At 68.4% G+C, this 55956-nt stretch carries 58 protein-coding genes (2 of these 58 cut by a window edge); 19 read left to right on the forward strand and 39 right to left on the reverse strand.

Going from position 1 to position 55956, the window contains the following annotated elements; all coding sequences use genetic code 11:
* The 3 genes in view from ACJH7A_RS01850 to ACJH7A_RS01860 are tightly spaced (at most 33 nt apart) and all read left to right on the forward strand, a layout consistent with a single transcriptional unit that may run on beyond the window.
* On the forward strand, window positions 1-418 hold the 3' portion of the coding sequence (locus ACJH7A_RS01850; protein WP_212811874.1) for an IclR family transcriptional regulator. It extends 383 nt beyond the left edge of the window; the window shows 418 of its 801 coding nt (coding positions 384-801); its start codon lies beyond the left edge, outside the window; the stop codon is at window positions 416-418.
* Between the two features lie 31 nt (window positions 419-449).
* On the forward strand, window positions 450-1358 hold the full coding sequence (locus ACJH7A_RS01855; RefSeq protein WP_212811875.1) for an alpha/beta hydrolase: 909 nt from the start codon (window positions 450-452) through the stop codon (window positions 1356-1358).
* A gap of 33 nt (window positions 1359-1391) precedes the next feature.
* Entirely contained in the window at window positions 1392-2246 is an 855-nt protein-coding gene (locus ACJH7A_RS01860) for an SDR family oxidoreductase (RefSeq protein ID WP_212814851.1), read from the forward strand.
* A gap of 12 nt (window positions 2247-2258) precedes the next feature.
* Here the strand turns inward: ACJH7A_RS01860 and ACJH7A_RS01865 are convergent, their stop codons facing one another.
* Window positions 2259-3131: an AraC family transcriptional regulator gene (locus tag ACJH7A_RS01865; RefSeq protein ID WP_212814852.1), complete on the reverse strand. Its 873-nt coding sequence runs from the start codon at window positions 3129-3131 to the stop codon at window positions 2259-2261.
* Between the two features lie 3 nt (window positions 3132-3134).
* Here ACJH7A_RS01865 and ACJH7A_RS01870 point away from each other — a divergent pair, with 3 nt between their 5' ends.
* The gene (locus ACJH7A_RS01870) at window positions 3135-3647 is read left to right on the forward strand and encodes a DUF1772 domain-containing protein (RefSeq protein WP_212811876.1); all 513 of its coding nucleotides are present in this window, start codon (window positions 3135-3137) and stop codon (window positions 3645-3647) included.
* Window positions 3648-3716: 69 nt separating this feature from the next.
* Window positions 3717-5153 (forward strand): amino acid permease, encoded by a 1437-nt coding sequence (locus tag ACJH7A_RS01875; protein WP_406801386.1) that lies wholly within the window; start codon window positions 3717-3719, stop codon window positions 5151-5153.
* Window positions 5154-5159: 6 nt separating this feature from the next.
* Here ACJH7A_RS01875 and ACJH7A_RS01880 read toward each other — a convergent pair whose 3' ends face one another.
* Window positions 5160-5744: a TetR/AcrR family transcriptional regulator gene (locus tag ACJH7A_RS01880; protein WP_212811877.1), complete on the reverse strand. Its 585-nt coding sequence runs from the start codon at window positions 5742-5744 to the stop codon at window positions 5160-5162.
* Window positions 5745-5810: 66 nt separating this feature from the next.
* On the opposite strand from ACJH7A_RS01880, the gene ACJH7A_RS01885 reads away from it, so the two are divergent.
* Window positions 5811-6755, forward strand: coding sequence for a hypothetical protein (locus tag ACJH7A_RS01885; RefSeq protein ID WP_212811878.1), 945 nt, complete (start codon window positions 5811-5813; stop codon window positions 6753-6755).
* 84 nt (window positions 6756-6839) lie between these two features.
* Window positions 6840-7622: an SDR family NAD(P)-dependent oxidoreductase gene (locus tag ACJH7A_RS01890; RefSeq protein ID WP_212811879.1), complete on the forward strand. Its 783-nt coding sequence runs from the start codon at window positions 6840-6842 to the stop codon at window positions 7620-7622.
* A 24-nt stretch (window positions 7623-7646) separates the two neighbouring features.
* Here ACJH7A_RS01890 and ACJH7A_RS01895 read toward each other — a convergent pair whose 3' ends face one another.
* The 3 genes from ACJH7A_RS01895 to ACJH7A_RS01905 are packed head-to-tail and all read right to left on the reverse strand — an operon-like array spanning window position 7647 to window position 9860.
* Window positions 7647-8447 (reverse strand): SDR family NAD(P)-dependent oxidoreductase, encoded by an 801-nt coding sequence (locus ACJH7A_RS01895; protein ID WP_212811880.1) that lies wholly within the window; start codon window positions 8445-8447, stop codon window positions 7647-7649.
* Between the two features lie 4 nt (window positions 8448-8451).
* Window positions 8452-8730 (reverse strand): ferredoxin, encoded by a 279-nt coding sequence (locus ACJH7A_RS01900; protein ID WP_318985988.1) that lies wholly within the window; start codon window positions 8728-8730, stop codon window positions 8452-8454.
* On the reverse strand, window positions 8730-9860 hold the full coding sequence (locus ACJH7A_RS01905) for a Rieske 2Fe-2S domain-containing protein (RefSeq protein ID WP_318985987.1): 1131 nt from the start codon (window positions 9858-9860) through the stop codon (window positions 8730-8732). Before ACJH7A_RS01905 ends, ACJH7A_RS01900 begins: the two co-directional genes overlap by 1 nt.
* Window positions 9861-10003: 143 nt before the next feature.
* Here ACJH7A_RS01905 and ACJH7A_RS01910 point away from each other — a divergent pair, with 143 nt between their 5' ends.
* Window positions 10004-11710 (forward strand): 3-ketosteroid-delta-1-dehydrogenase, encoded by a 1707-nt coding sequence (locus tag ACJH7A_RS01910; protein ID WP_318985986.1) that lies wholly within the window; start codon window positions 10004-10006, stop codon window positions 11708-11710.
* Window positions 11711-11714: 4 nt separating this feature from the next.
* Here the strand turns inward: ACJH7A_RS01910 and ACJH7A_RS01915 are convergent, their stop codons facing one another.
* On the reverse strand, window positions 11715-12101 hold the full coding sequence (locus tag ACJH7A_RS01915; protein WP_029118411.1) for a DUF2237 family protein: 387 nt from the start codon (window positions 12099-12101) through the stop codon (window positions 11715-11717).
* A 3-nt stretch (window positions 12102-12104) separates the two neighbouring features.
* Window positions 12105-12587: a glucose PTS transporter subunit IIA gene (locus ACJH7A_RS01920; protein ID WP_318985985.1), complete on the reverse strand. Its 483-nt coding sequence runs from the start codon at window positions 12585-12587 to the stop codon at window positions 12105-12107.
* Between the two features lie 137 nt (window positions 12588-12724).
* Between ACJH7A_RS01920 and ACJH7A_RS01925 the strand changes: the two genes are divergently transcribed.
* A complete protein-coding gene (locus tag ACJH7A_RS01925) occupies window positions 12725-14236 on the forward strand; it encodes a PTS transporter subunit EIIC (RefSeq protein ID WP_406784354.1) in 1512 nt (503 codons plus the stop codon).
* Here the strand turns inward: ACJH7A_RS01925 and ACJH7A_RS01930 are convergent.
* On the reverse strand, window positions 14233-14901 hold the full coding sequence (locus ACJH7A_RS01930; protein ID WP_020103763.1) for a PadR family transcriptional regulator: 669 nt from the start codon (window positions 14899-14901) through the stop codon (window positions 14233-14235). The genes ACJH7A_RS01925 and ACJH7A_RS01930 overlap by 4 nt on opposite strands.
* Window positions 14902-14961: 60 nt before the next feature.
* On the reverse strand, window positions 14962-15495 hold the full coding sequence (locus ACJH7A_RS01935) for a TetR/AcrR family transcriptional regulator (protein WP_318985984.1): 534 nt from the start codon (window positions 15493-15495) through the stop codon (window positions 14962-14964).
* A gap of 112 nt (window positions 15496-15607) precedes the next feature.
* On the opposite strand from ACJH7A_RS01935, the gene ACJH7A_RS01940 reads away from it, so the two are divergent.
* Window positions 15608-16852: a cytochrome P450 gene (locus ACJH7A_RS01940; protein WP_406801349.1), complete on the forward strand. Its 1245-nt coding sequence runs from the start codon at window positions 15608-15610 to the stop codon at window positions 16850-16852.
* On the opposite strand, the gene ACJH7A_RS01945 is transcribed toward ACJH7A_RS01940, so the two are convergent.
* The 5 genes from ACJH7A_RS01945 to rplS form a co-directional block, all read right to left on the reverse strand.
* On the reverse strand, window positions 16843-17562 hold the full coding sequence (locus tag ACJH7A_RS01945) for a TRIC cation channel family protein (RefSeq protein ID WP_318985982.1): 720 nt from the start codon (window positions 17560-17562) through the stop codon (window positions 16843-16845). The two genes, ACJH7A_RS01940 and ACJH7A_RS01945, sit on opposite strands and share 10 nt — an antisense overlap.
* A 3-nt stretch (window positions 17563-17565) precedes the next feature.
* Window positions 17566-17871: a DUF2469 domain-containing protein gene (locus ACJH7A_RS01950; RefSeq protein WP_003893809.1), complete on the reverse strand. Its 306-nt coding sequence runs from the start codon at window positions 17869-17871 to the stop codon at window positions 17566-17568.
* Between the two features lie 92 nt (window positions 17872-17963).
* Complete coding sequence (locus tag ACJH7A_RS01955; RefSeq protein WP_212811888.1) at window positions 17964-18647, reverse strand: ribonuclease HII; 684 nt, start codon at window positions 18645-18647, stop codon at window positions 17964-17966.
* A 9-nt stretch (window positions 18648-18656) separates the two neighbouring features.
* Entirely contained in the window at window positions 18657-19523 is an 867-nt protein-coding gene (lepB, locus tag ACJH7A_RS01960) for a signal peptidase I (protein WP_406801350.1), read from the reverse strand.
* 43 nt (window positions 19524-19566) lie between these two features.
* Window positions 19567-19908 (reverse strand): 50S ribosomal protein L19, encoded by a 342-nt coding sequence (rplS, locus tag ACJH7A_RS01965; protein WP_020103768.1) that lies wholly within the window; start codon window positions 19906-19908, stop codon window positions 19567-19569.
* Window positions 19909-20224: 316 nt separating this feature from the next.
* On the opposite strand from rplS, the gene ACJH7A_RS01970 reads away from it, so the two are divergent.
* Window positions 20225-21145, forward strand: a complete 921-nt coding sequence (locus ACJH7A_RS01970; RefSeq protein ID WP_318985980.1) for a serine hydrolase — start codon at window positions 20225-20227, stop codon at window positions 21143-21145.
* Between the two features lie 6 nt (window positions 21146-21151).
* Here ACJH7A_RS01970 and trmD read toward each other — a convergent pair whose 3' ends face one another.
* The 5 genes from trmD to ACJH7A_RS01995 all read right to left on the reverse strand — a co-directional run bounded on the left by trmD (window position 21152) and on the right by ACJH7A_RS01995 (window position 23697).
* Window positions 21152-21841, reverse strand: coding sequence for a tRNA (guanosine(37)-N1)-methyltransferase TrmD (gene trmD / locus ACJH7A_RS01975; RefSeq protein ID WP_212811891.1), 690 nt, complete (start codon window positions 21839-21841; stop codon window positions 21152-21154).
* Between the two features lie 5 nt (window positions 21842-21846).
* Window positions 21847-22377, reverse strand: coding sequence for a ribosome maturation factor RimM (rimM, locus tag ACJH7A_RS01980; protein WP_318985979.1), 531 nt, complete (start codon window positions 22375-22377; stop codon window positions 21847-21849).
* 2 nt (window positions 22378-22379) lie between these two features.
* Entirely contained in the window at window positions 22380-22622 is a 243-nt protein-coding gene (locus tag ACJH7A_RS01985) for an RNA-binding protein (RefSeq protein WP_003881089.1), read from the reverse strand.
* Window positions 22619-23089: a 30S ribosomal protein S16 gene (gene rpsP / locus ACJH7A_RS01990; RefSeq protein ID WP_029105754.1), complete on the reverse strand. Its 471-nt coding sequence runs from the start codon at window positions 23087-23089 to the stop codon at window positions 22619-22621. The genes ACJH7A_RS01985 and rpsP overlap by 4 nt, the downstream gene beginning before the upstream one ends.
* A 176-nt stretch (window positions 23090-23265) precedes the next feature.
* Window positions 23266-23697 (reverse strand): nuclear transport factor 2 family protein, encoded by a 432-nt coding sequence (locus tag ACJH7A_RS01995; RefSeq protein WP_064979066.1) that lies wholly within the window; start codon window positions 23695-23697, stop codon window positions 23266-23268.
* 36 nt (window positions 23698-23733) lie between these two features.
* On the opposite strand from ACJH7A_RS01995, the gene ACJH7A_RS02000 reads away from it, so the two are divergent.
* Together ACJH7A_RS02000 and ACJH7A_RS02005 are read left to right on the forward strand one after the other, a co-directional pair.
* A complete protein-coding gene (locus ACJH7A_RS02000) occupies window positions 23734-24612 on the forward strand; it encodes a D-alanyl-D-alanine carboxypeptidase family protein (protein ID WP_406784353.1) in 879 nt (292 codons plus the stop codon).
* Between the two features lie 74 nt (window positions 24613-24686).
* Window positions 24687-25520 (forward strand): D-alanyl-D-alanine carboxypeptidase family protein, encoded by an 834-nt coding sequence (locus ACJH7A_RS02005; RefSeq protein ID WP_406784352.1) that lies wholly within the window; start codon window positions 24687-24689, stop codon window positions 25518-25520.
* Between the two features lies 1 nt (window position 25521).
* Here ACJH7A_RS02005 and ACJH7A_RS02010 read toward each other — a convergent pair whose 3' ends face one another.
* Both ACJH7A_RS02010 and ffh read right to left on the reverse strand, forming a co-directional pair.
* Complete coding sequence (locus ACJH7A_RS02010) at window positions 25522-26589, reverse strand: amidohydrolase family protein (protein WP_406801351.1); 1068 nt, start codon at window positions 26587-26589, stop codon at window positions 25522-25524.
* Between the two features lie 5 nt (window positions 26590-26594).
* The gene (ffh, locus tag ACJH7A_RS02015) at window positions 26595-28172 is read right to left on the reverse strand and encodes a signal recognition particle protein (RefSeq protein WP_318985977.1); all 1578 of its coding nucleotides are present in this window, start codon (window positions 28170-28172) and stop codon (window positions 26595-26597) included.
* Window positions 28173-28305: 133 nt separating this feature from the next.
* Between ffh and ACJH7A_RS02020 the strand changes: the two genes are divergently transcribed.
* Window positions 28306-29751 carry an FAD-dependent monooxygenase gene (locus ACJH7A_RS02020; protein WP_318985976.1) on the forward strand — a complete coding sequence of 482 codons (1446 nt, stop codon included), beginning with the start codon at window positions 28306-28308 and terminating at the stop codon, window positions 29749-29751.
* Here the strand turns inward: ACJH7A_RS02020 and ACJH7A_RS02025 are convergent.
* From ACJH7A_RS02025 to ACJH7A_RS02060, 8 genes are all read right to left on the reverse strand, one after another.
* On the reverse strand, window positions 29732-32224 hold the full coding sequence (locus tag ACJH7A_RS02025; protein WP_406784351.1) for a [protein-PII] uridylyltransferase: 2493 nt from the start codon (window positions 32222-32224) through the stop codon (window positions 29732-29734). The two genes, ACJH7A_RS02020 and ACJH7A_RS02025, sit on opposite strands and share 20 nt — an antisense overlap.
* 23 nt (window positions 32225-32247) lie before the next feature.
* Window positions 32248-32586, reverse strand: a complete 339-nt coding sequence (locus ACJH7A_RS02030; protein ID WP_020103781.1) for a P-II family nitrogen regulator — start codon at window positions 32584-32586, stop codon at window positions 32248-32250.
* 60 nt (window positions 32587-32646) lie between these two features.
* The gene (locus ACJH7A_RS02035; protein WP_318985974.1) at window positions 32647-33966 is read right to left on the reverse strand and encodes an ammonium transporter; all 1320 of its coding nucleotides are present in this window, start codon (window positions 33964-33966) and stop codon (window positions 32647-32649) included.
* 254 nt (window positions 33967-34220) lie between these two features.
* Complete coding sequence (gene ftsY, locus ACJH7A_RS02040) at window positions 34221-35630, reverse strand: signal recognition particle-docking protein FtsY (protein WP_318985973.1); 1410 nt, start codon at window positions 35628-35630, stop codon at window positions 34221-34223.
* Window positions 35631-35743: 113 nt separating this feature from the next.
* On the reverse strand, window positions 35744-37642 hold the full coding sequence (locus ACJH7A_RS02045; protein WP_406801352.1) for a DUF222 domain-containing protein: 1899 nt from the start codon (window positions 37640-37642) through the stop codon (window positions 35744-35746).
* Between the two features lie 61 nt (window positions 37643-37703).
* Window positions 37704-41291, reverse strand: coding sequence for a chromosome segregation protein SMC (gene smc, locus ACJH7A_RS02050; protein ID WP_406801353.1), 3588 nt, complete (start codon window positions 41289-41291; stop codon window positions 37704-37706).
* A gap of 51 nt (window positions 41292-41342) precedes the next feature.
* Window positions 41343-41621, reverse strand: a complete 279-nt coding sequence (locus ACJH7A_RS02055) for an acylphosphatase (protein ID WP_212811904.1) — start codon at window positions 41619-41621, stop codon at window positions 41343-41345.
* Entirely contained in the window at window positions 41618-42025 is a 408-nt protein-coding gene (locus ACJH7A_RS02060) for an OsmC family protein (RefSeq protein ID WP_212811905.1), read from the reverse strand. Before ACJH7A_RS02060 ends, ACJH7A_RS02055 begins: the two co-directional genes overlap by 4 nt.
* A gap of 99 nt (window positions 42026-42124) precedes the next feature.
* Here ACJH7A_RS02060 and ACJH7A_RS02065 point away from each other — a divergent pair, with 99 nt between their 5' ends.
* The 4 genes from ACJH7A_RS02065 (at window position 42125) to ACJH7A_RS02080 (ending at window position 45223) form a co-directional block, all read left to right on the forward strand.
* Window positions 42125-42820, forward strand: coding sequence for a hypothetical protein (locus tag ACJH7A_RS02065; RefSeq protein WP_212811906.1), 696 nt, complete (start codon window positions 42125-42127; stop codon window positions 42818-42820).
* 84 nt (window positions 42821-42904) lie between these two features.
* Complete coding sequence (locus ACJH7A_RS02070) at window positions 42905-43582, forward strand: DUF4878 domain-containing protein (protein ID WP_212811907.1); 678 nt, start codon at window positions 42905-42907, stop codon at window positions 43580-43582.
* An 88-nt stretch (window positions 43583-43670) separates the two neighbouring features.
* Complete coding sequence (locus ACJH7A_RS02075; protein ID WP_212811908.1) at window positions 43671-44363, forward strand: hypothetical protein; 693 nt, start codon at window positions 43671-43673, stop codon at window positions 44361-44363.
* 95 nt (window positions 44364-44458) lie between these two features.
* The gene (locus ACJH7A_RS02080; RefSeq protein WP_212811909.1) at window positions 44459-45223 is read left to right on the forward strand and encodes a hypothetical protein; all 765 of its coding nucleotides are present in this window, start codon (window positions 44459-44461) and stop codon (window positions 45221-45223) included.
* A 9-nt stretch (window positions 45224-45232) separates the two neighbouring features.
* Here the strand turns inward: ACJH7A_RS02080 and mutM are convergent, their stop codons facing one another.
* From mutM to ACJH7A_RS02130, 10 genes are all read right to left on the reverse strand, one after another.
* Window positions 45233-46093 (reverse strand): bifunctional DNA-formamidopyrimidine glycosylase/DNA-(apurinic or apyrimidinic site) lyase, encoded by an 861-nt coding sequence (mutM, locus tag ACJH7A_RS02085; protein WP_212811910.1) that lies wholly within the window; start codon window positions 46091-46093, stop codon window positions 45233-45235.
* On the reverse strand, window positions 46086-46817 hold the full coding sequence (gene rnc / locus ACJH7A_RS02090) for a ribonuclease III (RefSeq protein ID WP_212811911.1): 732 nt from the start codon (window positions 46815-46817) through the stop codon (window positions 46086-46088). The genes mutM and rnc overlap by 8 nt, the downstream gene beginning before the upstream one ends.
* Window positions 46814-47386, reverse strand: a complete 573-nt coding sequence (locus tag ACJH7A_RS02095; RefSeq protein WP_406801354.1) for a YceD family protein — start codon at window positions 47384-47386, stop codon at window positions 46814-46816. The genes rnc and ACJH7A_RS02095 overlap by 4 nt, the downstream gene beginning before the upstream one ends.
* 56 nt (window positions 47387-47442) lie before the next feature.
* Window positions 47443-48180 (reverse strand): cell division protein SepIVA, encoded by a 738-nt coding sequence (gene sepIVA / locus ACJH7A_RS02100; RefSeq protein ID WP_020103794.1) that lies wholly within the window; start codon window positions 48178-48180, stop codon window positions 47443-47445.
* 87 nt (window positions 48181-48267) lie between these two features.
* On the reverse strand, window positions 48268-48744 hold the full coding sequence (coaD, locus tag ACJH7A_RS02105) for a pantetheine-phosphate adenylyltransferase (RefSeq protein WP_212811913.1): 477 nt from the start codon (window positions 48742-48744) through the stop codon (window positions 48268-48270).
* Between the two features lie 43 nt (window positions 48745-48787).
* Complete coding sequence (gene rsmD, locus ACJH7A_RS02110; protein WP_212814854.1) at window positions 48788-49345, reverse strand: 16S rRNA (guanine(966)-N(2))-methyltransferase RsmD; 558 nt, start codon at window positions 49343-49345, stop codon at window positions 48788-48790.
* The gene (locus ACJH7A_RS02115; protein ID WP_212811914.1) at window positions 49342-52725 is read right to left on the reverse strand and encodes a pyruvate carboxylase; all 3384 of its coding nucleotides are present in this window, start codon (window positions 52723-52725) and stop codon (window positions 49342-49344) included. Before ACJH7A_RS02115 ends, rsmD begins: the two co-directional genes overlap by 4 nt.
* 34 nt (window positions 52726-52759) lie before the next feature.
* Window positions 52760-53368, reverse strand: a complete 609-nt coding sequence (locus ACJH7A_RS02120) for a vitamin K epoxide reductase family protein (protein WP_212811915.1) — start codon at window positions 53366-53368, stop codon at window positions 52760-52762.
* Window positions 53365-54198 carry a thioredoxin domain-containing protein gene (locus ACJH7A_RS02125; protein WP_212811916.1) on the reverse strand — a complete coding sequence of 278 codons (834 nt, stop codon included), beginning with the start codon at window positions 54196-54198 and terminating at the stop codon, window positions 53365-53367. Before ACJH7A_RS02125 ends, ACJH7A_RS02120 begins: the two co-directional genes overlap by 4 nt.
* A 48-nt stretch (window positions 54199-54246) precedes the next feature.
* Window positions 54247-55395, reverse strand: a complete 1149-nt coding sequence (locus ACJH7A_RS02130) for an alpha/beta hydrolase (RefSeq protein WP_212811917.1) — start codon at window positions 55393-55395, stop codon at window positions 54247-54249.
* Between ACJH7A_RS02130 and ACJH7A_RS02135 the strand changes: the two genes are divergently transcribed.
* Window positions 55394-55956 carry the 5' portion of an aldo/keto reductase gene (locus ACJH7A_RS02135; RefSeq protein WP_212811918.1) on the forward strand. The gene runs 286 nt beyond the window's last position, so 563 of the gene's 849 nt are visible here — the first part of the coding sequence; its start codon is at window positions 55394-55396; its stop codon lies off the right edge, out of view. The two genes, ACJH7A_RS02130 and ACJH7A_RS02135, sit on opposite strands and share 2 nt — an antisense overlap.

Below are 55956 nucleotides of genomic sequence, written 5' to 3' on the forward strand. Positions count from 1 at the left end.
GCCGTCGCGGGTGGGCGGCCGCCAGCCGGCGCACTGTACCGCCGTCGGCAAGGCCATCCTGGCCTACAACCAGGACGCCGAGGTCGACCTCATGAGCCGCAAGACCAAGTATTCGATCGCCAACCGCGCCCAGCTCGCCACCGAACTGGCCAAGGTCCGCGCCCACGGCGTCGCCTTCGAGCGCGAGGAGTCGGTGCCCGGATTCGGTTGTGTCGCAGCGCCGATCGGCCGCCAGGGTGAGGCCGTCGCCGCCGTCTCGGTGTGTGGTCCAATGAACCGCATGGCCTTCGAACAGCTGACCGCGCCGGTGCGCATGACCGCCATGGGCATCTGGCGCAACGCCGAGGATTCCCGGGTCGCGCCGACGCTGCAGCCGATGCGGCCGCTGCGCATGGGCCCGGCGTTGCAGTACGCATGAGCCGCCAGCGAGTAGCGCTAGCGGATCGCGCATGAGCCTGGACCCCCAGATCGCCGGCCTCCTCGAGGCACTCAACAGCGGCTTCCCCGACCTGCCGAACATGACCGGGGCGCAGGCGCGCGCCGCCATTCGCGCGCGATTCGTCGCACCTGCCGAACCCGAAGCGGTCGCCTCCGTCACCAACACGGAGGTCGACGGCATCGGGGTCCGGGTCTACCGCCCCGCGGCCGACGGCCCGCTTCCGATCTTCGTCTTCGCACACGGCGGCGGCTTCGTCTTCTGCGATCTGGATTCGCACGACGGCCTCTGCCGCAGCTTCGCGAATTCGATTCCCGCCGTGGTCGTTTCGGTCGACTACCGGCTGGCACCCGAACATCGGTGGCCGGCCGCCGCCGAAGACGTCTACGCCGTCACCCAGTGGGCCGCCGCCCATGCCCACGAACTCGGCGGCGACCCGGCGAAGCTCGTCGTCGGCGGCGACAGCGCCGGCGGCAACCTCGCCGCCGTCACCGCGCTCATGACCCGCGACCGCGGCGGTGCGCCGCTGGCCGCGCAGGTACTGCTGTACCCGGTGCTGACCGCCGATTTCACCTACGGCTCCTACCACGAGTTCCGCACCGGCTACTACAACACCACGGCCGCCATGCAGTGGTACTGGGACCAGTACGTGCCCAACACCACCGACCGCGAAAACCCTTATGCGGCACCGTTGTCCGCATCCGTCGAGGACGTAGCCCCGGCCGTGCTCGTCGTCACGGGCTACGACCCGATGCGGGATGAGGCCCTCGCCTACGCCGAAGCGCTGCGCGAGGCCGAGGTACCGGTGACCGAGCTGTACTACGGGGCCATCCACGGTTTCCTGACCATGCCGGTGCTCGACATCGCGCACCGGGCCCGTCGTGACGTGGCCGACGCACTGACCAAGTTGCTCGCCGACTAGTCGGCGCTTCCCCAACCAATCGAGGAGATCATCATCGGCACCTACGCTGTGACCGGTTCGGCATCGGGCATGGGATACCAGGCGGCGAAGCAGTTGCGCGATCAGGGCCATACGGTGATCGGCGTCGACCTCAAGGACGCCGATGTCATCGCGGACCTGTCGACCGCCGACGGCCGGCGTACCGCCGCCACGCGGGTGCTCGAACTGTCCGAAGGCACGCTCGACGGTGCCGTACTGGCCGCCGGGATCGGGCCCGGTGCCGGCGCCGACCGCGCACGCCTGATCGCCCAGATCAACTACCTCGGCACCGTCGACCTGCTGACGGCCTGGCGGCCCGCACTGGCGGCCGCCGGTAACGCGAAAGTCGTTGCACTGGGCAGCAACTCCAGCACGACGGTGCCCGCGGTACCCCGCCGCGCCATCCGCGCACTGGTGGCCGGCGACGCCGAGCGGGCAGCCCGCGCCGTGCGGTTCTTCGGCGGCGGCGCCTCCGCGCTCATGTACGCCGCGTCCAAGATCGCCGTGGCCCGCTGGGTCCGGCAGACCGCGGTGACGGCCGACTGGGCCGGCCGCGGCATCCGGCTGAATGTACTGGCGCCCGGGGCCATCATGACGCCGCTGCTGCAGGCGCAGCTCGATTCGCCGCGCGAGGGCAAGGCCGTCCGCGCCTTCCCGATCCCGACCGGCAACTTCGGCGATCCCGTGCACCTCGCCAACTGGATCGTCTTCATGCTGTCGGACTCCGCCGACTTCCTCTGCGGCAGTGTCATTTTCGTCGACGGCGGCACCGATGCCTACTTCCGGCCCGACGGCTGGCCCAAAGGTGTGCCGCTGCGCGGCATTCCGCGGTATGTGTGGCGGCATCGCCGCTTCGCCAAGACCCGCTGACCGCCCACCGGCCTACCCCTGGGCGCGGATTGCCTTGGGGCTCATGCCGTAACGGCGCTTGATCGCGGTGCTCAGCGCGAAGGCGGTGCCGTAGCCCACGCGGCCGGCGACGGCTTCGATGGTGGCATCGGAACCGCGCAGCAGGTCGACGGCCAGCGCCAGGCGAATCTCGGTGAGGAGCGCCATCGGCGGCTCGCCGACGAGTTGGGTGAACCGCCGCGCCAGGGCCGCCCGGGACAGCCCGACCTCGGCGGCCAGCGACCCCACGGTCCAGGGATGTGCCGGATTGTTCTCGATGAGCCGAAGTGCCGTGCCCACCTGAGGATCTCGATACGCGCGATACCAGGCCGGTGCCTCGGCACGGGAGAACCAGCTGCGCAGAGCGGCGATCGTGAGCAGATCGAGCATCCGGTCGAGCACCGCGCCCTGGGCCGGCTCATCGCGCGCCATCTCGTCGAGCAGCAGATCGACCAGCATGGTGTTGACCTCGCCCCGCCGGATCACCACCAGCGGTGGCAGCGCGGTCAGCAGCCTGCGGCAGACCGCACCCACTTCTTCGTAGGCGCCGGTGATCAACAGGGTCTGCGCGTCAGGTCGGGTGCCCCAGCTCCGGATCCCCAGACTCAGTGCCTCACACAGTGGTTCACCATCGATGGTCGTGGTGACCTGCCCCGGGTGCACGACGACTTCGGGCGCGGTCGCCGCGTCATCGGCGACGGTGTAGCAGTCGGGCCCGCGGCAGATCGCGATGTCGCCCGCTTCGAGTCGCCGGCCGACGGCACCATCCGGGATGACGGTCGCCGACCCGCGGGCGACCACCACGATGGTGAGCGGCGCGCGGTCCTGCACGCGCAGCGACCACGGCGGGTCGAGCAATACCGTCAGCTCATGACATTCACCAAGCTCCCCCAGCCGCTCGGCACGACGGCGCTCATCGTCGCGCTGTTGTCCTCCGGGCTGCTCGCGGGCCTCTACTACGCATACGCGGTGTCGGTGCTGCCCGCACTCGGCGCGTTCGACGACCGGACCTTCATCGACGTCATGAACAAGATCAACGTCGTCATCGTCAATCCGCCGTTCCTGCTGACCTTCCTCGGGTCGGTCGGCTTCACCGCGCTGGCCGGGGCGTTCTACGTCAAGCCCGGCGCCCGTCCGGTGCTGATCTGGATCGGTATCGGCCTGGCCCTCAACCTCGCCAGTCTCGCCGTCACATCGGTGGTCAACGTGCCGCTCAACGACAAGCTCACCACCGCGGCCGGCTCGACCAGTGCCGCCGATCTCGCGTCACTGCGCCAGCAGTTCGAGTCGTCGTGGGTGCGCTGGAACATTATCCGCGCAGTGGCCAACACCGCGGCCACCGCCGTCCTGGGTTGGGCGCTCGCCGTGCCGGTCCGCGGTTGACGCGGGATTAACGCACGGTGACCACAACCATGGGCCGGCGCGCCGAACTGCGGCATCGTCGCGTCAGTGGTGAGTTCAGAGATCAAGGCCAGTGATGCGCAGCTGGCGAAAGGCCTGCGGCGCAGGCATTTGAACCTGATCGCCCTCGGCGGAGTGATCGGCGCGGGGCTCTTCGTCGGCAGCGGCGTCGTGATCGGCAGCGCCGGACCCGCCGCCATCGTGTCGTTCCTGATCGCCGGCATCATCACCCTGCTGATCATGCGGATGCTCGCCGAGATGGCGGTGGCGCAACCGGTGGTCGGCTCGTTCTACGTCTACGCCCGGCAGGCGCTCGGGCGCCGTGGCGGTTTCGTCACCGGCTGGATGTACTGGTACTTCTTCGTCATCGTGGTCGCGGTCGAAGCCGTTGCGGGCGGCCGCATCCTGCATCTCTGGCTGCCCGCGGTGCCGTTGTGGGTGCTCAGCCTCGGCCTGATGCTGGCCCTCACCGCAAGCAACCTGGTCTCGGCGCGCTCGTTCGGCGAGTTCGAATACTGGTTCTCGTCGGTGAAAGTCATTGCCATCGTGGTGTTCCTGGGCATGGGCGCGCTGTGGATCACCGGACTGTGTCCGCACTCCACACCCGGCCTGGCCAACCTGATCGACCACGGCGGCTTCGCGCCGCTGGGCTGGGGCGCGGTCCTGGCAGCCGTCGTACCGTGCGTCGCGTTCTACACGGGCGCCGAGATCGTCACCATCGCCGCCGCCGAATCCGACGAACCCGAGCGGGCGGTGACGCGGGCGATGAAGTCGATCGTCTTCCGCATCATCGGGTTCTACGTCGGCTCGATCCTCGTGGTGGTGGCCATCCAGCCCTGGAACACCAAGAGCGTCAGCATCAGTCCCTACGCCTCGGTGCTCACCGTTCTGGGCATCCCGGGCGTCGCGACGATCATGAACTTCATCGTGCTCACTGCGGTACTGTCCTGCCTCAACTCCGCGCTGTACACGACGTCGCGAATGCTGTTCGCGCTCACCACCTCTGGTGACGCGCCTCGGTTCTTCACCAAGCTGTCCCCGAGCGGCGTCCCGCGCCGTGCGATCCTGCTGGGCACCGCCGTCGGCTACGCATCGGTCGCCGCGACCTACGTGTGGGGCGACGTGGTGTTCAACTTCCTGATCAACTCCTACGGCGCCGTCGCCCTGTTCGTCTACCTGATCATCGCGATATCGCAGGTCGTCCTGCGCCGCCGCATCGAGCGGACGCGGCCCGGCACGTTGAAGCTGACGATGTGGCTGTTCCCGTGGCTGAGCTACGCCACCATCGCGCTCATGGCGACCGTCATCCTGGCGATGGCGTTCCTCCCCGACACCCGCTCGCAGTTCCTGATGAGCGGTGTCACCCTGGCCGTCATCCTCGTTTCGTTCGAGGTGGTCCGCCGGCGCAACTCACCTGACGCCGAACCCGCGACCCCGGCGCCGACGAGCGTCGACAGTCGTGTTCCCGCCGACGCGGTCGAGAACTGACCCGGATCACTGCCCTGCCGCCAGGATGCTGATCGCGATGTCGGTGGCCGGGCCGATGACGGTCTCGATGTCCAGGTCGTCTTCGGCGGTCTGCGCGGCGAGCTCGCGCACGCCGGCCAGCAGCATCACGGCCTGGGGCCTGGTGATGGGCGGCAGCCCGGCCCGCTGAAATCCCGGGTTGGCGGCGAGTTCGCCGAGCAGCGCGGCGAGTTCGGCGAAGTTTCGCCGCTGAATCGGGCGGGCGGCCGCGCCCAACGCGGGCAGGTCGCGGATCCAGCTCAGCGAAATCGCCGGGCGCGCCGTGAGATGCGCGATGTAGGCCGTGAACATCTGCCGAATCTGATTGTGCCAGTGCGCGTCTGAATCGACGGCCGCCCGGATGTCGGCGACCAGATCGTCGGTCACCGAGGCCAGCAGGGCCAGGTAGCACTCCTGCTTGTTCGCGAAGTGCAGGTAGAAGGTGGTCTTGGAGGCCTGCGCCTTGCGCACGATGTCGACGACGGACGTCGCGGCGTAGCCGCGTTCGCCGATCAATGCCGCGAGCGCGTCGACGAATCGCTGTCGGGCGTCGTCGTCCTCCGTGTTGCGCATCCCAGTACGTTATCGTACTGTGCCCTGACGTGCGAGTACGACCTCGTACTCACAGACGGGGAAACCATGATTCGTGCGATTCGAAGCCGCAGACGCGGCACCGCCGCCCGGTTGGCATCGGCCGCGGCGCTGGCGCTGCTGGCCGTCGTCGGCGCACCGCCGGCACCGGCGTCCGCCGTGGCCATCACCCGGTGCCCGTGGCGCGCCACCACCGTCGCGAGTGGGTTGGGCTCCCTGGAAAACCTCGCGTTCGACAATGCGGGCACCATGCTCGTCTCACGCACCGTCGGCAGTTCCGGGCAGCTGTACCGCCTCACCCCCGACGGCAAGGGCAGCACCTTCGTACCGAATGTTGCTGCGCCGGGGAGCATCACCGTCGCCGACGGGGCGGCGTACTTCACCACCGGCAACAGCTTTCTCTCCGGAGTCTTCGGCGCGAAGGACGGCGGCATCGCCCGCGTGGATCTCGGCAGCGGCGTGCTGACGACGGTCGCGACCAAGCTCACCATGCCCAACGGCATGGTCCGGTTGCCCGACGGCTCGTTCGTCGTCTCCCGCAACATCGGCTGGACCACCGGGCTGACCAGGATCAGCGCCGACGGCACCCGCGAAAGCCGCCTCGCACCCTCGGTGACCATGGCCAATGGCCTGACATACGACACCGCCCACCACACCGTCATCGCCTCGATGGACCTGCAGCCCGTCAGCACCCTGGCCATCGTGGACGTCGCCGACCCCAGCCACATCCGCACCGTCAACCTGGGCCTGTTCGGGCTGTTCGGATTCCCCGATGACCTCACGGTCGGTCCGGACGGCCTCATCTACCTGGCGATGGACGGCGGCGACATCGTCCGCATCGATCCCGAACGCCACGCCGCGTGCATCCTGGCCTCTGGCATGTTCGGCAGTACCTCGGTGCGCTTCGGCGCGGGCCCGGGCTGGGACCCGCAGGCGCTGTACAGCACCGACCTCTTCGGCACCGTCCGCAAGCTGACGCCGACCGCGGGCTGAGAAGACATCCCGGTGACCGGACCACAGCCGTCCAGCCGGACACCGGTGCCGCAAGAATCCTTCGGCAACGAAAGGACTTGCAGCATGGATAGATTCAGCGACCGCCGGGTCATCGTGACCGGCGCCGGGTCCGGCATCGGACAGGCCACCGTGGCCCGCCTGCTCGACGAGGGCGGCACCATCGTCGCGTGCGACATCTCCGCCGAAGGCCTGGCCCGTACCAAGGAAGCCGCCGAAAAGGCCGGCACCGCAGCGCGTCTCACCACCACGGTGCTCGACATCTCGTCCGAAGCGGACGTCATCAAGGGCGTCGACGCCGCCATCGCCGACATGGGCGGCCTGGACGTGCTGGTCAACGTCGCCGCGATCGAGACGTGCTCACACACCCACGAGATCACGCTGGCCGACTGGAACCGCATCATCGCGGTCAACCTCACCGGCACCTTCCTCATGACCCGCCAGGCGCTGCCGGCGCTGCTGGCATCGGGGCGCGGTGTGGTCATCAACTTCACCTCGACCTCGGCGAGCTATGCCCACCCCTATATGGCGGCCTACTCCGCCAGCAAGGGTGGCATCCTGAGCTTCACCCACTCGCTGGCGCTCGAATACGCCAAGCAGGGACTGCGCGCGGTGAACATCCAGCCCGGCGGTGTCTCCACCCCGCTGGCCAACGGCACGTTCGCCAAGATGCCGGAAGGCACCGACTACGGGCTGTGGACCAAGCAGGTCCCGATGCTCAACACCGGCAACGACGCGAACCTGGGTGATCCCAGCGCGGTCGCCGCGGTGGTCGCCATGGCGGCTTCCGATGACGGCGCGTTCCTCACCGGCACCGAGATCCGGATCGACGGCGGCGCGCACTGCTGACGCGCCACGAACTTCCGCGGGTGCTCAGCGGACGACCACGTCGCTGGGCACCCGCGGATCACCAAGCATCGCCCGGTGCGACGGCGGCGTGCGCCCGTCGACATCGGTGATGCCGTAGCGCTGGGCTTCTTCCGCGGCGATCACGGTCTGCCCGCTGATGCCGTCCAGGTCCGGGTCCTGATACAGCGCGTTGATCACATGCCCGATGAACTCCGGGGTCTCGAAATTGCCGGCGGCCTTGGCCAGCGTCTCGGCGTCGAACGCCTGCTTGAACTTGTCGGTGAGCAGGATGCCCATCCAGATCGACAACGTCGACACCCCCGTGCCGTGGAAGTCGACGGCCATGTCGGCGGCCATCTTGTCCACGCCGGCCTTCTGCGCGCCGTAGGCCGGGCCGTGCATGTAACACACCCCGCCCGGCGACGACGTGAACGCGATCAGGCCACGGCCCTGTGCCACCAGCAGCGGGGCGGCGTGCCACGACGCCACATACGCCGACCGCAGACCGACGTCGAGCACGTCACCGAGGCCGATCGGCTTCTCCCAGAACGGCTTCGGGTCGACGAGGTTGTCGTGCACCACGGCGGCGTTGTTGACCAGCAGATCGAGCTGTCCGGCCTCGTCGGCCACCCGCGCGAACAACGCGGCCACGGCGTCGTCGTCGCGGTGATCCACCGGCACGGCGATACCGCCGTCGCCGGGATCGGTGACGGTACGGCCCGTCAGGTACACCGTCCACCCGTCGGCCACCAACGCCGCGGCTATACCCTTGCCGGCGCCCCGGCTGGCACCGGTGACGACCGCGACCCGCTTGTCTGAGCTCATGCGGCTATGGTGCCACGCCCAGTTCGTCCTGAACGACGTGCACGACACCGGCCGCCACCGCATCCGCGATGGACTCCTTCAGCTGGCCGCACGCCAGGAAGATCCGGCCCGGCAGACACTCGGCCCGCCGGCGCTCCTCGCACCGCGCAGCCGACTCGCGCGTCCACTGCACGCTGGTCTGCTGCCAGCTGCCCTTGCGCGCCAACACCTCTGCGCCACAGGCACGGCAGGCCACGGGCACCATCGGCATGTCGGCCAGCCGGATGTCGGGCCGCGCGGTCATCAGACCGACTCCGCGGCCCGTGCTGCGATGTTGGCTTCCATCTCCTTGGTCCACGCCTCACGCGGGACGGTGGTGTCCAATTCGTATTCGAAACGGTCGGTCATCTCCGGCACCACATCCGCGACGTCGACGTAGAACTGCTCGTACCACCGGCGCAGCTGGTAGACCGGGCCGTCTTCCTCGACCAGGAGCGGATTGTCGATGCGCGCCTTGTTCTTCCAGATCTGCACGTCCTGCTCGAAGCCCTGCTTCACCCAGTCACCGAGCGCGTGCGCCGTCGCCACAGCCGCCTCCTCGGGCAGGCCCGCCATCTTCTTCACGATGATTCCGTACTGCAGCACAAAGGAATTCGAGTCGATCGGGTAATGGCAGTTGATCAGGATGGTCTTGTGGTCGGCGTCCGGGTAGTGGTACGTCAGGTCATCGATCATGAAGGACGGTCCGTAGTACGACGCCACCGACGTCGAGCCGAGCATCTTCGCACCCTCGGTGCCCTGCATGTCCTCGCGACCACCGCCGTTCATGTACTGCGTCGCGACCTGGCCCTCGAAGATGTTCTTGAAGTGCGACGGCACCGCGCCGTGGATGTAGAAGAAGTGCGCCATGTCGACGACGTTGTCGATGATCTCGCGGCAGTTGACGTTGACAACCGTTGTGTACCAATGCCAATCGGTCCACTCATCGCTGCCCGCCTGCTCGATGCGCGGGATGTAGTTCTCCGCCGGCGGCGCGCTGCCCTCGGGGTCGTTCCAGATGAACAGCATCCCGTCCTGCTCGAGGGTCTCCCACTTCGCGGTACGTGCCAGCCGCGGGGTGCGCTTGGCGTACGGCACCAACTTGCATTTGCCGTCGCCACCCCAGCGCCAGTCGTGGAACGGGCAGGCGATCTCATTGCCCTTGACGGTGCCCTGGCTCAGGTCACCACCCATGTGGCGGCAGTAGCTGTCCAGCACGTTGAGCCGGCCGTCCGCGCCACGGAACACGACGAGTTTCTGCCCGAAGGCCTTGATCGAGTGCGGTTTGCCGTCACCGAGGTCCTTGGTCAGGCCAAGGCAGTGCCAGCCACGGGCGAACCGGGTCGGCGCTTCACCGGCTTCGATCTGGCGAACATCGACATCCTCCACCGACATCTGATGACCATCCTCACATTGAAAACTGGGCTGCAGTTTGATGTTTCAGGTCTAACAGCAACGGGGTGCGCAATGCACGTGTTCTCCCGCTGGCAGGGACGCGCGAGGCCGGAAATCGGTCTGTCGCAATACGCTTGGCGGCCGTGACGACATCTGCCGCGGCCACGATTCCGGCCGGCCTCGACATCACCGACACCACCGTCGATCTGCTGGTGATCGGTTCCGGTACCGGCCTGGCCGCCGCGCTGAGCGGTCATGAATCGGGGCTGAACGTCCTGGTTGCCGAGAAGGCCTCCGACATCGGCGGGTCCACCGCCCGCTCGGGTGGCGCCCTGTGGCTGCCGACGACTCCCCTGCTGACCGACAAGGGCACCGCCGACACCGCCGACCGCGCCGCGACGTACCTCGACGCCGTCGTCGACGGCACCGCACCGGCGGCCCGCTCGGCGGGCTTCCTGCAGCACGTCAACGCGACCGTCGACATGCTGGGCCGCACCACCCCGATGCGGCTGTTCTGGGCCCGCGAGTACTCCGATTACCACCCCGAGCGACCGGGCGGCCGCGCCACCGGGCGCACCTGCGAATGCCGCCCGCTCGACGCCGGCGTGCTGGGCGCCTACCGGGACCGGCTGCGCGGCGGTGTCATGGAGGTCAAGGTCCCGATGCCGACGACCGGCGCGGACTACAAATGGATGAACCTGATGGCGCGGGTGCCGCGAAAAGGCTTGCCGCTCATCGCCAAACGGCTCGCGCAGGGCGTCGGCGGCAAGCTGCTGGGACGCGAGTACATCGCCGGTGGTCAGGCGCTGGCGGCCGGGCTGTTCGCCGGTGTGCTGCGGGCCGGCATCCCCATCTGGACCGACACGTCGCTGGTCCGGCTGACCGGTGACGGTCAGCGCGTCACCGGCGCGGTGCTGTCGCACGGCGGCGGTGAGGTCACCGTCACCGCCACGCGCGGTGTGGTGCTGGCGGCCGGTGGCTTCGATCACGACATGGCGATGCGCCACAAGTACCAGTCCGATTCGCTCGGCGGCCACGAGAGCCTCGGCGCCGATTCCAACACCGGTGAGGCCATCCGCGCGGCCACCGACCTCGGTGCCGCCACGGCGTTGATGGACCAGGCCTGGTGGTTCCCGGCAGTCGCGTCCGCGAACGGCCGCCCGCCCGCCGTGCTGCTGGCCGAGCGCTCGCTGCCCGGCTCACTCATCGTCGATCAGGACGGCAAGCGCTTCGCCAACGAGTCGACCGACTACATGTCGTTCGGCCAGCGCGTGCTCGAACTCGAGCGGGCCGGCACGCCCGTCGAGTCGATGTGGATCGTGTTCGACCAGAAGTACCGCAACAGCTACGTCTTCGCCGCCGGCTCGTTCCCGCGGATGCCGCTGCCCAAGTCCTGGTACCGGGCCGGTATCGCCGCCAAGGCCACCAACTTCGCCGATCTGGCGGCCCAGATGGGAGTCCCGGCCGCCGATTTCGAGCGGACCATGGCGCGGTTCAACGAGAGCGCGGCCGCCGGCATCGATCCCGATTTCGACCGCGGTCTCAGTGCCTACGACCGCTACTACGGTGATCCGACGGTGACGCCCAACCCGAACCTGCGCCCGCTGGTCAAGGGCCCGTTCTACGCGGTGAAGATGACGCTGAGCGACCTCGGCACCTGCGGCGGCGTGGTGGCCGACGAGCGCGGCCGGGTCCGCAGGGAGGACGGCGGCGTCATCGAAGGCCTGTACGCGCTGGGGAACACCGCGGCCAACGCCTTCGGCGCCGTCTACCCGGGCGCGGGCGCGACCATCGCGCAGGGCCTGGTGTACGGCTACATCGCCGGACGGGATGCCGCCGGGAAGTTGTAAGAGCTCAGAGCCCGCCGAGGTCGTCGGGCACGTCGACGGCGTACGCCTGGAGCACCTCGAGCGGCACGACCTCGAGCGTCCGCTCGTGTGTGGAGGCGAGCACCACCGGTGCCGCGTATCCGTCGTTGTGCGCCCGCAGCCAGTTCACCGCGGTCACGCACCAGCGGTCGCCGGGCGACAGGCCCGGGAAGCGGTACTCCGGCATCGGCGTGGACAGGTCGTTGCCTATCGAACGCTGGTGCGCCAGGAACTCGCCGGTCACGACGGCGCAGATGGTGTGCCGGCCGGCGTCCTCGGGCCCGGTCGAGCAGCAGCCGTCACGGTAGAAGCCCGTCAGCGGTTCGGTGCCACACGGTTCCAGCGGAGCACCGAGCACATTGCGATCTGCCACCGGTCAATCCTTCCTTACCTTGCTCGCGGTGAAAAGGCTTGCCCCGCACTCGATGTCCGCACCGGAAGTGACCGCGGCCGACAAGGTCACGTTCTCCGGCACACGTTGGTCCATCACCACCACGGCGACAATGGGATTGAGCCCCCTGGCCTCGACCGCGGGCACGTCGTAGCCGATCACGACCTGCCCCGCGGTGACGTCGTCACCCTGACTGACATGAGCCGTGAAACCGTCACCGTCGAGCGTGACGGTGTCCAGGCCGAGGTGCACGAGAACGCCCACGTTGTCCGAGGTCAGGACGACGTAGGCGTGCGGCATGAGTTTCAGGAGTCTGCCGGTGACCGGGGCGACGGCCTCGATCACGCCGCGCGGCGGGTCGATCGCGGCGCCGTAGCCGACCATGCCCGCCGAGAACACGGGGTCCGGGACTTCCTCGAGCCGAACCGCGCGCCCCGCGACCGGGGCGAGAACTGACGTCTGACTCACTGGCGTATCTCCTCTGTTCGTGCGCTCCCACAATACGAGCGCCGCCGAACGAGCTCTCACGGACGCAGGTTCTCGTCTAAGCTGCCGCAAAGCTCTCGCGCCGAGTGGCGTTTCTGCGGCAGAGAAGGGTCTCGCACATGAACGGCACAGCGAAAATCTCAGGTGCACAGGAAAAGTCGGACCTGCGCATCCCCGGCTTCGCTCAACTGCAACGGCTCGGCAAGAGCCTCATGCTGCCGATCGCCGTGCTGCCCGCGGCGGGAATCCTGCTCCGGCTGGGCCAGGACGACCTGCTGGGCAAGATCAAGGCGCCCGTCATCGGGCCGTTCGTCCACGCGATGAGCGCTGCCGGCGACGCACTGTTCACCAACCTCCCGCTGCTGTTCGCCGTCGGCGTGGCCATCGGGTTCGCCAGGAAGGCCGACGGCTCGACAGCGCTGGCCGCCGTCGTCGGCTACCTCGTGGTGCAGTCGGTGTTCAAGACCATGTCGCCCGTCGTGCTGGCCGGCGAGGTCGACAAGGCAGGCGCCCAGGCCCAGATCAACTACAGCGTGTTCGCGGGAATCGTGGTCGGCCTGCTCACCGCGTGGCTCTTCGACCGCTACCACACCATCCAATTACCCGCGTACCTCGGGTTTTTCGGGGGCAGGCGGTTCGTCCCCATCGTGGTGTCGATCGCGTGCCTGTTCCTCGCGTTCGCGATGAGCTACTGCTATCCGCTGTTCGACGCGGGCCTGACCGGCCTGGGCAGGTTCATCGGCGGTTCTGGGGCCTTCGGCGCGTTCGTCTACGGATTCGCCAACCGCATGCTGATCCCCCTGGGCCTGCACCACATCCCGAATTCCTACGTGTGGTTCCTCTACGGCGACTATCAGACCCCCGACGGCCACGTCGTCACGGGTGAACTCACACGCTTCGCCTCGGGCGACCCGACCGCGGGCATCCTCACATCGGGGTTCTACCCGGTGCTCATGTTCGGATTGCCGGCCGCCGCCCTGGCGATGATCCACGTGGCCGACAAGAAACAGCGGAAGGTCGCCGTCGGCATCCTGTCGGCGGCTGCGCTGACCGCGCTGCTGACCGGGGTCACCGAGCCGCTCGAATTCTCGTTCATGTTCGTGGCGTTCCCGCTGTACGTCATCCACGCCGTGCTGACCGGGCTGTCGCTGGCGGTCGCGTACCTGCTCGACATCCACCTCGGCTTCTCCTTCTCCGCGGGACTGGCCGACCTCCTCCTCTACGGCACCGCCCCGGCCGCGAAGAACATCCCGCTGCTCATCGGCATGGGTGTCGTCTTCTTCGTCGTCTACTACGTGCTGTTCCGGTTCGCCATCACGAAGTGGAATCTGCGGACCCCGGGCCGGGAGCCGGATACCGAATTCGAAGCCGAGGAGCAGGCCAATCTCGGCGAAGGCGCGGATTCGAGGCCGGAGCAGGTGATCGCGGCCTTCGGTGGGCGGGGCAACCTCGTCGCCGTCGACGCATGCATCACGCGGCTGCGCATCGAGGTCGCCGACACGAGCAAGGTGGATCAGGACCGGCTGAAGAGTCTCGGCGCCGCGGGCGTCATCGAGGTCGGCAACAGTGTCCAAGCGGTTTTCGGCACCGACTCCGAAGCCCTCAAGAACGACATCGCCGCGATCCTCTAGACGTCGTGGCGGCCCTGAACCTCGCGCTCGACCTCACGCCACAGGCCCGGCATCGAACGCGGCATGCCCGCAACGCCTTTCGCCGCGGTCTGTAGCACCGCGTCGGCGTCGTCGATGTCCTTCATCAGTTCGAGCGCCAGTTCCCGCTCGGCGGCGTAGTACTTGGCCGCCCAGCGCAGCGCGATCACCGAATACGCCCACACCGGCTGGGCCTTGGCGCCGTCGGAGTCCTCGGCGGCCTGCCGCTCCATGGCCTCGCAGTAGGCGACGTGCTGCTCGAGCAGCTCCCGCAGCCGGGTCGGGTTGCTCAGGTGGCCGAACGTAACCCGCAGCAGCACACTGTGTTTGAGCACCGGCGGGTCGACGGGAGCGTTGTTGGTCCAGTCGGTCACGGCAGCCATGCCGGACTCGGTGATCTTGTACAGACGGCGCGTGCGCAGGCCTTCGTCCTGCTCGACGCGGGACTCGAGATAGCCAAGTCCCTCAAGCTTTTTCAGCTCGGTGTAGATCTGGCTGTACGACGGGCTCCAGTAGTAGAAACCGACGCTCCAGTCGATCCACTTCTTGATGTCGTAGCCGCTGAGTTCCTCTTCGTACGACAACATGCCCAGCAGCGTCCAACTCGTCGCCGCCAGCGACGGTTTGCTCTGCGGCTTGCTTGCCATCTGTTTAGCCTAACAATCTATTGCCGCAAAGGCCCCAGTCATGACCGCCTGTCGGGACAGTCATTTACCACCCGCCGGCGGGGCTACGGCGGCCACATACCGGCGTACCACCAGCTCTTCGGCCTTTTCGTCGGCCAACGGCCAGCACAGCAACGACAGTACAACCCGCACGATCCAGTCCGCGAGCAGCGGATCCGTGATGCCCGTCAGCTCGGCCGCCGCCTGCGAGAGCCGGGGTGAGTCGAAGTCGACGAGGGCTCCGGCACGCACCACACCCGAGGCCAGCGGGTCCGCCCGGACCACCCGCAGGGACGTCAGCACGGCCGCCGCGATCCGCTCGGGCCCGGTGTGCCCGGCCACCGCCTGCGCGATCTCCTGCCCGACCCGCATGACCGCGCGCGCCAGCACCCCGTCGCGCAGCGCCTGTTTGCCGCCGACGTGCCGGTACACCGTGGCGCGCGAACAGCCCACGCTGGCGGCGACCTCGTCGATGTTCAACCGGTCCAGGCCTCGGGTCGCGGCGCTGGCGGCCGCGGCGGCATAGATGCGTTCGATGCCCGCGTCGCGGCGGTCGGCGCCGATCAGCCAGTCCATCGGCCTGATACTAATCCATTGATTTGTCTCATAGCGAGACGAAAATTCTCAATCCGTCTGCATCACCGCAGCTCGCAGACCGTGCGTGAGACAGCCGAATTCCGGCCTTGACATGCCGTTATGGGAGCCCAAAACTCAAGGCGTGCAACTAGTTTCAGATCTGCTCAGCCCGTCCACGCTGGACGATCCGTATGACTGTTATGCGCAGCTCCGCCTGGCCGGTCCGGTGCACCGCGTGCCCGGCACCGACTTCTACCTGGCCACCACCTGGGATGCCGTACAGGAAGCCGTCGGCCGCCCGGAGGACTTCTCCTCCAACCTGACCGCCACGCTGGTGAATGCCGGAGCGCAGACCGGGACGGTTCGGCCGGGAACCTTCGACATGGGAGCCGTCGACACCGCCGGACATGTCCTCGCCACCGGCGATGAACCGCGTCATGCGCACGAACGCAAACTGGTGCTACCGGCGTTGGTGGCCAAGAGGATTCGGGCCCTCGAGCCGGCGATCGCCGACATCGCCCGGCAGCTGTGGGACGACGCGGCGGCGGACGGCCGCATCGAGTGGATGTCCGCCATCGGCGACCGCCTGCCGATGACGTTGGTGGCCAGGCTCATCGGGCTGCCCGACGACGACGTGCCGCAGCTGGTGCAGTGGGGCTACGGCAGCACCGAACTGCTCAGTGGCGTCTTCGACCTCGAGCACATCGGCACCGCGGTCGAGACGTCGGCACAACTCGCCGGCTACCTGTACGCCAAATTCGCTGAGGCACAGGCGAATCCGGGTGAAAACCTGCTCGGTGACCTCACCCGTGCGGTGGCCCAGAACACCGTCACGGCCGAGGTGGCGGTGCTGATGCTGCTGCAGCTGGTCGGCGCCGGCGGTGAGTCCACCGCCGGGCTGATGGGCAACGCCGCGCGGCTCCTCGCCACCCACCCCGACGTCCAGGAACAGGTGCGCCGTGACCCGCAACTGGTCCCCGCGCTCCTGGAGGAGACGCTGCGACTGGAGTCGCCGTTTCGCAACCATCACCGGCACATCCGGCGGGACACCACGCTGGCGGGTGTGCCGCTGCCCAAAGACGGCCACCTGCTCCTGCTCTGGGGGTCGGCAAACCGCGACCCGGCGGCCTTCGACGACCCCGACCGGCTGCAACTGGGCCGGCCGAACCTGCGCAATCACCTGGCGTTCGGGAAGGGCCTGCATTTCTGCGTCGGCGCGGCGCTGGCCCGCACCGAGGCCCGCCTCGGGATCACCACGCTGCTCGAGGCCACCAACTGGTTCGAGCTCGCCGGCGCCGAATGGGTGCCGAGCCTCATGGTCCGCCGGCACCTACGACTGGAGCTGCGCTACCGCTGACCGTCGCCGGTGGCGCCACCGGCGTCGTCCCGCACCATCCGCACCGACACATGTGGCAGCCGCTGCCCCGGCTTGCGGCTGAAGCTGTACTCCCACGACAGTCCACCCCACAGCTGCCAGCCACGGCGACGCGAGATCAGGCACAGTCCGGCCCCGACCGCGGTGCCCACGAGAACGCCGGTCTGCGCCAGCCCCAGATTCCAGAACCCGGCCACCACCGCGCTGGCCGCGAGCGCGCTCGTCGCGTACAGCGTGTTGCCACCGAAAATCTGCGGTACCCGGTGCGTCGTGAGATCCCGCAATGCGCCGCCGCCGACCGCCGTGATGGTGCCCAGCAGCAGGGCCGGCACCCAGCCGAGCCCCAGCGCCAGCGTCTTCTGCGCACCGGCGGTCGCCCAACAACCGAGGGCCAGCGCGTCCACGTAGGGAAACACCGCCTGCCAGCCGCGACCGCCGATCGGCATCAGGAACGCGATCGCCGCGCCGATCACCGCGCACAGCGCGTAGCGAAAGTCCGTGAGCGCCACCGGCGGTCCGTGCTGCAGCAGGGTGTCGCGGATGATGCCGCCGCCCAGCCCGGACAGCAGTGCCAGCGTCAGGAAACCGATCGGATCCATGCGCTCGTCGCGGGCGACGATGCCGCCCAGGATCGCGTTGGTCAGGACACCGGCCAGGTCGATGACGGCGAACAGCTCGCCGAGGGTCGGCACGGGCTATTCGGGCAGGCGCAGCTCGGGCTTCTCGACCTCTTCGATGTTGACATCTTTGAAGGTGATCACCCGGACCTGCTTGACGAACCGCGCCGGCCGGTACATGTCCCAGACCCAGGCATCGGCCAGACGCAGCTCGAAGTAGACCTCTCCGTCGGCGTTGCGCGGGATCAGCTCGACGCTGTTGGCCAGATAGAACCGCCGCTCCGTCTCGACGACGTAACTGAACTGCCCGACGATGTCCTTGTACTCGCGGTACAGCGAGAGCTCCATCTCGGTTTCATACTTCTCGAGATCCTCGGCACTCATCGGCACAGACTCATCAGTTCAGCGGTCCTTCGGTTTACTCGGTGTTGCAGGGCCATGTCTGGTTCGGATCGGCGGCCGGTTCCCATTTTCCCCTACCCGGATCGGCAGCGCTGCCCTATCGCCGGGTTGGCAGCGAGCTTGCGCACATTGGCGAACGAGAACCGGTGTTCGGGGCAGGGCCCCAGTTCGGCCAGCGCCGCGGTGTGGGCGGCGGTGCTGTACCCCTTGTGTACCGCAAACCCGTAGCCCGGGTGCACGGTGTCCATCTCGACCATCAGGCGGTCGCGGCTCACCTTGGCCAGCACGCTGGCGGCGGCGATACAGGCCGCCGCGGCGTCCCCGCTGACCACCGGCAGCGACGGCACCGACAGGCCCGGCACCCGGAACCCGTCGGACAGCACGTACCCCGGCCGCACGGACAGGCCCGCGACCGCGCGGCGCATGCCCTCGATGTTGGCGATGTGCACCCCGCGCCGGTCGACCTCGACCGACGGGATGAACACCACGTGGTACGCGAGCGCGTAACGCCGGATCAACGGGAACAGCCGTTCCCGTTCGGCTTCGTTCAGCTTCTTCGAATCATCAAGGGCGGCCAGGCTTTCCAGCCGATTCGGGCCCAGCACGCAGGCCGCCACGACGAGCGGGCCGGCGCAGGCCCCACGGCCGACCTCGTCGACCCCGGCCACCGGACCGAGGCCGCCGCGGTACAGCGCCGACTCCAGCGTGCGCAGGCCCGCGGACTTGCGGATCACCGTGCGAGGCGGCCAAACGGACACCGAAGAACCTTATTGACCGGTCTGCGGATTGGCCGTGACGACACCACCCCAGCGCGACGGCGGCCACGCGATGAACCGGGCCTTGCCGATCACGTTGGCGACGGGCACGGTACCCGCGGTCGGGTCACCGGTGCACATCAGCGCGTTGATGGCGTCCGCCGGTGTGTTCGTGCAGTGCGCGCGCGAGTCCGCCGAGTGGGTGCGGTTGTCGCCCATCACCCAGAGCCGACCGTCCGGCACCTTCACCGGGCCGAACTCGTTGCCCAGGCACGGATCTGTCGCCGGGTCGACCATCATGGTCGCCGGGTCCAGGTACGGCTCCTTGAGCTTCTTGCCGTCGACCGTCAGTCCCGTCGAGTTGCGGCACTGCACGGTCTGACCACCCACGGCGATGACGCGCTTCACCAGATCGTTCTCATCGGGCGGCACGAAGCCGACGACCGAGAGCGCGTTCTGAATCCAGCGCATCGTCGGGTTGTCCGAACGGATCGACTTGTAGCTGATGTTCCAGTTCGGCGGGCCCTTGAAGACCACCACGTCGCCCGGCTCCGGCGAGCTGAACCGGTAGGTCAGCTTGTCCACCATGATGCGGTCGCCGACGCAGCCGCTGCAGCCGTGCAGCGTGGGCTCCATGGATTCCGACGGAATCAGGTACGGCCGCGCGACGAACGTCAGCACGAGGTAGTACAGCAGCACCGCAGTGACGACGAGGACGACGCCCTCACGCAGCGCGGCCAGCTTCGACTTCGGCTTCTCGTCGGCATCTTCGGCCTTGCGGGCCTCGTCTGCCTTGACCGGGTCGGCGGTCGCTGTCGTGTCGGCGTCGTCCGTCGCCGGACTGTCCGGAGTGGTGCTGTCTTCGCTTGGGCCGGTCACGGCACCAGGCTAATCAGCTCGGCGGAAGAGTCGCCGAACAAGCTCAGCGCTTTTCCTTGATCTTGGCCTTCTTGCCACGGAGCTCGCGCAGGTAGTACAGCTTGGCGCGACGGACGTCACCGCGGGTGACGACGTCGATGTGGTCGATGTTCGGCGAGTGCACCGGGAAGGTCCGCTCGACGCCGACGCCGTAGCTCTCCTTGCGGACGGTGAAGGTCTCACCGATGCCGCCACCCTGACGACGGATCACGACGCCCTTGAACACCTGGATGCGGTGCTTGTTGCCCTCGATGACCTTGACGTGCACATTGAGGGTGTCGCCGGGGTTGAAGGCCGGGATGTCGTCGCGCAGCGACGCCTGGTCGACGAAGTCCAGCGTTTTCATCGGTGACACTTCCTTGCTAACTCGCGGGCTACAGCCGCCGGACACCATGCGGCGCGACGGAAAAGCCATTCTCTTTACGGACGTTGGTCGGATGCCGTAGCGGGCGGGGACACATCCGAAACAGACGCCGACCCCGCGCCCAGCGCAGACAACTGCTCAATTGTGCCAGACAGCCGCCGGGTGACGAAATCGTGACCCCCGCCGGGCCGGTGCAGCCGACATCACACGCGGCACCGTCACAGTCGTCACACCCAACACACGTTTACCGGTTACGCTGATCAATCAGATTTTTATCCACCGTGATCTGAGGAGACCCATGCGCCCGCAGCACGCGAAGCTGCTGACCATCACCGCTGCCGCGGCAACGGTGATGCTCACAGCTGGTTGCGAGGCCAAGGTCTACGGGGCGCCGCCGCCGAACCGGATCGCGCTGACCGTCGTCCCGGTCGTCACCGCCCTGGAGATGCCGGAGGCCCCGGCCACCGAGCCCGCCGCTGCCCTGGCGGGCCTCGATGCCCGCGAACGGACCGCCACCAGTGATGCGGCGGCGGCCGGCGCGTCGATGAGCGCCGCGGTTCTCGATCGCAACACCGGCCAGCTGATCGCCGCCGGCAACAAGTCCGCCATGCCCATCGCGTCGGTGGCCAAGTTGTTCATCGCCGACGATCTGCTGCTGCAGGAGGCGAAGGGCCAGATCGAGCTCACCGCGGCCGACCGTCAGTCGCTGGACACCATGCTGCGCTCGTCGGACGACTCCGCGGCGGAGGTGTTCTGGAATCGCAGCGGCGGCAACAGCGTCGTCAGCCGCGTCGCGGCCCGCTACGGGCTGACCGGGACCTCGGTGCCCTACGACGGCAAGTGGTGGAACACCATGAGCACCACCACCGACCTGGTGCACTACTACGACCAGTTGCTGAACGGCTCCGGCGGGCTCCCGCCCGAGCGGGCCAGCATCATCCTGGCCAACCTGGCCGCATCCACGCCCACCGGCGCCGACGGCTACCCGCAGCGCTTCGGCATCCCGGACGGTCTGTACGGCGAACCGGTCGCGGTGAAGCAGGGCTGGATGCCGGATTGGGGCGGCAACAACTGGATGCACATGTCCACCGGCGTGATCGGCGCCGACCGGCGCTACGTCATGGCGATCGGCTCACTGCAGCCCACCGACGACGCCACGGCACGCGCGACCATCACCAACGCCGTGAAGACGATGTTCCCGGGCGGGCGGATCAACTAGCCGGGGCTAGTCGGGCAACAGGTCCGGCCGGCGCTCGCGCGTCCGCTGCAGACCCTGCTCGCGGCGCCAGGCCGCGACCTTGGCGTGGTCGCCCGACAACAGCACCGGGGGCACCTCGAGGTCACGCCAGACCGGCGGCCGCGTGTAACTCGGCCCCTCCAGCACTCCCCCGACGTGCGCCGAATGCGAATCATCCTGGTGTGACGCCGGATTGCCCAGGACGTCGGGCAGCAATCGCACCACGGCCTCGATCATGACCAGCGCCGCGGACTCACCACCGGGCAGCACGTAGTCACCGATCGACACCTCTTCGACCCGCATACGCCGGGCAGCGTCGTCGGCGACCCGCTGGTCGATGCCCTCGTAGCGGCCGCACGCGAACACCAGGTGCTTCTCGCCGGTCCAGCGGTGCGCGTGTTCCTGCGTGAACAGCCGGCCCGCCGGCGTCGGGACCACCAAAACCGTTTCCGGCGTGCAGATTTCGTCGAGGGCGGCACCCCACACCGGCGCCTTCATCACCATGCCGGGCCCGCCGCCGTACGGCGAATCGTCGACCGACTTGTGGACGTCATGCGTCCAGTTCCGCAGGTCGTGCACACCGAGTTGGACAGTGCCGTTGGCGATCGCCTTGCCCGGCAGGGACTGCTGCAGCGCGTCGAGATACGCCGGGAAAATGGTGACGACGTCAATCCGCATGGGTATCAATCCAACTCGAGCAGGCCGTCGGGCGGATCGATCTCCACCAGACCGTCGGCCAGCGACACCGTCGGCACCATCGCGGTGACGAACGGCACCAGCACCTCGGCACCAGATTCCGTTCGGATGGACAGCAATTCGCCGCCCGGGGTGTGCAGCACCTCGGTCACCACACCCACGTCGACACCGTCGACGGTGCGGACCTTGAGGCCCTCGAGCTGGTGATCGTAGAACTCGTCGGGCTCATCGATGGGCGGCAGGCTGGCGGAGTCCACCAGGAACAGCGTGCCGCGCAACGCATCTGCCGCATTGCGATCGTTCACACCGGCCAGCCGCACCAGCAGCCGCCCGCCGTGCTCACGAACGGCGTCGATCACATAGGTACGTTCGGCGCGCTCGGTGCTGCGCGCACCGGGCTTGCCACGCAGTGATGATCCCGGCGAGAAACGCTCGCCGGGATCATCGGTACGTACTTCGACGACAACCTCGCCGCTGATGCCGTGCGCCTTGACGACGCGGCCGACCACGAGGTCCATATTTACTGGTCGGTGTCCACCACGTCGACGCGGATGCCCCGGCCGCCGATGCCGGCGACCAGTGTCCGCAGCGCAGTGGCCGTGCGGCCGCCGCGCCCGATGACCTTGCCCAGGTCATCGGGGTGCACGTGCACCTCGACGGTACGACCGCGGCGGCTGGTCACCATGTCGACCCGGACATCGTCGGGGTTGTCGACGATCCCGCGGACCAGGTGCTCTACGGCGTCGACGACGACGCTGCTCATTCGGCGGGCGCTTCGGCCTCGGCCTCAGTGGCCTCGGCAGCCTCGGTCTCGGCGGCAGCCTCAGCCGCTTCTTCCTTCTTGTCCTTGCGCTTCTTCAGCGTGACGGCCTCGCCACCGGGAGCGGCGTCGGCGTTCGCCAGCGCGGCGTTGAACAGGTCCAGCTTGGACGGCTTGGGCTCCTTGACCTTCAGGGTGCCCTCGGCGCCCGGCAGGCCCTTGAACTTCTGCCAGTCACCCGTGATCTTCAGCAGGGCGGCGACCGGCTCGGTCGGCTGTGCGCCGACGCCCAGCCAGTACTGCGCGCGCTCCGAATCGATCTCGATCAGGCTCGGCTCTTCCTTCGGGTGGTACCGGCCGATGACCTCGATGGCGCGGCCGTCGCGGCGGGTGCGCGCGTCGGCGACGATGATGCGGTACTGGGGGTTGCGGATCTTGCCAAGCCGGGTGAGCTTGATCTTGACAGCCATGTTCTGCACTTCTCCTGATGATTGCCACGCTGCAATTCAGCGACTCGGGCGGATTGCCCGGTCCGGTCTTGCCTCACGTGTGTGACCGCCGCGCGGCGCATTGAACGGGTCGCGGACAGACAGCCGACCATTCTGCCAGAGCAGCCGCGACCGGCCCAAATCCCGTGAACGGCGACTCAGACCACCCGGTCGAAACACTTCGTCTCGACGCGGCGCGTCATACGCCAGCCCTCGGCGGTACGGACGAACTCGTCCTCGTACCAGAGGCCGCAGAACAGCACCTGGGGCTGTGCGTCGGCGTCCGCCGCGGGCAGCACCATCGGGTTGAAACAGATGGTGCGTGACTTCGCGGTGTCGCCGGTGATGGTGACGTCGAAGTTGCCGAGCATGTGCGCATAGGCCGGGAAATTCGGCAGCACCTGCGCCAGCCATTCCTTGACCTCGGGGAAATGCCCGTCGATGCCGCCCATCGCGCGGTAGTCGATGTAGGCATCCGGCGTGAAAACCTTTGCCAGATCATCGAATTGGCGGGTATCGATGGCCGTCGAGTACGCGATCAACAGCTGTTGGATTTCCAGACGGTCCGAGATCTCTTCCAGACTCAGCATGAACCGATTGAACACCACCAGTAGGCTGCTGGCTCCATGGGAAGGTTCGCAACCGCCGTCATGGCGACCCTGACGCTCGTGTTCCTCGCCGCGCCGCCGGTTGCGGCCGCTGACCCCGACATCCAGCCGGTCGGCACCGTACAGATCCCGGCAGGGCCGGCCCCGGCGTGGATCGTCGCCGACATGGACTCGGGCCAGATCCTCGCCGGACAGGACATCGACCTGCGGCATCCGCCCGCCAGCACCATCAAGACGCTGCTGGCACTGACCGCGCTCGGTGAACTGCCGAACCTGGACGCGACCGTGGCCGGCACCGTCGCCGACACCCAGGTGGAGTGCAACTGCGCCGGCATCGTCCCCGGCCACGTGTACACCGCGCGCCAACTGCTGGACGCGGTGCTCCTCGCCTCGGGCAACGACGCCGCCAACGCCCTGGCCGACATGATCGGCGGCTACGACGTCGCCGTCGCGAAGATGAACGCCAAGGCCGCCGCCATCGGCGCCGTCGACACCCACGCCGCCACCCCGTCGGGCCTCGACGGCGCGGGCGGTTCGGGCTGGACCACTCCCCGCGACCTGGCCATCATCTTCCGGGCCGCGATGGCCAATCCGTACTTCGCGCAGATCACCGCGCAGCCCGCCGCGACGTTCCCCGGCAAGAACGGCAACGAGCAGATCGTCAACGAGAACCAGCTGCTGCAGCGGTATCCGGGCGCCATCGGCGGCAAGACCGGGTTCACCAACGCCGCCAAGAAGACCTACGTGGGCGCCGCCGACCGCGGCGGCCGCCGCCTGGTCATCGCGATGATGTACGGCATGGTGCGCGAAGGCGGGCCGACCTACTGGGATCAGGCCTCGCAGTTGCTCGATTGGGGTTTCGCGCAGGACCGCTCGGTCAGCGTCGGCTCGCTGTAGACCGAACCAACCGAGACCCGACCGGAATCTCCGCGCGAGCTGATCGCAGCCTGGGTTCCGTAGCGTCGGCGCTCGTGCGCAAACTGTTCACGGCGACCGCGCTGGCCCTCGGCGCACTACTGGTGACGCCGATCGCCACACCGTCCGCGACGGCCGAACCCGCCGGGCAACCCACGGGCGCACAGGCATTCGCCAACGGCCCGGCCAAAGCCTGGCTGGTCGCCGACCTCGATACCGGCCAGGTGCTGGCGTCGCAGGATCCGGGCGGCTCATACGCGCCGGCCAGCACCATCAAACCGCTGTTGGCCATGGTCGTCCTGGACAACCTGCGTCCGGACGCGCTGGGACGGGCCAACGAGTCGCACACCAAAGTCGAGTGCTCGTGCGTCGGGCTCAAACCCGGCCAGGTGTACTCGGTCCGCCAGCTCCTCGATGCCCTGCTCATGGTGTCGGGCAACGACGCCGCGAACATGCTGGCCGACATGCTCGGCGGCCAGCGCGTCACGGTGGCGGCCATGAATCGCAAGGCCGCGGCGCTCGGCGCCCGCAGCACCCGCGCCGGCTCACCGTCCGGACTCGACGGTCCCGGCTGGGAATCGCTGACCACGCCGCGCGACCTCGGGGTGATCTACCGGGCGGCGCTGACCTACCCGGTGATCGCCGAGATTTTCCGGCAGACGTCGGCGCAGTTTCCCGGCAAGACCCTGACCAGTCAGAACGAGCTGTTGACGGGGTACCCCGGCGATTTCGCCGGCAAGACGGGCTACACGGACCGGGCCCGCAAGACGTACGTCGGCGCCGCGCAGCGCGGGAACCACCGGCTGGTCGTGGTGCAGATGTACGGCACCGGCGATCTCTACCCGCAGGCGAGACAGTTGTTCGACTGGGGCTTCAGCCAGTACACGTGAGTCAGTAGACCCGGCCGCGCAGGATCACCAGGTCGGGATGGTCGAGGACGCCCGGGAGTCGCGGATTGTCGGCGTAGCAGACGAGATCGGCCGAGGCGCCGTGCTCCAAGCCCGGACGCCGCAACCACTTTCGTGCGTTCCAGCTTGCCGCGCCCAACGCGTCCGTCGGGCTCAGGCCCACCCGGCCGAGGGCGGCGACCTCGTCGGCGATGCGGCCATGGGCGATCATGCCGCCGGCGTCGGTGCCCGCGTAGATGGGCACGCCGGCCTCGTGCGCGGCGCCGACGCGCTGCGGGCACGTCGCGTAGAGATCGCGCATGTGCTTGGCGTATGCCGGGAACTTGGTCGCCTTCTCCGCGATCCCGGGGAAGTTCTCGATGTTGATCAGGGTCGGCACCAGCGCCGTGCCGTGGGCCAGCATCAGCTCGATGATGTCGTCGGTGATCCCGGTGCCGTGCTCGATGCAGTCGATCCCGGCGTTGATCAGCCCCGGCAACGCATCCTCGCCGAACACATGCGCCGTGACGCGCGCACCGTTGGCGTGGGCGGCGTCGATGGCTTCTTTGAGGACGTCGTCGGACCACAGCGGCGCCAGGTCACCCACTCCCCGGTCGATCCAGTCGCCGACCAGCTTCACCCAGCCGTCACCGCGCCGGGCCTGCTCGGCGACGTACTGCGGCAGCTGCGATTCGTCCTCGATGTCGATCGGCAACCCGGGCATGTAACGCTTGGGCCGGGCCAGGTGCCGTCCCGCGCGGATGATCCGCGGCAGGTCGTCACGGTCGTCGAAGTCACGGGTGTCGACGGGCGATCCGGCATCGCGCAGCAGCAGCGCACCGGCCTGCCGCTCGGTCTCGGCCTGGCGCTCGGCCTCGTCGAGTTCGACGGGGCCACCCGGACCGATGCCGACGTGGCAGTGCGCGTCGACCAGACCGGGGATGACCCAGCCACCGTCGAAGATCGTCTCGGCGTTCGCGATCGGCTCGGCCGAGAGCACACCCTGATGTATCCACCACTGCACCTCGTCGCCGTCGGGCAGTCCCCGACCGCGAATGTGCAGCGCCCGCACAGCGGCTACTTCTTCGGGAACTTCAGCTGTGACAGATCGAAGTCGGCGAGGCCCGGCGGCAACTCGTTGAGCCCCTGCGGCATGTTCGACAGGTCCGGGAAACCGCCCGGCAGCGCGCTCGGGTCCAGACCGAACGGGTTGGCGGCCGCCTTCGGCGCCGTCGGGCCCCGGCCGCCCTTGCGGCCCTTGCCGGCCTGCTTGTTCTTGCCCTTGGCGGCCTTGCGAGAGCTCTTGCGGCCGAACGGCATTCCCATCTGGCCGGCCATCTGCGACATCATCTTGCGGGCCTCGAAGAAGCGGTCGACCAGCTGGTTGACCTCGGCCACCGTGACACCGGATCCATTGGCGATGCGCAGGCGCCGGGAGGCGTTGATGATCTTCGGGTCGGACCGCTCGGCGGGGGTCATGCCGCGGATGATGGCCTGGATGCGGTCCAGGTGGCTGTCGTCGACGGCCGCCAGGGCGTCTTTCATCTGACCGGCACCGGGCAGCATGCCCAGCAGGTTCCCGATGGGACCCATCTTGCGGATCATCAGCATCTGCTCGAGGAAGTCCTCGAGCGTCAGTTCACCGGAGCCGATCTTGGCGGCGGCCTCTTCGGCCTTCTTCTGGTCGAAGACCTGCTCGGCCTGCTCGATCAGGGTGAGGACGTCGCCCATGCCCAGGATGCGGGACGCCATGCGGTCCGGGTGGAAGACGTCGAAGTCCTCGAGCTTCTCGCCGGCCGACGCGAACAGGATCGGCGCGCCGGTGACCTCGCGCACGGACAGCGCGGCACCACCACGGGCGTCGCCGTCGAGCTTGGTCAGCACGACACCGGTGAAGCCGACGCCCTCGCGGAAGGCGTTGGCGGTGGTGACGGCGTCCTGACCGATCATGGCGTCGAGGACGAACAGTGTCTCGTCAGGCTTGACGGCGTCGCGGATCGCGGCGGCCTGGGCCATCAGTTCCTCGTCGATACCGAGGCGGCCGGCGGTGTCGACGATCACGACGTCGAAGTGCTTGGCCCTGGCCTCGGCCAGACCCGCGGCGGCGACCGACACCGGGTCGCCGGTGGTCATCTGGTCGATGGTCACGCCGTCGGGCGAGACTCCCGGGTGCGGTGCGAAGACGCTGACGCCAGCCCGCTCACCGACGATCTGCAGCTGGTTGACGGCGCCGGGGCGCTGCAGGTCACACGCGACCAGCAGCGGCGTATGTCCTTGATCCTTGAGCCATTTCGACAGCTTGCCGGCGAGGGTCGTCTTACCGGAACCCTGCAGACCGGCCAGCATGATGACCGTCGGCGGGGTCTTGGCGAACGCCAGCTGGCGCGTCTCACCACCGAGGATGCCGATGAGCTCCTCGTTGACGATCTTGACGACCTGCTGCGCCGGGTTCAGCGCACCGGAGACCTCGGCGCCCTTGGCGCGTTCCTTGATCCGGCCGATGAACTCGCGCGTGACCGGCAACGACACGTCGGCCTCGAGCAGGGCCAGGCGGATTTCGCGGGCGGTGGCGTCGATATCGGCGTCGGTCAGCCGGCCCTTGCCGCGCAGACCCGACAGCGCACCGGTCAACCGGTCGGACAGGGATTCAAACACGGGGTTAAGCCTAACTGCAGCGCCCGTCGCCGGTACTTCGGCACCACCGTCCCCTTGACACGGCGATACCCGGGCGCGCAGTATTTCATCACATGATGAATTCATTGCTTGATGAATTAACGAGGAGCCTGAAATGACCACCATGAACAGCGCGGACGTCGTCGTTGTCGGTGCCGGCCCGACGGGTCTGGCGTTGGCGTGCGAACTGGCGATGCGCGGCGTCGCGGTTCAGTTGCTCGAACGACGCCGTGACATCCCGAACATCACCCGGGCCTTCGGCGTGCATGCGCGGACGCTGGAACTGCTGGACGCCCGCGGCCTGGCCGACGAACTCGTGCAGCGCGGGCTCCCCGTCCAGAGCGTGAGCCCCGTCCCGGGCGCCGCAATCAACCTGCGGGAATTGCCCACCCGCTACCCCATGGTGCTGATGGCACCGCAGAGCCTGACCGAACGGGTGCTGACCGCACGCGCCATCGAACTCGGCGTCGAAATCCGTTACGGCGCCGAAGTCGCCGGTCTGACGCAGGACAAGGACGGCGTCACCGTGCACCTCGCCGACCACAGCACGGTGCGTGCCGGCTACCTCGTGGGCTGCGACGGTGCCCACAGCGCGGTGCGCACGATGCTGGGCATCGGGTTCGCCGGCAAGCAGTACCAGACCCACATCCTGCTGGCAGACGTCCAGCTGACGAGCCCGCCGGCCGGCGGGCTGGCCGCCGCGAACAGCCCCGACGGCGTCGTGCTGCTGGTCCCGTTCGGCGACGGCTGGTTCCGCGCCATCGCCTGGGACCGCACCCGGGAAGACGTGCCGCTCGGCGAACCTGTACCGCTTTCCGAGATCACGGGCTCACTGCGCCGCATCGCGAAAACGGACTTCGGCGTCAGCGAGATGCGCTGGAGCACCCGGTTCCTGTCCGAGCGACGCCAGGCCGACCGCTACCGCGTCGGCCGCTGCTTCATCGCCGGCGATGCGGCGCACGTCCACTCGCCCCTCGGCGCACAGGGCATGAACACCGGCATCCAGGATGCGATGAACCTGGGCTGGAAGCTGGCGTCGGCCGTCAAGGGCACCGCACCGGCCTGGCTCCTGGACAGCTACCAGAGTGAACGCCATGCCGTCGGCGCCAACGTGCTCAAACTGACCGATGCGTTCAATCAGCTGGTCCTGGGCCGCAGCCTGCCGCGGCGACTCCTGCGGCGCATCGCCATCACCGCGCTCCTGAGCACCGGGCCCACCAGGCGTGCCATGGGCGGCCGCCTCAGCGGAATCGCCATCAGCTATCCCCGCAAGCGCGACGATCACCGTTTGGTCGGGCGCCGCATGCCCGACATCGCGTGCGCGGGCACCCGGGTCTACGAACTGCTACGTGACGGCCGATTCCTACTGCTGACCAAGCGCGGTCTGACGCTCGACCGCACCGACGTCACCTGTGCGGTCACCGGCGATGACCAATTGCCGCCCGCCGTGCTGATCCGGCCCGATGGCTACGTCGCGTGGGCCGGCGAGGCCACCGACGCCCCGGCCGCCGTCCGGAAGTGGTGCGGCAGCGCCGAACTCGCTAACTCACCTCGGCCGTGATCACGGCAGGCTTGACCGGCGCGGGCGCGGGCAACACCGCATACAGATCCTGTTCGAACGCCGCCCGGGCCTCGGTGGCCGTGAAGTCCTCCGGCACCACCAGACCGAACGCGTCGACGACGGTGGCGCCCAGCGTCGTCACCTTGGCCCAGGCCACATCTGCGCCCTTGCGCTCGACGACAGCGGCCAGGCGGGCGAGCAGGCCGGGCCGGTCGGCGCTGCGGATCTGCACGACCAACTCGTCGTCCGACGACCCCTCGAACCACCGCACGCGGGGCGGCGCGACCGTGTGGTAGCCGGGCACCGCCGCCGGGACCTCGCCCGCGCGCCGGGTCGGGGCCGGAGTTTCCTCGTCCCGCTGCTCGAGCGCGGCGATCACGTCGAGATCGCCGTCGAGCGCCAGGATGAACTGCTGACGCAGCAGTTCCGCGGCCGGCGGGGAGCCGAAGTGTGGCGACACCACGAAGGTGTTGATCGCCAGTCCCTCATGGCTGTTGACCGACGCTGAATGCACCCGCAGCGAGTGCAGGGCCAGCACCCCGGCGGCTTTCGACAGCAGACCGCGCCGATCGGGGGCGAGCATCGTGACGTTGAACAGGTGCGCGCTGTCCGCCGCGGTGAGTTCGACGTGGACACCGCTCTGACTGGCGCGCGAAAGCAGTTGCGGGTCAATGGGATCGGGGTGCGGCAGGTCCTCCCCCGCCATCATCAGCCGGCACCGCCGGACCAGATCGCCGATCAGGGAGGCCTTCCAGTCACCCCACACGCCGGGACCTGTGGCGAGCGAATCCGCCTCGGCCAGCGCGTGCAGCAGCTCCAGCAGCAGTCCATCGCCACCGAGCGCGTCGACCACCGATGCAATGGTGTTGGGGTCCTGCAGATCTCGACGCGTCGCGGTCTCCGGCAGCAGCAGGTGGTAGCGCACCATCTTGACCAGCACCTCGATATCGGCCGGCCACAAGCCCAGCCGGATGCCGATCTGATTGGCCAGTTCGGCTCCGATCACACTGTGGTCGCCGCCCCGGCCCTTGCCGATGTCATGCAGCAGCGCACCCAGCACCAGCAGATCGGGCCGGTCCACGCGGGTGGTGAAAGCGCTTGCCCGGGAGACGGTTTCGATCAGATGCCGGTCGACGGTCCAGATGTGCACGACATCACGTGGCGGCAGGTCGCGGATCGCGCCCCACTCCGGGAACAACCGGCCCCACAGCCCGGTCCGGTCCAGGGCCTCCACGGTGGCCACCGCACCCGGCCCGGCGGCCAGCATCACGAGCAGGTCGTTGAGCGCTTCTTTCGGCCACGGCGCCCGCAATTCGGGCGCCGATTCGGCCAGCCGCGCCAAGGTCGATCCCGCGATGGGCAGTCCGTTGGTGGCTGCCGCGGCGGCCACGCGCAGGATCAGGCCCGGGTCGCGCTGCGGTTTGGCGTCGCGGGCCAGGATGACCTCGCCGCCGAATTCCAGTACACCCTCGTCCAGCGGTCGCCGGACGGGTCGTTTGAGTGCCGCAAAGCCTCTGCGCGGCAAGGCATTCCCCGCGGTCCGCACGCCGGCGTCCACGTAGAAGCTGATGGTGCGGGCGGCATCGCTGATCATGCGGGCCAGATCGAAGCGGTCACCGATGCCCAGTGCGGCGCCGACCTCGTCGGCGTACTGGGCCAGCACCATCTCACGGCCCTTGTGCGAGACGCGATGGAGCTCGGTGCGCACGTTGAGCAGTGCGAGATGCGCGTCGCCCAGCGTGCCGATCGGCGACGCCACGGACCGACTCGGGTAGACGTCCGCCAATTGCGCCATGGCCAGTGCGTTGAGCAGCTGCACATCGCGCAGCCCACCGCGGCCGTTCTTCAGATCCGGTTCCGCGCGGTGCGCGATCTGACCGGAACGTTCCCACCGCGCCGCGGCGTGTTCGATCAATTCGGTGAAACGGGAGGTGATCCCGGTCCGCCACTGCCGCCGGGCGCCGCCGACCAACAGGGACGACAGATCCGAATCGCCCGCGATGTGCCGGGCGTCGAGCATGGCCAGCCCGGCGGAGACGTCGCCGGCCGCGGTCTTGAGTGCCTGCGGCACCGTCCGGACGCTGTGGTCGAGGTGAATGTTGGCGTCCCACAACGGGTACCAGAGCGCCTCGGCAACCTCGGTGACGGCGGCCTGCGGCAGGTCGTCGTGCAGCAGCATCAAATCCAGGTCCGAGTACGGCAGCATCTCCCGGCGTCCGAGACCACCGGTCGCCACGATGGAGAAGCCACTGGTCTCGGTGATACCGATCTCGGTTGCCTTTGCGGCAAGCCAGAATTCGTACAGATCAACCAGCGCCTCGCGCAACGCCACCGAATCGAGGCGGCGCGCGCCGCCGCCCAGCAACTGCTCGACAGCAGCACTCAGGTCGCTGGCCGGACGGGTTGATCCCGCTGCCGAAGCAGACGAAACCGAAGTATCGTCGGCTCCGGCAGCGGAATCTGGTGTCTGCATTGTCATCTGGTGGTCAGCCGACGTCAGATGGCGTCGCTGCCCCGCTCACCCGTACGGACGCGCACCACGGTCTCGACAGAGGTGACCCACACCTTGCCGTCACCGATCTTGCCCGTCCGCGCGGCCTGCACGATGACATCCACGACCTTGTCGACCGACGCGTCGTCGACGATGACCTCGACCCGCACCTTGGGCACGAAGTCCACCGAGTACTCAGCACCGCGGTAGACCTCGGTGTGGCCCTTCTGGCGGCCGTAGCCCTGCACCTCGCTGACGGTCATCCCGAGGATTCCCATTTGCTCCAGACCGGTCTTGACGTCTTCGAGCGTGAACGGCTTGACGATCGCCGTGATCAACTTCATTTGATCAATTCCTTCCAAATAACCGCGGTACTCGTGGATGTCACCGTAAATCCTTCCCGATCACGCGAATTCATAAGCGGTTTCCGCGTGTTCGGCCTCGTCGATACCGGTGGCCTCATCTTCCTTGTCGAGGCGAAGGCCGATGGTGTACTTGACGATCAAGGCCAAGATAGCGGTAACGATCGCGGAGTAGGCAAGCACCGCGAACGCGCCGACGGCCTGACGCCACAGCTGGTCGAACCCGCCACCGTAGAACAGACCCGCCACAGCGGCCGGAGCCTCCTTGGTGGCCACCAGGCCGACCATCAGGGTGCCGAACAGACCACCGACCAGGTGAACGCCCACGACGTCGAGCGCGTCGTCGAAGCCCAGCTTGAACTTCAGGCCCACCGCGAGAGCACAGACCACACCGGCGCCCGCGCCGATCGCCAGCGCGCCGATGACATTGACCGACGAGCAGGACGGGGTGATGGCCACCAGGCCGGCCACGATGCCCGACGCCGCGCCGAGGGAGGTGGCGTGGCCGTCACGAATCTTTTCCGTCAGCAGCCAGAACAGCATCGCGGCGGCGGTCGCCACGGTGGTGGTGATGAACGTCGAGGCGGCGACACCGTCAGAGGTCAGTGCCGAGCCGGCGTTGAAGCCGTACCAACCGAACCACAGCAGGCCCGCGCCCAGCATGACGAACGGCAGGTTGTGCGGACGCATCGGAGTGGTGGGCCAGCCCGAGCGCTTGCCCAGGATGATGGCCAGCACCAGGCCCGCGGTACCGGAGTTGATGTGCACCGCGGTTCCACCGGCGAAGTCGATTGCCTTGAGCTGGTTCGCGATCCAGCCACCGTGCGTGGCCGTGATGCCGTCGAAGGCGAAGACCCAGTGGGCGACCGGGAAGTAGACGAAGGTGGCCCACAGCCCGGCGAACAGCAGCCAGCCACCGAACTTGAGGCGGTCGGCGACCGCGCCCGAGATCAGGGCGACGGTGATGATGGCGAACATCAGCTGGAACGCCACGAACACCAATTGCGGGATGGTTCCGGCGAGCGGAATCTGCACCGCCGCAGTGGTTCCCGCGGGCAGGTGCGCAACGAGCGAGTTGCCGCCGATGAGTCCCTTGAGTCCCCAGTACTGGGTGGGATCCCCGACGAAGCTCCACTTGTCATTGCCGAACGCCATCGAGTAGCCGTACAGCACCCACAACACCGTGACGACACCCATGGCGCTGATGCTCATCATGATCATGTTGAGCACGCCCTTACGGCGCACCATGCCGCCGTAGAAGAACGCCAGACCCGGTGTCATCAACAGCACGAGCGCTGAACTCACCAGCATCCATGCGGTATCACCGGTGTCCGGCGTGCCCAAGATAGGGAATCCATCCACTGGCCGCTTCCTCCTTAACCCATGTCACAGGCAGACGCCGATGACCTAGGCCAGAACTTTGCGCATCGGTTGTTTCGCCGACGGCGCGCGGGCGTTTCACGTATGTGAACGGATCGACCAGTTACGTTTCAGCGCGGTTAATGCCCTCTTCGCAGGCCCTGGCCTGCTCTGTGAGTTCCTGGCCGGCGGACACAAAACTGCCCTATTCCGGGTGGAATAGGGCAGTTTCGGGTTCTGAAGGCGAATGGCAGCGACTACCCCAGGAGCGCGTCGACGAAGGCGGCGGGCTCGAACGGCGCCAGGTCGTCCGGACCCTCACCGAGGCCGACAAGCTTGACCGGTACACCGAGCTCCTGCTGTACCCGGAACACGATGCCGCCCTTGGCGGTGCCGTCGAGCTTGGTCAGCACCACGCCGGTGATGTCGACCACCTCGGCGAAGACCCGGGCCTGCGGCAGGCTGTTCTGGCCGATGGTCGCGTCCAGCACGAGCAGCACCTCGTCGACCTTGGCGCGCTTCTCGACGACGCGCTTGACCTTGCCCAGCTCGTCCATCAGACCGGTCTTGGTGTGCAGCCGGCCCGCCGTGTCCACCACGACGACGTCAGCGCCCGCTGCGATGCCCTTGTCGACGGCGTCGAAGGCAACCGAGGCCGGATCCGCGCCCTCGGGGCCACGCACGATGTCGGCGCCGACGCGGGCACCCCAGCTCTGCAGCTGGTCGGCCGCCGCGGCACGGAAGGTGTCCGCCGCGCCGAGCACGACGCGACGCCCGTCGGCGACCAGCACGCGGGCCAGCTTGCCGACCGTGGTGGTCTTGCCGGCGCCGTTGACACCGACGACGAGCAACACCGACGGCTTGTCGGCGTGCGGCAGCGCCTTGATGGACCGGTCCAGATCGGTCCGCAGTTCCTTGATCAGCACCTCGCGCAGCACTGCGCGGGCGTCGGCCTCGGTGCGCACGTTGGCCTCGGCCATGCGGCTGCGCAGCGCGGTGACGACCGATTCGGTGGCGACCGGGCCCAGATCGGCGATGAGGAGGGTGTCTTCGATGGTCTCCCACGAGTCCTCGTCGAGGTCGCCACCGCCCAGCAGGCCCAGCATGCTGCGCCCCAGCGTGGTCTGCGACTTGGCCAGGCGGCCACGCAGGCGCTCCAGCCGGCCGGCGGTCGGTGCGATCTCGTCGCGCGGCGCAACCTCGGGTTCGGGCTCGGGTTCGGGCTCAGGAGCTGCCTCGGGTTCCGGCGCTGCCTCGGGTGCCGGCGCTGCCTCGGGTGCCGGCGCTGCCTCGGGTTCGGGCGCGACGGTCGGCTCGGGCTCGGCCACCACTTCCGGCTCGGCGACGGCTTCCGGTACCTCGGCGACCGCTTCCGGCTCGGTCACGACCTCCGGCTCGGGCAGCTGGACGTCGGCGATGGTGCGCTTTCGCGAGTCTCGCGGAATCTCGGCGTCGTCGCCGACGGTCGGCAGCTTCTCCGCGGTGTCCGAACTACTGAACGTGATGCCTGATGACGCCGTGTAGCCGCCGGACCGGTCCAGCTTCGGCGTCTCCTCCGGCGCGGACAGCGAAATCCTGCTGCGCCGGTAGCGGACGAATCCGACCACCAGAGCGGTGACAACGAGAACAGCAACGATCGCTATCGCGATCCAGAGACCTTCCGACACCGTGCCATTCTGTCAGCCGCACCAATTTCTGCCGCGGGTGGCAGACGTCCTCCCGGCCGGTGCAGATCGCCACAACGATCGTCTCGGGCGGCGACGCCAATCGATCTGAGTGCTCACCGTGGTGGTGGGATGTCGTTTTCGGCGGGTTGGCGTTGCTCGGTGGGTACCGGTGCCGCCGCGGCTTGGGCGGCTTCTGCGGCTTCGCGTTCTTGGCGTTCTTTACGCCGGCGGGCGAAGGCTTCTTGGGCGGCTTCGCGCTCGTCGATATCGGCTTGGTTGAGCGCGCGTTCGTAAGCGATCTGCTGAGCCTGGTTCTGGGCGCGGGTGCGGCGCCGGATCGGCATCATGACACCCCGGCCGGTAGCCGCGGTGGTGTCCAGATCGGCGATGTCTGGTGGTGGGTTCGGCAGCGGGGTGTCGGTGACCGTGCGGGGAAACAGGATTCGGCTTTCCGGCACGCTGATGTAGGTGTGGCCGGTGGGTGCGGTCCACACAATCGTCCCGTCAGGCTGTTGACGGTCACTCCAGCCGTCCCGGCCGCCGTAGAACGTTTTCAGCAGATGGTGTTTGCGGCACTTCGGGCTCAGGTTGCCCGGATGCGTCGGCCCGACCGGCCACGCAATCGTATGGTCCACATCGCAGGCGGTGGCGGGCTGGTCACAGCCCGGGAACATGCATGTCATGGCCCGCACCCGCACGAACTCATCCATCGCCGCCGACGGCCGGTACCGCGGCACCTCATCCAGATCGGCAGCTGAGGCGACGGTGCGGACTTTCGCGCCACGGGCCACCAGATCAGCGAGCACCGCCGGCGGCACCACGCCGCCGCCGAGGACATAACCGACCGCGGTGCGCACCGGCGCAGGGGGCTTAGTGGCAGTCGGGACCGGCGGGTGCGCCGCATGAGCGCCGGGGGTGGGCGCCGCGTCGCCGGCCGGTTCGAAACCAGCAGGGATCGGGTTTTCGGCGGGCCGCGAATCGGCCGCCGGTGCAGGCGCGGGCATCGGCGCCATGTCATCCGCCGGCGCGGGCTCAGGCTCGGGCGCGGCCTCGTTCACGAGTGCGGGCTCAGGCTCGGGCGTGAAGACCGGCTCAGGTGCGGGATTCGGTTGTGGTGCGGGATGCGGTTCTGGCGCCGGAGTCGGAGTCAGGGGCGCGGCCGGGTCCCCGTGCAACAGCGGATCCGCCACCGGCACCGGCAGCCGATCGGTGAGCACATGAATCATCACCGCCGCCGCCCGCGCATCAGGCCCCGCGGCCGGGCAATCCGGATTGCCGCACTGGCACACCAGCCGATCCCCACGGGCCGCCAACACCCCCAACGCGTCAGCCCGCCGCTGCCCGAACGTCCGCGGATCGTCATCGCACACCTGCCGGGCCATCTCGTCCAGCACCCGATCCAACAACTCGGCATCGGTGGCCAACAGTGCACCCCAGATCGAGGCCACCCCGGTCTCGTCATCGGGCTTGCCGACCCCGACCCCACGCCGGCGCGCAGCCGAGCGCACCTTGATCACCGCAGCGGGGTCGAACTTCTGCACCCAACCATCGATCTTGCGCTCAATCTTCTTGCGCGACAACCCCGCCCACTCCGACAACGCCCCCGCCAACGCAACATCGATCACCGCCAGCGTATTGGGATCCTCCACCAAACGGGTACGCCAACAGATCGTCCCGACCGTCCGCGCCGACACCCCACCGTCGGCGAACACCGCCGCCACCCGAGGTAGCCGGAACCGCAACGCGACCGCAATCGACAACTGCCCCGAGGCTTCGCGCTTCCCGATCCCCAGCGCCGCACCGACTTCGGCGACCGCAGCATCCCAGCCATCACAGGCCCACCACTGCCGGCCATCTTCGTCATCGACACGCAACGCCACCAGATCGGCAATCGCCCGGAACTTCCCGCACTCAGCGACATTCGACACCCGCGCGAAATGCACCACCGCATCGACCACGGAGGCATCGTGAACCAGCACACCGCCGGCCCCAACACCCACATGTTCGAACATGTGTTCGATTATGCCACCGAGGACTGACACGTGCCACAAAAAGTGCCACGCCGAACCTCGCCTACGGCTGGCTGGAAACCAACTCCTGGCCGCGCATGCGCTGCGAGATCACCTGGGTGATGCCGTCGCCCTGCATGGTGACGCCGTAGAGCGCGTCGGCGACCTCCATGGTCGGCTTCTGGTGAGTGATGACGATCAGCTGCGACTTCTCCCGCAGCTGCTCGAACAGACTGATCAGACGGCGCAGGTTGACGTCGTCCAGCGCGGCCTCGACCTCGTCCATGACGTAGAAGGGTGACGGCCGCGCCCGGAAGATCGCCACCAGCATCGCCACCGCGGTCAGTGACTTCTCACCGCCCGACAGCAGCGACAACCGCTTGACCTTCTTGCCCGGTGGCCGGGCCTCGACCTCGATGCCGGTGGTGAGCATGTCGCTTGGGTTGGTCAGCAGCAGCCGGCCCTCACCGCCGGGGAACAGTGTCGAGAAGACCTGCGTGAATTCCTGCTCCACATCGGCGTAGGCCTCGGTGAACACCCGCAGGATGCGCTCATCGACGTCGGCGATGACGTCCATCAAGTCCTTGCGGGCGCCCTTGACGTCCTCCAGCTGGGTGGACAGGAAGTTGTAGCGCTCCTCGAGCGCGGCGAACTCCTCCAGCGCCAGCGGATTTACCCGACCGAGCTCGGCCAGTTCCTTCTCGGCCTTCTTGGCGCGGCGCTCCTGGGTGGGCCGGTCGAACGCCATCGGCGTGGGCGCGCTGACCTGTTCACCACGTTCCTTGGCCTGCTCGTACTCGGCCATCTCAAGTTCGGTCGGCGGCAGCGGCACGTCCGGTCCGTATTCGGCGACCAGGTCGGCGACGGCCATACCGAACTGCTCCAGCACCTGCTGTTCGAGTTGCTCGATACGAAGGGCCGCTTGCGCTTTGGCGACCTCGTCGCGGTGCAGCGCCTCGGTCAGCGCGCCGGCGCGCGCGCTGAGTTCGGACACCTCTGCCCTGACCCGCGTCAGACCTTCGGAACGCTGAGCCCGCTCGGCGGCCAGTGCATCACGCTTGCGTGCCGCCAGACTCACTGTGGCAGCGAGCTTTTCGGCCACCAGTCGGCCGGAATCGGCGACAGCGGCCGCGACTTCCGCCGCGTTCTCCCGGGCTTCGCGCGCCCGCGCCGCGCGCACTCGCGCCTCACGCTCGGCGGCCGCTGCCCGGCGCAGCGAATCCGCCCGTCCGCGAACGGCATTCGCGCGTTCCTCCGCGGTACGCACTGCCAGCCGGGCTTCCACCTCGACTGCGCGCGCCTCTTCGGCGGCCGCCGTCGTCTCGGACCGGTCGACGAACTCGACGTCGAACATCGGCTCCTGCTGCGCGTTGTGGAACCGGTCTTCCAGCTCCGCCAGCTCGGCCAGCGTGCGGCTGCGGCCGGCGTCCAGTTCGTCGCGCTGCCGGACCAGTTGTTGCCATTCGGCCTCGGCGGTCCGGGCCTCGTGCCCGAGCCGGGCCAGTTGCTCGTAGATCGCCGAGATCGCGGCGTCGGATTCGTGCAGTGCGGCCAGCGCATGTTCGACGGCGTCGCGCCGCGCCTTCTGTTCCGCGAGGGCACCGGACAGCGCGGCGCCGTATTCGCTGGTCTGGCGTTCGGCCTCGACCAACGCGGCGCGCGCCTTGTCGATCTCCGCGGTGATCTCGAGCGCGCTCGGCTTGCGGTCGGAGCCGCCATTGACCCACCCGGCACCGACCAGGTCGCCGTCGGCCGTGACGGCCTGCAGGTCAGGTCGCGCCGCGACCAGCTCCAGCGCCGCAGGTAGATCCGCGACGACCGCGACCCGCGCCAGCATGGCATGCATCGCACCCGAGAGCCGAGCCGGCACTTCGACCAGATCCAGCGCCCACTGGGCGCCGGACGGCAAATCCCCACGCGGCGAAGCGTTTTCGACGGGCCAGTCACCGAGCACGATGGCCGCACGGCCACCGTCACCCTTCTTGAGCGCGTCGACCGCGGCGCGTGCGGCATCGAAACTCTCGGCCGCGAGCGCGTCGGCGGCGGCACCCAGCACCGCGGCGATGGCTGCCTCGTGCCCGGACCGCACCCGCACCAATTCGGCCACCGAGCCGAAAAGTCCTGCGCCGTCATGGTTTTCCTGCAACCACGCCGATCCGTCTTTGAGGTCGAGGGTCACCGACAGGGCGTCGATACGCGCGCGCAGCGAGGCCACCTGCTTCTCGGCGGCGCGCTCGGCAGCCTGCAATTCGTCGACGCGTTCGTCGGCCTGCAGCATGGCGTTGATGGTGCGATCGTGATGCTCATCGAGCCCGTACTCGCCGGCATCGAGCTCACCGACCTTGCTCTGCACGAGTTCGAACTCGGCTTTCGCCTGCTCGACCCGGGCGGCCGCCTCCTCGATGCTGCCGGTCAGCCGCACCGCGGCCTCGTCGATCGATTCGATACGGGTGCGCATGGTGTCGACCTGCCCGGACAACCGGGCGAGCCCTTCGCGCCGGTCCGCCTCGGCCCGGGCCGCCGCCATCTGGGCACGTTCGGCATCGGCCGCGGCGCGTTCGCATTCGGCCAGCGCACCGCGCGCCGCCTCCAGCCGGGTCCGGGATTCGGCGAGTTCGGCGAGCAGTTGTTCCTCGTGCTCGGCGACGGCCTCGGCCTCGGCGTCCAGCGCGTCCGGGTCCGGCCCGGTCGACACCTCAGGATCGGAGTCCAGCAGGTTCGTGCGTTCGGTGGCGATACGCACTGTGGCACTGACCCGCTCGGCGAGAGCGGACAGCCGGAACCAGGTCTGCTGCGCCGCCTCGGCGCGGCCGGACAGGCCCGCTACCGCCGCTTCGTGTCCCGCCAGTTCGGCCGACGCGGCTTCGAGGCGCTCGGTCACCTCGCCGTGCTCACGCCGCAGCGCGGTCTCGGTCTGGTTGGTGTCGTCGAACTCGGCCTGGCGGGTCACCAGATCGTCGGCGGCCAGGCGCAGCCGCGCGTCACGCAGATCGGCCTGGATGGTCTGCGCGCGCCGCGCCATCTCGGCCTGCCGGCCCAGCGGTTTGAGCTGACGGCGCAGTTCGGTGGTCAGGTCGGTCAGGCGCGCCAGGTTGGCCTGCATGGCGTCGAGCTTGCGGACCGCCTTCTCCTTGCGCCGACGGTGCTTGAGCACACCGGCGGCCTCCTCGATGAAGGCACGACGGTCCTCGGGGCGCGATTCCAGGATTTCCGAGAGCTTTCCCTGACCGACGATGACGTGCATCTCGCGGCCGATACCGGAGTCGGAAAGCAGTTCCTGCACATCCATGAGTCGGCAACTGCTGCCGTTGATCTCGTACTCGCTCGCGCCGTCGCGGAATACACGCCGCGTGATCGAAACCTCGGAGTACTCGATCGGCAGGGCGTTGTCCGAGTTGTCGATGGTCAGGGTCACCTCGGCCCGGCCCAGCGGGGCCCGCGACGACGTGCCGGCAAAGATGACGTCTTCCATCTTGCCGCCGCGCAGGGTCTTGGCGCCCTGCTCACCCATCACCCAGGTCAGGGCGTCGACGACGTTCGATTTGCCCGAACCGTTCGGCCCCACCACGCAGGTGATGCCGGGTTCGAAGCGAAGAGTCGTCGGCGACGCGAAGGACTTGAAGCCCTTCAGCGTCAGACTCTTCAGATGCATGGGGTGAAACCCTACCGTCGCGCCGGTTAAATGCCGGGGACCCCTGGGCTTCTAACGCTCAGAAAATCCCTCGATCGGGTCGCCCGCAGCGGCCCAGTCGTCGACCACCGTCGTCACCGTGCCCGGGGTGGTACCGCTGCGCAGGAGTGTCAGCAGCCGCTCGCAATCGGCACGCGGTCCCTGCGCGACGACGTGCACCCGGCCGTCCGGCTTGTTGCTGGCGTAGCCCGTGAGGCCCAACTCCAGCGCGCGGGCCCGGGTCCACCACCGGAACCCGACGCCCTGCACCTGGCCGTGCACCCAGGCCGACAGCCGAACTGCCTCGCTCACTTGTCGGCGAACCCGAAGGTGACCTCGGTGCCCGCCTTGAGCGTGCGGCCCACCGTGCAGACCTTGTCGATGGCTCGTTCGACGACGATCTTGAGCCGCTTGATCTCGTCCTCGGACAGGCTCGAGAGGTCCAACTCCATGGACTCCTCCAGCAGCGGGTAGACCTCGTTCTCGCGGTCCGGCGGGCCCGACACCCGGATGGTGGTCTGGTAGTCGTCGCCGAGCCGGGCGCGCAACGGCGCGTCACTGCTCATACCGCTGCACGCCGCCAACGCGATCTTGAGCAATTCCCCCGGGGTGAAGACGCCCTCGACGTCCTCGGACCCGACGAGGACCTCGGCTCCTCGCGAGCTGTGCCCGGTATAGCGGCGCACCCCGGTCCGTTCGACCCACAGTTCCGTCATGGCTCATTTGTACCGTGCCGACGCCATTGTTCCTGCGGGGAACCTCGTTGAGGCCCAGGTAATGTCAGGGTCCACACAACTCTCGGGGGGAGAGATCACATGACGTACCCACCGCAGGGCCCATATCCAGGCCCGTCCGGGTACCCGCAGCAGGGTCCGTACGGTGTCGGCCAGCCGGTTGCTCCTGGCTATCCCGCCTATGGCCCGCCTGGATACGGTCCGATGCCCGGCCAGCCGATGCCCTACGGCCATCCCGGTGCCACACCGCCGAACTCCGGCGGTCCGGGCAAGTGGCTTCTGATCGTCGGCGCGGTGGTGCTGGTTCTGGTCCTCGGCGGCGTGGGCGTCTACGCGCTGACCAGTTCCTCCGACAACGACCAGTCCACGTCCGCGAGCAGTCAGTCCGGCAAGCGCAAGGGTGCGGCGGCCAGCACAGGTTCGACGGACGAGGCCACAGCGCCGGGGTCGTCCGCTGGTGGCAATTCCGACGAAGACGAGATTCGCCAGTTCCTGGCCTCGTTCGGTGGCGGCGACATGGCGTCGATCTCGTGCGCCGGCGACCGCAAGTTCTTCGGCCAGGCGGGCGGCGGCGCCTTCGGGAGCATGCCGATGCCGAAGGTCTCGGGCGACCCGGAGAGCATGAAGACCCTCGACATCACCGTCACCGGCGACCGGGCCACGGTCCAGGCGCCGGGCTCGTCTCAGGTAGCCATCTACCTGCGCAAAGAAGGCGGCGAGTGGAAGTTCTGCTCCACCGACAATCCCGTGTTCAAGAATCTGCCCGGCACCCGCTGATCGGGCGACGCGGCTTGTCGCCGCTCCCGTCCGATGTCGACGGGCCTCTCTGCCGTATTCGGCGTTCACAAGGAGCGACCAAACATGACCTATCCGCCGTTCGGGCCGCAGTCGGGCGGCCAGCCGTGGCAGCCACCGCAGCAGCCGGCACCCGGGTATCCGCCGGCCGGCTACGGGCAGGCGCCCGGGTATGGGCAGGCCCCCGGCTACGGACAACCGGCCGGGTACGGACCGGCACCCGGCTATCCGATGGGGCCCGGATACGGCCAGGCGCCGGGCTTTCCGCCGGGACCCGGCCATCCCGGCGCACCGCCCCCGAACAACAACAAGAAGCTGCTGTTCGGCGGGCTGGCCCTGCTCGCGGTCATCGGCATCGTGATCGGCGTGGTGCTGTGGACCTCGGGCTCCGGCGGTGGGCTCAGCGCGCTGGGCGGTAACTCCGACGAGGACCGGATTCGCAGCCTGATGAGCGATCCGACGGCGTTGAAGGACCACCGGTGCGACGCCGACAACAAATTCTTCAGCAAGTTCCCCGGCCTCTCCGACGGCAAGAAGGCGCCCGTCGGACCGAAGGTCAAGGTCACCGTCAACAGTGTCGACGTGACGGGCGAGCGTGCCACCGTGAACGTCACCACGCGTGCGGAAAGCGGACGTGAGGCAACCACCACGATCTATTTCCGCAAGGAAAGCGGCGAGTGGAGGTACTGCCTGACCGACTCCCCGGAGATGAAGAAACTTCAGCAGCTGCCCGGGATGAGGTAACGCCCGAGGCTGACCGGCGTTTCCGGTGGTAGACGGCCCAGCGGTGTTAACTTGGACGGCAAGCACAGTTCACAGGGAGCGACCAGACATGACCTATCCCCCGCTCGGGCCGCAGCCAGGCGGTCAGCCGTGGCAGCAGCCGCAGCAGCCGGCACCCGGGTTCCCGCCGAGCGGCTACGGCCAGCCGGGATACGGCCCGTCCCAGCCCGCCTATGGACAACCCGCATATGGTCAGCCCGCGTACGGCCAACCGGGCTACGGCCAGCCTGGATACGGACAGCCGCCGGGATATCCGATGGGCCCGGGTTTCCCTGGGGCGCCGCAACCCAAATCGAACGGTCCCAAGTGGGCGCTGATCGGTGGCCTCGCGGCCATCATCGTCGTCGGCATCGTGCTCGCTGTGGTTCTGGTCTCGAATTCCGGAGGTGGGCTGAGCGCGCTGGGCGGCAACTCCGACGAGGACCAGATCCGCAGCCTCATGAGCTCGGGTCCGTCGTCGATCAAGGAACGCTCGTGCGAGAACGACCAGAAGTTCTTCAGCAAGTTCCCCGGCATCGCCGACAGCACGGGCACCAATCCGACGGGCGCCAAGGGCAAGGCGACCGTCGACAGCGTCAACGTGACCGGGGATACCGCCACCGCGGAGGTCACCGCGACGTCGAGCACCGGCCTGGAGCGTTCCGGCACGCTCTACTTCCGCAAGGAAAGCGGCGAGTGGAAAATCTGCTTCACCGATTCACCGCAGTTGAAGCAGCTCCAGAACCTGCCCGGCATGAAGTAACCGACCTGTGACTTACCCGGCCGCTGTTGGCATTTCGGGTAGTGGCGCTGGTGTTACGTTGGACACCAAGCACAGTCCACAGGGAGCGCGTAGACATGACCTATCCCCCGTCCGGCTCTGATCCGGGCGCCCAGCCCTGGCAGCCGCCACAGCAGCCGACCGAGGGATACGGCCAGCCCGCGTATGGTCCCCCGGCCTACGGGCAGTCGGCCTACGGCCAACCCGCGTACGGCCAACCCGCGTACGGACAGCCGGCGTATGGACAGCCGCAGTACGGGCAGCCCGCCTACGGTCAACCGGTCTACGGACCGCCGCCCGGATACCCGATGGGGCCGGGGTTCCCGGGGCAACCGGGGTTCCCGCCGCCCACCCCGCCCAACAACACCCGCAAGTGGGCGCTCATCGGCGCCGGGATCTTCGCCGTCGTCCTCGTGATCGGGGTCGTCTTCGCGGCGGTGGCCACGCGCTCCGACTCCGGTTCGGATTCGGCGTCCGGCAGTAGCGAGGTGACGATCGGCGGCGGGTCGTCGTCGGACGAGGAGAAGATCCGCGACCTGATGACGTCGCAGATCGAGACCTTCGACGACTTCAAGGCGCACTCCTGCGCGAACGACGTGAAGCTGTACGACAAGGTGCCTTCGATCGCGGGCAAGTTCGGCAAGGGCAGCGACGGCGACGCCGGCCCCGGTTCGACCAAACGCGCCGAGATCACCGACATCGACGTCAACGGAGATCGGGCGACGGTGAACGTCAGCTCGTCCACCGGGGTCACGAACGTTCCGCTGCGCAAAGAAGGCGGCGAGTGGAAGTTCTGCATGACCGATTCGCCGAAGTTCAAGGGCATTCCCGGGCTGAAGTAGCCCGGGCCGTCAGATCGGGCGCGGGATGCGGGGCCGCGGTTGGCATTTCGGGCAGTAGTACGACGAGCGGTTCATGAATTTCTCCCGCCGGATCGCCGTGCCACAGCGGCGGCACGGCTCCCCCTCCTGGCCGTAGGCGTCCAGTGAGCGGTCGAAGTAGCCGGACTCGCCATTGACGTTGACGTACAGCGAGTCGAACGACGTACCGCCCTGCGCCAGAGCCGAATTCATCACATCCGCCGCGTGGACGAGGAGCTCCCCGAGCCGGCGGCGTGCCAACGCCGAGGCCGGGCGGAACCCGTTGACCTGCGCCCGCCACAGCGATTCGTCGGCATAGATGTTGCCGACACCGGACACCACGGTTTGGTCCAGCAGCTGGCGCTTGATCTCGGAGTCCTTGCGCCGCAGGACATTCACCACGGCGTCCGGATCGAATGCGGGATCCAGCGGATCCCGGGCGATGTGCGCCACCGGCACGGGCACGACGCTGCCGTCGACCTCGACCAGATCACACACCTGCCAGCCACCGAACGTCCGTTGGTCGACGAAACTCAGCTCGGTACCGTCGTCGAGCACTGCCGCGATGCGCAGGTGCGACGGCCGCGCCGGCGGCCCGATCAGCATCTGGCCGCTCATGCCCAGGTGCACCACCAGCGCCTCGTCGCCGTCGAGGGTCAGCCACAGGTACTTTCCGCGGCGGCCCGTCCCGGTGATGCGGCGCCCGGCCAGCCGACCGGCCAGATCCGCCGGACCGTTGTCGTGCCGTCGCACCGCGCGCGGGTGCAGCACCCGTACCGTGGTGAAACCCTTTGCCACGACGTGTCTTTCGAGGCCGCGGCGGACGACCTCGACCTCGGGCAGCTCAGGCATTGCTGACGGCGTCAGCGTCGGGATCGACCGCGGGACTGGCCTCCAGCGCCTGGTATGCGGCCGCGGCGGCGTGCTGTTCGGCTTCCTTCTTGGTGCGCCCCGTGCCTTCGCCGTAGTCGACGCCGCCGACCACCGCGCGCGCGGTGAACTCCTTGTCGTGCTCCGGACCGGTGGACGTCACGACGTAGGACGGGACGCCGATCCGGCGGGCCGCGGACAACTCCTGCAGGCTGGTCTTCCAGTCCAGACCCGCACCGAGGCTCGCCGCGGTGTCGAGTGCGGCGCTGAACAGCCCCATCACCACGGTCTGGGCCACCTCATGGCCGTGCTCGACATACGTGGCACCGAGCAGGGATTCGAGTCCGTCGGCCAGTAGGTTCGCCTTCTGGGCGCCGCCGCTGGCCATCTCGCCGCGGCCCAGCAGCAGGTAGCTGCCCAGCCCGTCGGGAGTGAGGCTGCGCGCGATCTCGGCCAGCGCCTGGGTGTTGACCACCGCGGACTTGAGCTTGGCCAGCTCGCCTTCGCTGCGGTCCGGGTAGCGGCGGAAAATCTCGGCGGTGATCACCAACCCGAGCACGGCGTCGCCCAGGAACTCCAGCCGCTCGTTGGTCGGCAGACCGCCGTTCTCATACGCATAGCTGCGGTGGGTGAGCGCCACGGTCAGCAGATCGTCGGGCAACTGCACGCCCAGCGCTGCCAGCAGCGGCGCACGATCTACCGTCACGAACCGTCCTCCGACGAGGCCCCGTCGGCGTCGGAGGTTTCCGGCAGCAGCGCCGACAACTTCGCCCACCGCGGGTCGATCTTGTCGTGGTGATGGCCCGGTTCGGCGTCGAGCAGGCGCACGCCGCAATCCGGGCACAGTCCCGGGCAGTCCGGTGTGCACAACGGCGAGAACGGCAGCGTCAGCCCGACCTCGTCGATGATCGACTGTTCGAGATCGACGGCGTCGTCGACGACGTGGCCGACCTCGTCTTCCTCGGTGGTGGCCTCGGTCGTGCTGTCGGGATATGCGAACAGCTCGGTGAGGTCGACGGTGACGTGGCCGGACAGCGGGTTGAGGCACCGCGAGCACTCGCCGGTGGTCGGCGCGGACACCGATCCCGTCACCAGCACACCCTCGGACACCGACTGCAGTTGCAGGTCGAGTTCGATGGGCGCCCCGGGCGCGATCGCCATCAGATCCAAGCCGATCCGCTCGGGACTGGGCACGGTTTCGACGTGCGTGATCATCGACCCGGGCCGGCGGCCCAATCGGGCAATGTCAATGGTCAGCGGACTCGGGCCAGGCATTGCTCAATCCTACGTCGGCGCCGATCGTCGACCGGACGCCATTCCCGCAAAGCGGTTCAGCGCTGGGCGTAGTCGTGCGTGCCGGCGGCGGTGCGCAGCTGGTGCCGGCCCCGGCTGACCGAGCGCAGGGTGCCCTGGAGGTGCTCCTCGAACTCGGCGAGCTTGGTGTCGACGTAGATGTCGCACTCGCCCCGCAGGCGGTCGGCCTCGGCGTGCGCGGAATCGATCATGCGGGTGGCCTCGGCGTGGGCGGTCTGAACCACCTCGGTCTCGGACACCAGGCGCTGCTGCTCCTTGATGCCCTCCTGCACGGCCTTCTCGTAGGACAGGTTGCCGCTCTCGAGCAGCCGGTCGACCTCGGCCTTGGCCCGGTTGGTGCTGGCCTCGTACTCGCGCTTGGCGGTGCTGGCGATCCGGTTGGCCTCTTCGCGGGCCTCGACGACCATGCGCTCGCTGTGCGCACGTGCCTCGGAGACCATCCGGTCGGCCTGCGCCTTCGCGTCGGCCAGCAGCCGGTCCGCTTCGGCACGGGCGTGGTTGACCAGCGAATCCGCCTCGGCCGTGGCCGACGACACCATCGAGTCGGCATGCTGCTTGGCCTCGCGCAGCATGCCGTCGCGCGCGTCGAGGACGTCCTGGGCGTCGTCCAGTTCGCCCGGGATCGCGTCCTTGATGTCGTCGAGCAGTTCCAGAACATCGCCCCGCGGCACCATGCAGCCCGCGGTCATCGGCACTCCGCGTGCCTCTTCCACGATCGCGCCGAGCTCGTCCAGCGCCTCAAATACTCGGTACACGGCAACATCCTCCAGGCGTAGTTGGTTGTTACCAGTGTGCCTGTTGTTACTCGTGTGACTCGGCTTTGCCGACCGGTGTGTCGCGACCTATCCGGCCAGCTTGGCCTGCAGCCGCTTGTTCACCACCGCAGGCAGCAGGTCCGTGACATCGCCGCCGAGGGCCGCCACCTCCTTGGCCAACGACGACGACACGAACGAGAACTGCGGCTTGGTCGCGACGAAGAAGGTGTCGACGCCGGCGACGTGCCGGTTCATCTGCGCCATCTGCAGCTCGTACTCGAAGTCGGTCCCGGTGCGCAGGCCCTTGACGATGGCCGTCAGCCCGCGCGCCCGGGCGAAGTCGACGACGAGCCCCGACCCGGCCTCGGCGCGCAGGTTCGGCAGGTGCGACGTCGCCTCGGTGATCATCGCGATGCGTTCCTCGGCGGTGAACATGCCCTTCTTGTTGGGGTTCACCAGCACCGCCACCACCACCTCGTCGAACTGGGCCGCCGCCCGCTCGAAGACATCGAGGTGACCAAGGGTTATCGGATCGAAGGATCCCGGGCAGACCGCACCACTCATAGCCCATGACGGTACAAGGCGCGGGCGCCTCAGGCCCGACTGGTCAGCCGGCCCACTCCGCCATTTCCAATCGGGTGTCGCCGTAGCGCCGCTCCTTCAGCACGGTCCAGCCGGCCGGCCAGACGAGCGCTGGGCCGGACGCCGGGCGCTCGATCACCGCGACGGCACCCTCGGCCAGCCAGCCACCCGAAACGAGCTGCCCGACAACGGCTTCCACGTCGGCGGCCGGCACGTCGTAGGGCGGGTCCGCGAACACCAGGTCCACCGGCCGCGGCGCCGTCGTCGCCGTCACGCTGGACGCCGTCCCGCACCGGACGACGGCGCCGTCGACCCCGAGTTCGGCGATGTTGCGCGAGATCACCGCCGCGGCGCGCCGGTCGGCCTCCACGAACAGGGCCGACGCCGCACCGCGCGACAGTGCCTCCAGCCCGAGCGCCCCCGATCCGGCGTACAGGTCGAGCACCCGGGCCCCGTCGAAGTCCACCCGGGCCGCCAGCACGTTGAACAGCGACTCGCGGACCCGGTCCGTCGTCGGTCGAGTCCCTTTGGCGGGCACCGAGATCCGGCGGCCGCCGTGGCGGCCGCCGATGATCCGGGTCAGCTGATCACCACGAGCAGATCGCCACCTTCCACGCCCGCGGTGGGGGTGACGGCGATCCGCGCGACGGTACCGGCCTTGGGTGCGGTGATGGCCGCCTCCATCTTCATGGCCTCGATGGTGGCGATGGTCTGGCCCGCATCGACCTGGTCACCGACCGCGACGCCGACCGTGACGACACCCGCGAACGGGGCGGCGACATGGTCCGGGTTGGTGCGATCGGCCTTCTCGGCAGCCGGCACGTCCGCGGCGATGGCGCGGTCACGCACCAGCACGGGCCGCAGCTGCCCGTTGATCAGGCACAACACGGTACGCATGCCGCGCTCGTCGGGCTCGGAAACCGCTTCCAGGCCGATGAGCAGCTCGACGCCCTTCTCCAGCTGCACGCGGTGCTCTTCGCCGCGGCGCAGGCCGTAGAAGAACTGGTTGGCACTCAGCCTCGAGGTGTCGCCGTACTCCTCGCGGTGCGCCAGGAACTCCTTCGTCGGGCCGGGGAACAGCAGCCGGTTCAGGGCACCCTGGCGCACAGGGCCGGGGGTCGCCAGCTGGGCCTCGTCCTCCGCGGTCAGCTGCTGCTCGGGCCGGGCCGGGCCGCGGCCCTCCAATGCCTTGCTGCGCAACGGCTCCGGCCAGCCGCCGGGCGGGTCACCCAGCTCGCCGCGCAGGAATCCGATGACGCTGTCCGGGATGTCGTAGCGCGACGGGTCGGCCGCGAAGTCATCGGCGGTGACGTGCGCACCGACCAGCGACAGGGCCAGGTCACCGACCACCTTGCTCGACGGCGTCACCTTCACCAGGCGGCCGAGGATGCGGTCGGCACCGGCGTAGGCGTTCTCGATCTCCTCGAACTGGTCCCCCAGGCCCAGCGCGATGGCCTGCTGGCGCAGGTTGCTCAGCTGGCCACCGGGGATTTCGTGGGTGTAGACGCGGCCGGTCGGCGCCGGCAGGCCGGACTCGAACGGCGCGTAGACCCGGCGCAGCGCCTCCCAGTACGGCTCGAGGTCGCAGACCGCCTCCAGCGACAGCCCGGTGTCGTACTGCGTGTGCGCGGCCGCCGCGACGATGGACGACAGCGCGGGCTGGCTGGTGGTCCCGGCCAGCGGCGCCGAGGCACCGTCGACGGCGTCGGCGCCGGCCTGCCAGGCGGCCATGTACGTCGCCAGCTGCCCGCCCGGGGTGTCGTGCGTGTGCACGTGCACCGGCAGGTCGAAGCGAGACTTCAACGCCGACACCAGTTTTGCCGCGGCCGGCGGTCGCAGCAGGCCGGCCATGTCCTTGATGGCCAGCACGTGCGCACCGGCTTCGACGATCTCGTCGGCGAGCTTGAGCCAGTAGTCCAGCGTGTAGATCGTCTCGCCGGGATTCATCAGGTCGCCGGTGTAGGACATCGCGACTTCGGCCACCGCGGAACCGGTTTCGCGCACCGCCTCGATGGCGGGACGCATCGACGAGACGTTGTTGAGCGCGTCGAAGATCCGGAAGATGTCGATGCCGGTCGCCGTGGCCTCTTCGACGAACGCCGATGTCACCAGCTCCGGGTACGGCGTGTAGCCGACGGTGTTGCGGCCGCGCAGCAGCATCTGCAGACAGATGTTGGGCAACGCCTCACGCAGTGCGGCCAGGCGCTCCCACGGATCTTCCTTCAGAAAGCGAAGGGCCACATCGTAAGTGGCGCCACCCCAGCACTCGACCGACAGCAGCTGCGGCGTCGACCGGGCGATGTACGGGGCGATCTCCAGCAGACCCGTGGACCGCACGCGGGTGGCGAGCAGCGACTGGTGCGCGTCGCGGAAGGTGGTGTCGGTGACACCCACGGCGGGGGTGTCACGCAGCCAGCGCGCGAAGCCCTCGGGCCCCAGCTCGTCCAGCCGCTGCTTCGACCCCGCGGGCGGCGCCGCCTTCAGATCGACGGCGGGCAGCTTGTCGCGCGGGTACACCGCCGCTGGGCGCGGCCCGTGCGGCTGGTTGACCGTCACATCGGCGAGGTAGTTGAGGATCTTGGTGCCACGGTCGGCGCTGCTGCGCGCGGTCAGCAACTGCGGACGCTCGTCGATGAACGACGTCGTCACCTTGCCGGCGACGAAGTCGGGGTCGTCGAGCACTGCCTGTAGGAACGGGATGTTCGTCGAGACGCCGCGGATGCGGAACTCGGCCAGGGCCCGCTTGGCGCGCGCCACGGCCGTCGTCAAATCCCTTCCGCGGCAGGTCAATTTGACCAGCATGGAGTCGAAGTGGGCCGAGACCTCGGCACCGAGGTTGGTGCCGCCGTCGAGCCGGATGCCGGCGCCACCCGGGGTGCGGTAGGCGGTGATGCGGCCGGTGTCGGGCCGGAAGCCGTTGGCGGGATCCTCGGTGGTGATGCGGCACTGCAGCGCGGCGCCGCGGGCCTGCATGGTCTCCTGGCTCAGACCCAGCTCTTCGAGCGACGAGCCGGACGCGATACACAACTGCGACGCGACGAGGTCGACCGCGGTGATCTCCTCGGTGACGGTGTGCTCGACCTGGATGCGCGGGTTCATCTCGATGAACACGTGCTGGCCGCGCTGATCGACGAGGAACTCGACGGTGCCGGCGCACGTGTAGCCGATCTGCCGCGCGAAGGCCACGGCGTCGTTGCACATGCGCTCCCGCAGTTCGGGATCCAGGTTCGGCGCGGGCGCCAGCTCGATGACCTTCTGGTGCCGGCGCTGGACGCTGCAGTCGCGCTCGAACAGGTGCATGACGTTGCCGTGGGTGTCGGCGAGGATCTGCACCTCGATGTGCCGCGGGTTGACGACGGCCTGCTCCAGGAACACCGTCGGGTCACCGAACGCCGAATCGGCTTCGCGGGACGCCGCTTCGATGGCTTCGCGCAGGTCGGCCGGGTCGGCCACGCGGCGCATACCGCGGCCGCCACCACCGGCGACGGCCTTGACGAACAACGGGAACTGCATCTGCTCGGCGGCGGCGAGGAGGTCGTCGACCGACGACGACGGCTCCGACGAAGCCAGCACGGGCAGCCCCGCGGCGCGGGCCGATTCGATGGCGCGCGCCTTGTTGCCGGTCAGTTCGAGAATGTCGGAGCTGGGTCCGACGAATGTGATGCCCGCGGCGGCGCACGCGGCCGCCAGTTCGGGGTTCTCCGACAGGAAGCCGTAGCCCGGGTAGATCGCGTCGGCGCCGCATGCCAACGCGGTGGCGACGATGTCGTCGACGTTCAGGTACGCCCGGACCGGATGGCCTTTCTCCCCGATCTGATACGACTCGTCAGCCTTGAGCCGATGCAGCGAGTTGCGGTCTTCGAACGGGTACACCGCGACGGTCGCGATACCCAGTTCGTTGGCTGCGCGAAAGGCCCGGATCGCGATCTCACCGCGGTTGGCCACCAGGAGTTTGGAAATCACCCAGTGACCCTAGCGGTTACGGCCAGCTGAAGCACTAGATCAGCGTGGACCAATAACTCCAGAATCGATCAAGGATCAGCAGGGCGATCGCGGTGATCCACACGGCGTACAGCGGCCACCGCCACTGGTACAGGGTGTCCGCCACTTTGTTGCCAGCGGCCAAGGGCCGCAACGCAATTGACGCCACCACGATCAGCAGCGCCATGGTGACGACCCAGACCACCATGCAGTACGGGCACAGGGCGCCGATCTCGTACAGGCTCTGGTAGATCAGCCAGTGCACGAACACCGCACCCAGCAGCGTGCCACCGGCCAGACCCGCCCAGTACCACCGCGGCAGCCGCACGCCCGCGACGGCGAGCACGCCGGTCACGATCACCACGCTGAAGGCGGCGATGCCCAGGAGCGGGTTCGGGAATCCGAACAGCGAGGCCTGTTTGGTCAGCATCACCGACCCGCAGGACAGCACCGGGTTGATGCTGCACGACGGGACGTACGACGGGTTCTGCAGCTGCCGGACCTTCTCGACGGTCAGCACGAACGCGGCGACCTCGCCGATGATGCCGGCGAGGAGAATCCAGACGGCGGCGGGGCGGCTGACCGCCACCCCCACCTGCCGCTGCGACGTGTCGACGTCGGTCACTGGTGCGGTGCCGGAGCGGGCTGCGGTGCCGGGGCGCCCGGGGCCGGAGCGGCGGGGGCTGCCGGTGCGGCGGGCAGGTTCGGCAGATCGGGCGCGACGGCCTTGATCTTCTCGATCAGGCTGTTCGGGTCGCCGTTCGGGACCAGGCTGGTCTCGGTGCCGTTGATCTTGATGGTCGGGGTGCCCTGGATCTCGGCGTTGCGGGCCATGTTGTTGACCATCTCGGTGTAGACGCCGTTCTCGACGCACTTGCTGACCGGATCGTTCGGGCCGACGGCGACACCGGACTGGCGTGCGTACTCGAGCAGCTTGGCGTTGTCGGGGAACGTCGCCGCGGTCTCCTCGGGCTGGTTCTTGTACAGCGCTTCGTGGAAGCGCCGGAACGCGGCCTTGTCCTCGTCGGCGACGCAGTACGCCATGGCGCCGGCGCGCGTCGAGTACGACTTCGGGTCACCACGGCCGATGATCGAGACGATGTTGTAGTCGACGGCGATGTCGCCGTTGTCGATCAGCTTGGCGATGGTCGGGCCGTACGTCTTCTCGAAGACGCCGCAGACCGGGCAGAGGAAATCCTCGTAGATCGCGAGGGTGACCTTCGGGTCCTTGGTGCCGGGGTTGGTGACGACGTTGCTCGCCGCGATCTGGACCGCCTGCACCTTGTGCGGGTCGGCCTTGGGCTTGCCGTTCATGACGATGTACGCCACCAGTACCACCGCGAAGATGATGACAAGCGCGGTCAGCCCGCCCTTGACCACCCAGTCCCGCTTGCGGTCCGCAGCCTTCAGGTCATAGCTGGCGTTCTTCGATGACTTCGACGATTTCGACGGCACGGCGTCAAGGGTACCGACGCCGTCCCCGAACTCGGCCGGAGCCGTACCTCAGCGGGTGAGGTGTGCCCGGAACGCGGAGATGAAGTCCGCCGTCGCGACCGCGCTGTCGCCGCCGAGCGGGAAGAAGTTCGCGAAGGCGTGGACCAGGGATCCGTACCTGCGGTGGTCCACCGGCACGCCGGCGGCGGCCAGCGCCGCGGCGTAGGCGTCGCCTTCGTCGCGCAGCGGATCGAACCCACCGGTGAGCACGAGCGCGGGCGGCAGACCCGACAGATCGTCGGCCAGCAGCGGCGACACCCGCGGGTCCGCCGGATCGAGCGCCGATTCGGCGAGGTAGTTGGCCCGGAACCAGTCCATGTCGACCTTGCTCAGGAAGTAGCCGTCGGCGAACAGCACCTTCGACCGGGTGTCGCCCGCGAAATTCGTGACCGGATAGATCAGCAACTGCAGGGCAGGCAGCGGCGCGCGGTTGTTCCGGGCCAGCTGGGAGACGACGGCCGCCAGGTTGCCGCCGGCACTGTCGCCACCCACGGCGATCCTTGCCGGGTCGGCGCCCAGCCGCGCCGCGTTCTCCACACACCAGAGATAGGTGGCGTAGCAGTCGTCGGAGGCGGCCGGAGCCGGGTGCTCAGGGGCCAGCCGGTACTCGACGGAGACGACGTGCACGCCAGCGTCCCGGCTGATGAGCCGGCACAGCCCGTCATGCGACTCGATGCCGCCGACGACGAATCCGCCGCCGTGGAAGAAGACCAGCAGCGGCGCGGGCCCGGTGGTGTCGGCCCGGTAGTGGCGGGCGCGCAGGGGTTCGACCGGACCGGGAACCGTGAAGTCGGTCGTCGTCACAGCGATGGCCGGGTCGAGGTACTGCGACAACGCCAGCAGCTGAGTGCGCGAGACGTTGATGTCGCTGCTCACGACCAGGCCCCCGGCGCCGGTGGCGTTCTGCGCCGCCAGCATCAGCTGCAGGGTGGTGTCCAGGGTGTTGCCGTCGATCGTGACGCGACGCCCGCCGAGCAGCACGCGCTTCAGCCGGTCGGGAATCTTGGGGAGGACACGCAGGGCGATGCCGCCGGCCCGGGTCAGGACCGCGAGGCGCAGGCGGTTGGGCCGTCCGACCGGATGCTCGGGCCGGACGACCAGTTCGGCGTCGGTTGTCGCTGCCGACAGCTCAGCGTCGCCTGGCATGCTCATTGTCATGGCTGATCCTTCAGGTGCTCCGAGTCCAACACTGACGCTCAACGACGGTACGTCCATTCCCGTGGTGGGTCTCGGGGTGTGGCAGACACCGGCCGAGGACACCGAACGCGCCGTCAGTGCAGCATTGCACGCCGGATATCGCCATATCGACACCGCCGCGGCCTACGGCAACGAGGACGGCGTCGGCCGGGCCGTCGCCGCCTCCGGCATTCCGCGCGAGGACGTCTTCATCGTCACCAAGCTGTGGAACTCCGACCAGGGTTATGAGAAGACCCTCACCGCGTTCGACGCCAGCATGGCGCGGTTGGGGCTCGATTACCTCGACCTGTACCTGATCCACTGGCCGACGCCCGCCCAGAACCTGTTCATCGACACGTTCAAGGCTTTCGCCCACCTGCGTGACCAGGGCCGGATCCGCGCGATCGGCGTCAGCAACTTCGAGCCCGAGCACCTCAAACTGCTCATCGATGCCACCGGGATCGTGCCCGCGGTGAACCAGATCGAGCTGCATCCGCGGCTGCCGCAGGCCGAGCTGCGGGAAACACACGCCCGCTACGGCAT

This window comes from Mycobacterium sp. SMC-17 (assembly GCF_045310915.1).
GTDB lineage: Bacteria > Actinomycetota > Actinomycetes > Mycobacteriales > Mycobacteriaceae > Mycobacterium.

Coding starts and splice junctions, on each gene's coding strand:
- smc (WP_406801353.1), bottom strand. CDS start 41,291: ATGCATCTGAAGAGTCTGACGCTGAAGGGCTTCAAGTCCTTCGCGTCG.
- ACJH7A_RS01890 (WP_212811879.1), top strand. CDS start 6,840: ATGGATAGATTCAGCGACCGCCGGGTCATCGTGACCGGCGCCGGGTCC.
- ACJH7A_RS01935 (WP_318985984.1), bottom strand. CDS start 15,495: ATGGACTGGCTGATCGGCGCCGACCGCCGCGACGCGGGCATCGAACGC.
- rpsP (WP_029105754.1), bottom strand. CDS start 23,089: ATGGCTGTCAAGATCAAGCTCACCCGGCTTGGCAAGATCCGCAACCCC.
- ACJH7A_RS02045 (WP_406801352.1), bottom strand. CDS start 37,642: ATGTTCGAACATGTGGGTGTTGGGGCCGGCGGTGTGCTGGTTCACGAT.
- ACJH7A_RS02065 (WP_212811906.1), top strand. CDS start 42,125: ATGACGTACCCACCGCAGGGCCCATATCCAGGCCCGTCCGGGTACCCG.
- ACJH7A_RS02020 (WP_318985976.1), top strand. CDS start 28,306: ATGACCACCATGAACAGCGCGGACGTCGTCGTTGTCGGTGCCGGCCCG.
- ACJH7A_RS02030 (WP_020103781.1), bottom strand. CDS start 32,586: ATGAAGTTGATCACGGCGATCGTCAAGCCGTTCACGCTCGAAGACGTC.
- trmD (WP_212811891.1), bottom strand. CDS start 21,841: ATGCGGATTGACGTCGTCACCATTTTCCCGGCGTATCTCGACGCGCTG.
- ACJH7A_RS01970 (WP_318985980.1), top strand. CDS start 20,225: ATGCGCCCGCAGCACGCGAAGCTGCTGACCATCACCGCTGCCGCGGCA.
- ACJH7A_RS01885 (WP_212811878.1), top strand. CDS start 5,811: ATGATTCGTGCGATTCGAAGCCGCAGACGCGGCACCGCCGCCCGGTTG.
- ACJH7A_RS02025 (WP_406784351.1), bottom strand. CDS start 32,224: ATGCAGACACCAGATTCCGCTGCCGGAGCCGACGATACTTCGGTTTCG.
- ACJH7A_RS01855 (WP_212811875.1), top strand. CDS start 450: ATGAGCCTGGACCCCCAGATCGCCGGCCTCCTCGAGGCACTCAACAGC.
- rplS (WP_020103768.1), bottom strand. CDS start 19,908: ATGAAAACGCTGGACTTCGTCGACCAGGCGTCGCTGCGCGACGACATC.
- rimM (WP_318985979.1), bottom strand. CDS start 22,377: ATGGACCTCGTGGTCGGCCGCGTCGTCAAGGCGCACGGCATCAGCGGC.
- ACJH7A_RS02095 (WP_406801354.1), bottom strand. CDS start 47,386: ATGCCTGGCCCGAGTCCGCTGACCATTGACATTGCCCGATTGGGCCGC.
- ACJH7A_RS02000 (WP_406784353.1), top strand. CDS start 23,734: ATGGGAAGGTTCGCAACCGCCGTCATGGCGACCCTGACGCTCGTGTTC.
- mutM (WP_212811910.1), bottom strand. CDS start 46,093: ATGCCTGAGCTGCCCGAGGTCGAGGTCGTCCGCCGCGGCCTCGAAAGA.
- ACJH7A_RS01925 (WP_406784354.1), top strand. CDS start 12,725: ATGAACGGCACAGCGAAAATCTCAGGTGCACAGGAAAAGTCGGACCTG.
- ACJH7A_RS02130 (WP_212811917.1), bottom strand. CDS start 55,395: ATGACAATGAGCATGCCAGGCGACGCTGAGCTGTCGGCAGCGACAACC.
- ACJH7A_RS02080 (WP_212811909.1), top strand. CDS start 44,459: ATGACCTATCCCCCGTCCGGCTCTGATCCGGGCGCCCAGCCCTGGCAG.
- ACJH7A_RS01940 (WP_406801349.1), top strand. CDS start 15,608: ATGCCGTTATGGGAGCCCAAAACTCAAGGCGTGCAACTAGTTTCAGAT.
- ACJH7A_RS02075 (WP_212811908.1), top strand. CDS start 43,671: ATGACCTATCCCCCGCTCGGGCCGCAGCCAGGCGGTCAGCCGTGGCAG.
- coaD (WP_212811913.1), bottom strand. CDS start 48,744: ATGAGTGGTGCGGTCTGCCCGGGATCCTTCGATCCGATAACCCTTGGT.
- ACJH7A_RS02070 (WP_212811907.1), top strand. CDS start 42,905: ATGACCTATCCGCCGTTCGGGCCGCAGTCGGGCGGCCAGCCGTGGCAG.
- ACJH7A_RS01895 (WP_212811880.1), bottom strand. CDS start 8,447: ATGAGCTCAGACAAGCGGGTCGCGGTCGTCACCGGTGCCAGCCGGGGC.
- ACJH7A_RS01870 (WP_212811876.1), top strand. CDS start 3,135: ATGACATTCACCAAGCTCCCCCAGCCGCTCGGCACGACGGCGCTCATC.
- ACJH7A_RS01985 (WP_003881089.1), bottom strand. CDS start 22,622: ATGAGCAGCGTCGTCGTCGACGCCGTAGAGCACCTGGTCCGCGGGATC.
- ACJH7A_RS01905 (WP_318985987.1), bottom strand. CDS start 9,860: ATGTCGGTGGAGGATGTCGATGTTCGCCAGATCGAAGCCGGTGAAGCG.
- ACJH7A_RS02060 (WP_212811905.1), bottom strand. CDS start 42,025: ATGACGGAACTGTGGGTCGAACGGACCGGGGTGCGCCGCTATACCGGG.
- ACJH7A_RS01880 (WP_212811877.1), bottom strand. CDS start 5,744: ATGCGCAACACGGAGGACGACGACGCCCGACAGCGATTCGTCGACGCG.
- ACJH7A_RS01900 (WP_318985988.1), bottom strand. CDS start 8,730: ATGACCGCGCGGCCCGACATCCGGCTGGCCGACATGCCGATGGTGCCC.
- ACJH7A_RS01930 (WP_020103763.1), bottom strand. CDS start 14,901: ATGGCAAGCAAGCCGCAGAGCAAACCGTCGCTGGCGGCGACGAGTTGG.
- ACJH7A_RS01995 (WP_064979066.1), bottom strand. CDS start 23,697: ATGCTGAGTCTGGAAGAGATCTCGGACCGTCTGGAAATCCAACAGCTG.
- ACJH7A_RS01950 (WP_003893809.1), bottom strand. CDS start 17,871: ATGAGTGCCGAGGATCTCGAGAAGTATGAAACCGAGATGGAGCTCTCG.